This is a genomic window from uncultured Aquitalea sp. (assembly GCF_945957525.1).
Lineage (GTDB): Bacteria > Pseudomonadota > Gammaproteobacteria > Burkholderiales > Chromobacteriaceae > Aquitalea.
In genome coordinates this window covers 55508-112106 of record NZ_CAMFLA010000014.1, presented here as the reverse complement: position 1 = coordinate 112106, position 56599 = coordinate 55508, and the positions used below count along the sequence as shown (strand labels likewise).

Sequence of the window (56599 nt, the reverse complement as noted above, 5' to 3'; positions counted from 1 at the left end):
TACGCCGCAATTCCAGGCAGAAGAGGTGGTGGTAACCGCCACCCGTCAGCCGCAAGCGGTCAGCAAGACCCTGTCCGATGTCAGCGTGATCACGCGTGAGGACATCGACAGCAGCAGCGTTTCCACCTTGCCGCAACTGCTGGCCCGTCAACCGGGGCTGGAAGTGGTGAGCAATGGCGGCGTGGGCAGCCAGTCGTCCGTTTTCATTCGCGGTGCCGAGTCCAAGCACACCGTGGTGCTGATTGATGGCGTGCGCATCGTGTCGGCCACCGCTGGCACCACCGCGCTGGAAAACATCCCGCTGGCCATGGTGGACCGCGTTGAAATCCTGCGCGGCAATGGTTCCAGCCTGTACGGCGCGGACGCCATCGGCGGCGTTATCCAGATCTTCACCCGCCAGGGCGGCGGCAAGCCGCGCGTCAATTTCAATATCGGGGCGGGCGATCACGGCATGGTGAAAGTGGGCGGCGGCGTGGACGGCAAGGTGGACAACACCGCCTTTAGCCTGCAACTCAGCCAGCAGACCACCGACGGCATCTCGGCCACCAATAAAAACAATACCTACAGCTACAACCCGGACCGCGACGGCAACCGCAATCTGGCCTATACCGCCAATCTCACCCAGACGCTGGCCGCCGGGCACGACCTGAGCTTCCGCGCCTTCCAGTCGTTTGGCCGCGTGGGCTACGACGCTTCGTCCACCGTACTGGGCGAAGACTTGCAGCGCACCCGCCAGACCGGTTTGGCGCTGGAATCCAAAAACGCCTTCACCAGCGACTGGACCAGCACCCTGCGCTACAGCCGCAGCGCGGACCGCCAGGAAACCTGGACCGGCGGCAACATGGTCAAGCGCAACAGTCTGTTTGAAACCAGCCAGAACGACTGGCTGTGGCAAAACGACGTGAAAACCGCCATCGGCAGCTTCCTGTTGGGCGCGGACTACACCCAGCAGCGCGTGGATACCCAAAGTACGCTGACCACAACCGAGCGCCACAATACCGCTTTCTTTGCCGGCTATACCGGTGAATTCGGCGCAAACCTGCTGCAAGCTAACCTGCGCCACGATCAGGACGAGCAATTCGGCGGCAAGACCACCGGCCTCGTCGGCTACGGCTATCGCCTGACCGATACCCTGACCGCGCGCGCCAGCTTCGGCACAGCCTACAAGGCGCCTACGTTCAACGATCTCTATTATCCGGATGACGGTTATTACTCGGGCAATCCCAACCTGAAGCCGGAAACCTCGCGCAACAGCGAAGTGGCCTTGAGCTATCATGCCGGCGCCACCAAGGCCTCGGTGACGGCTTTCCACAACAGCGTCGACAATCTCATCACCTATGTGAGCGATCCTGTTACCTACCACGGCACCATGATGAATGTGAACCAGGCCACCATTACCGGTGTGACGCTGGCCGCATCCAGCAGCTGGGGCAATTGGGATCTGTCCGGCTCCGCCACCTACCAGGACCCGCTGGACGATACCAATCACAAGCAACTGCAGCGCCGCGCGCGCGCCTTCGGCCAACTGGCCGCCAGCTATGACTGGGGCAAGCTCACCACCGGCATCGAGTGGTCGGCCAGCGCCAAGCGCCGCGATGTGAACTACAGCATCGGTCAGGATATCTGGCTGGGCGGCTACAGCCTCACCAACCTCTACGCCAACTACCGCATCGACAAGAACTGGAGCGCCAATGCGCGCATCACCAATCTGTTCGAGCGTCAGTACACCACCGCCTACGGCTACAATACCCAAGGGCTGGGCGGTTTCATCGGCGTGAACTACCAGGGCGACTGATCGTCCGCGCGCTGAACGCCGCCTCGCGCGGCGGCGTTCAGCCAGTTTGTTGATTTCCATCCCGGGAGCGGACATGTTGCATCTCATCACCGGCGGTTCCCGCTCCGGCAAGAGCCGTTACGCCGAACAGTTGGCCGCCCGTCACGACGGCCCGGTGTGCTATGTGGCCACGGCGGAAGTACGCGATGAAGAGTTTGCCGAACGCGTGCGCGAGCATCGCCGCCACCGCCCGGCGCACTGGCGCTGGGTTGAGGCAGAGCGAGCTCTGGCCGCCGAGCTCTTGCGCCACGACCAAGAGGATGGCCTGCTGCTGGTGGATTGTCTCGGCATGTGGCTGATCCGCTTTTTCGACGATAAAGACGAACTGGACGCGGCAGGGTTTGCCGAAGAGCGCGCCCTGCTGCTGGAAGCCGTCGCCAGCCTGCAAGGGCAGCTCTTGATCGTCACCAATGAAATCGGCTGGGGCGCCATGCCGGTCAGCGCCATGGCGCGCCGCTATGGCGATTTGCTCGGCAAACTCAATCAGGACCTGGCCGCCCAATGCGATCACGTCACCCTGATGGCCTGCGGCTTGCCGCTGGCGCTGAAACAGACTGCACACTCATGACCCGTTGTTTTCTGATGCTTTGCCTGCTGACCGGGTTTGCCGGCCCGGCGCGGGCAGCCGTCTCCGTCAAGGATGCCGCCGGCCAGACCGTCGCACTGGCGCAGCCGGCGCGACGCATCGTCTCTCTTGCCCCGCATACTACCGAAATGCTCTATGCAGTCGGCGCGGGCAAGCAATTGGTGGGCACGGTGGACTACAGCAACACCCCGCCAGCGGCGAAATCGCTGCCCCGCGTGGGGGGCTACAGTGGCGTCAGTCTCGAAGCCATTCTCAGGCTCAAGCCCGATCTGGTGGTGGCCTGGCAGGACGGCGGCAACCCGCGCGAACTGGCGCGCCTGCGCGATATGGGAGTGGCGGTCTACATCAGTCATCCGCTCAGGTTGGAGGATGTGGCCAGTGAAATGCGTCAGCTGGGCGAACTGGCCGGCTCGTCCCGGGCGAAGAGCGCGGCCGACGCCTATCTGGGCCGGCTGGCCGGGCTGCGTCAGCGCTATGCCGCCCGCCCGCCGGTGTCGGTGTTTTATCAGGTCAGCAGCGCGCCCATCTTTACGGTGAGCGACAAAAGCTTCATGGGACCAATGATCACCCTGTGCGGCGGCCGCAACGTCTTTGCCGCTTTGCCGCTGCCCGCGCCGCAAGTGAGCATGGAGGCGGTTGTCGCGGCGCAGCCACAAGTGATGCTGGTGTCACATCGCGACATGCTGGCCATGTGGGACCGCTGGAACGTCATTCCCGCCGTGGCCAAAGGCGCGCGTTACGCGCTGGATGCCGATGTCGTCAGCATTCCCGGCCCGCGGCTGGTGGATGGCGCGGCCACAGTCTGTCGCACGCTGGACACGGCCAGACGCCAACTGGGTTTGACGCTGGATTAGCCGACCGTTATCCTCGCCGCCATGGACAAGGAACTGGAATACCTCGAATCCCGCGTGCAGGCGCTCATCGCCCGCATCAAGGAACTGGAAACCCAGAACGGCCGTTTTGCCCAGGCGCTGGCCGAAGCGCTGAAGGAAAACGCCGAGCTGAACTTTCGCGTGAACGAAACCCGCAGCCGCGTGGCTGCGCTGGTGGAACGCCTGCCCAAGGCTGAAGAGCCTGGCGATGGCGAAGGGAGTGCGCAATGAGCGAGCCGGTACAGGTAGACATCGAACTTCTTGGTCGTCACTTCACCATCGCCACGCCGCCTGACGAACGCGAAACCCTGCAAGAGGCGGTGCGTCTGCTGGAAGGCAAGATCGAAATGATCCAGCAGCACGCCAAAGTGATGGACGCCGACAAGATCGCCATCATGGCCGCGCTGAACATCGCGCACGATCTTTTGCGCACCAAAGTGGGCGAAGGCTTGGAAATGGCGGCGTTCCAGCGTAAAATACGCAACATGAGCGAGGCGGCGGACACCGCGCTTCGCGAAAGCCAGCAAGCTCTGTTCTGAGTTTTCGCTGGCGGACACACAGGTCAGTCTATCCCCTGCGGTGTTCGTGAAGGCACACAATTCCTTTGTACCAATGCGTTCGCTTTTGGCTGCCAGCGTTAGACATGGGCGTGTCGCGTCCCTTCGAGGACGCGCCCGAAATGTCTGGCAGGCGGCCCTCCCTGGAAACAGGGTACAAGCGAATTTTGCCAGAACGACACTCGCGGGGGTCTCTCTTCCGATGGCTTCCCATCCCGAGCCCATCTCCCTCGTTGCAGACAAGCAAGCACTGCGCCGGCAAATACGCCGCGCGCGCATAGCGCTGTCGCCGGCCTATCGGCGCGACGCCGCGCATCGCATCGCCCGTCATGCTTCCCGCTTGCTCAAGCGCGGCAAGCGCCTTGGCGGCTACCTTGCCGCCGGCTCCGAACTGGATCTTTTCTCTCTGATGAACGCGGCGCTGTGGCGCGGCGCTGAAGTGTATCTGCCGCAGATTCCGGCGCGCGGCCGCCGCCTCTGGTTCAATCGTTTGGGCGCGGCCGATCTTTGGCATCTGCACCCGCGTTACCGTATCTGGGAATATGCCGGGCCGCGTTTGCGCGCCGAGCGGCTGGATGTGTTGTTCGTGCCTTTGCTGGCGGTGGATCGCGATGGCTACCGCATGGGGCAGGGCGGTGGTTTTTACGACAGCACGCTGGCTTTTCGTCGTCGTCATGCCGTCTTTGGCAAACCTCTGCTGGTGGGGGTGGCGTTTGATTGCCAAGTGGTGACTGCCGTGCCTCGCGAACCCTGGGATGTGCGACTAGACTGTCTGCTTACCGAGTCCGGCCTGCGCCGTTTCTGAACTTGCTCCACAGCCGCAGCATTTGTGGGCACCGCATGCGCAGTGCTGGTGGCGTTACGTCCATTCTGCTTGCTCAGCCATTCCCCCGGCTTGCCGGATTCGATGGCCTCGCCATGCAGGCGGTGCCGAGCGCAAACAGGTCTGGACGGGCGCTGCGCAGAAGCAAGGAGAGTTTTGATGCGTTATTCCACTTCAATTTTACTAGGCCTGACCTTGGCGCTGACGACAGCCGCCGCTGTTGCCAATCCGCCGGAAGGCAAGGGCAAGCACGGTCGCGGCGGTAAACCGGATCAGCAACAAGGCACCGAGGACTTGGTCCGCGCCGGCATCAGTGCCGCAGCCGCCCATGCCTTGCTGCGGGAGACCGGTTTGCCTTCTGCGCATGTGAAGCCTTTGCCGCCGGGCATCCGCAAGAATCTGGCGCGCGGCAAACCGCTGCCGCCGGGCATCGCCAAGAAGGCGCTGCCGCAGCCCTACCTTGATCGCTTGCCCGCGCATCCGGGCTACGAATGGCGGCAGGCCGGCGCGGATCTGATTTTGGTGCGTATCGGCGCGCAGATCATCGCCGATGTCCTGAGCGATGTATTCCGTTGAACCGGTCTGGTCGATTTCCGGTCAAGCCCCCCTCCGATGCCGACTGAGGCCGTACAGCGCTCAGCGTCCCCAGTAGCGATGTTCAGGCACGATGACCGGCACCACTTCCACCGGACGGATTTCCGGGCCGCGATAGGCGACGCGCGGCGGCGCGATGACGCAGGCGCTCAGTGAGGCGGCGGCAAGCAAGGCGAGCAGAAGGCTTTTCATGTTGGTTCTCCCTGGGGTGAGGTTCGGCTGCATGGGCCGGTTGTCTTGCGGCCAGTGTGGCCGGGAGATGTCAAGCAAGTGCGAGCCAATCATGTGCAATGGTAAATTCGGGCTTCCAGTCGTTAAGAAAGTTTGTCCATGAACTATTGGCTGATGAAATCGGAGCCGGACGAAGTCGGCATCGATCACCTTGCCGCCGAGCCGGATCGCGCCTTTGAATGGACCGGCGTGCGCAATTATCAGGCGCGCAATTTCATGCGCGACGTCATGCGGCCAGGCGACCTCTTGCTGTTCTGGCATTCCAGCTGCCCGCAACCGGGCATCGCCGGCATTGCCGAGGTGGCTTGCCTGGCGCACCCGGATTCTAGCCAGTTCGACCCCGCCAGCCCCTATTACGACCCGACCTCCACGCCCGGCAAGCCGCGCTGGGTTTGCGTGGATGTGCGTTTCATCCGCAAAACGCGGCTGGTGACGCCGGCTGAGTTGCGCCAGCATCCGGCCTTGCAGTCCATGCAGGTCCTCAAGCGCGGCAACCGGCTGTCCATCACGCCGGTGACGGCGGAGGAGTGGGCCTGTCTCCAGTCGGTCTTGCTGAGCGATTGAGGGCGTGACACCATCAACGCCATCCCTTGTCGATTTGCGGAGCCGCGCATGCTTTACCCCCCGATAGAACCCTTCCGCCACGGCATGCTGCCGGTGGATGGCCTGCATCAGTTGTATTGGGAGGAGTGCGGCAGTCCGGACGGCGCGCCGATTCTTTACCTGCATGGCGGGCCGGGCGACGGTTGTTCGCCCATGTGCCGTCAGTTGTTTGACCCTGCCTGGTACCGCGCCGTGCTGTTCGATCAGCGCGGCAGCGGGAGGTCGGTGCCGCGCGGCGAGCTGCGGGACAATACCACCGCGCACCTCGTGGCCGATATCGAAGCGCTGCGACGCCATCTCGGCATTGAGCGCTGGCTGGTGTTTGGCGGTTCTTGGGGCAGCACGCTGGCGCTGGCTTATGCACAGACGCATCCGGAGCGGGTGACCGGCCTGTTCTTGCGCGGCATCTTTTTGGGGCGCGAGCGCGAGGTGAACTGGTTCCTGCACGGCATGGGGCAGTTTTTCCCGGAAGAAGCCAAAAGGTTTGCCGAAGCGTTGCCGCCGGAGGAACGCGGCGACTTGCTGGCATCCTATTACCGTCGCCTGACTGACCCTGATCCGGCCGTACATCTGCCGGCCTGCCGCGCCTGGGGCCGCTACGAAGGCGCTTGTGTGGCGCTGCTGCCCAATCGTGACGCCATGGAGCGGGCCGCCAGCGAGTACGTTTCTCTGTCGCTGGCGCGGCTGGAGGCGCATTACTTCGTCAATCGCATCTTCCTGCCGGAGGCGGCATTGCTGGACGGCATCCACCGCATTCGCCACATCCCGGCCGTCATCGTGCAGGGGCGTTACGATATCGTCTGCCCGCCGGCCAATGCGGCGGATCTGGCCGCCGCCTGGCCGCAGGCCCGTTTCCGCATGGTGGAAGCCGCTGGGCACTCTGTGTGGGAGGAGGGCATTCTGTCGGCGTTGATGGGCGAGCTGGAGGCCTGCAAACGCCATGGCGGAGTGAACCCGGCCTGGGGTTGACGGTCTGTTTTGCATGAACCGCTTTTCTATTCCCGCTTGCCTGGCGGCGCTGCTGCTCAGCGCAGGCCTGTCTCTGCCTGCGCAGGCTTACACCGATGAAGGGCGCTTGCCTTTTGTCGGTCAGCCGGGCGAATTGCCCGCCGAGCTTGCCTTGCGTTTCGTTCACGCCCGCCTCGGGCAGCATGGCCGTTTCGACTACCGCACCCTGAGCCTCGTCCAGCAAAGCGAGCCGGAAGCCTTCGACAGCGTCCGGATGGAGATTGTGCGCGATGGCTTGATGGACGACAGTCTGGCTGCCGTGCGCCAGCGCCTGGCGCTGGATTGGCGCGACGGCGCGTGGCGCATTGTCGGCGTGGAAGAGGACTTCCGCTGCCGGCGCGGCGAGGAGCGCGGCTGGACGCGCCGCCCCTGCCCGTGATCCCGCCCAAGTTTTTGTTTTTTTAAGCCCTTATCGGCAAGCCCTCTAGGCCGTTATAATGGGCGACAGACGATGAGACGGACTGCCCAAGCCGCCCTGCCGCAGGCGGAGCCTTGGGCAGTCCGCCGTTTTTGTTTTCAGCCATTCCAGACAAAGATCACCATGCAAGAACATTACAGCCCGCGCGAGGTGGAAAGCGCCGCCCAGCAGAAGTGGAAACACACCGCCGCCTTCAAGGCCGTGGAAGACGCCAGCCGTCCCAAGTACTACGCCTTGTCCATGTTCCCCTATCCGTCCGGCAAGTTGCACATGGGTCACGTGCGCAACTACACCATCACCGACGTGCTGGCCCGCTTCAAGCGCCTGCAGGGTTTCAACGTGCTGCAACCGATGGGTTGGGACGCCTTCGGCCTGCCGGCGGAAAACGCCGCCATGAAAAACGGCGGCGCGCCGGCCGCCTGGACCTACGCCAACATCGAGTACATGAAGACCCAGCTGGACAGCCTGGGCTTTGCGCTTGACTGGGAGCGCGAGCTGGCCACCTGCAAGCCGGACTACTACCGCTGGGAACAATGGCTGTTTACCCGCCTGTTCGAGAAGGGCGTGATCTACAAGAAAAACGGCGTGGTGAACTGGGACCCGGTGGACCAGACCGTGCTGGCCAACGAGCAAGTGGTTGACGGCCGCGGCTGGCGCTCTGGCGCCATCGTGGAAAAGCGCGAAATCCCGATGTACTACTTCGCCATCACCCGTTATGCCGAAGAGCTGCTGCAAAGCCTGGACACCCTGGACGGCTGGCCGGAACAGGTGAAGACCATGCAGCGCAACTGGATCGGCAAGAGCTTCGGCTCCGACGTGGTGTTTGCTTACGACGAGACCAGCATTGGCCACGCCGGCGAAATGAAGGTGTACACCACCCGTCCGGACACCCTGATGGGCGCCACTTACGTGGCCGTTGCCGCCGAGCACCCGCTGGCCGCCCAAGCCGCCGCCAACCGTCCCGAACTGCAGGCTTTCATTGCCGAATGCAAGGCCGGCTCCGTCGCGGAAGCCGACGTCGCCAAGATGGAAAAGAAGGGCATGGACACCGGCTTGTTCGTCGTGCACCCGCTCACCGGCGCCAAGCTGCCGGTATGGGTGGCCAACTACGTGCTGTGGGGCTATGGCGAGGGCGCGGTGATGGCCGTGCCGGCGCATGACGAGCGCGATTTCGAATTCGCCAACAAGTACGGCCTGCCGATCACCCAGGTTTACGCCAGCATGGCCGGCGACGCTTTCGACGCCGCCGTTTGGCAAGACTGGTACGCGGCCAAGGACGACAGCGTGCGCACCGTCAACAGCGGCAAGTACGACGGCAAGACGTTTGCCGAAGCCTTTGAAGCCATCGTCGGCGATCTGGAGGCCAAGCAGGCCGGCCAGAAGAAGACCCAATACCGCCTGCGCGACTGGGGCATCTCCCGCCAGCGTTACTGGGGCTGCCCTATCCCCATCATTCACTGCCCGAGCTGTGGCGATGTGCCGGTGCCGGAAAAAGACCTGCCGGTTGTGCTGCCGGAAAACGTGATTCCGGACGGCGCCGGTTCGCCGCTGGCCAAGATGCCGGAATTCTATGAAACCAGCTGCCCCACCTGCGGCGGCGCGGCCAAGCGCGAAACCGACACCATGGACACCTTCGTGGAGTCCAGCTGGTATTACGCCCGCTACGCCAGCCCGAAGTGCGACACCGCCATGCTGGACAAGGCGGCGGCCGACTACTGGCTGCAAGTGGACCAATACGTGGGCGGCATCGAACACGCCATCCTGCACCTCTTGTATGCGCGCTTCTTCCACAAGCTGATGCGCGACGAAGGCCTGGTGTCTTCCGATGAGCCGTTCAAGAGCCTGCTGACCCAGGGCATGGTGATCTGCGAAACCTTCTATCGCGATCTGCCCAACGGTTCCAAGGACTGGATTGCCCCGCAAGACGTGGTGCTGGAGCGCGACGGCAAGGGCAAGATCACCGGCGCAACGCATCGCGTGGACGGCCAGCCGGTACAGGTGGGCGGCATCGAAAAAATGTCCAAGTCCAAGAACAACGGCGTGGACCCGCAGGAATTCATCGAGAAATACGGTGCGGACACCGCCCGTCTGTTCATGATGTTCGCCGCGCCGCCGGAGCAAAGCCTGGAATGGTCGGATGCCGGCGTGGAGGGCGCGTTCCGCTTCCTCAAGCGTCTGTGGAAGCTGGTGCGCGATCACGCCGAAGCCGGCGTCACAACGGCCTATGCCGGCGGCGAATTGAGCGCCGCGCAGAAGGAGCTGCGCTTCAAGCTGCACAGCACCATCCAGAAGGTGGCCGATGATTACGGTCGTCGCCAGCAATTCAACACCGCCATCGCCGCGGTGATGGAGCTGTTGAACGCCTACGACAAGACCGATCGCGCCGATGCCGCCGGTCGCGCCGTGGCGCAGGAAGTGCTGGAATCCGTCACCATCCTGCTGGCCCCCATCGTGCCGCACATCACCGACGCCTTGTGGAACATCCTGCGTCCGGGCACCGAGCTGTTGGCGCAAGCCTGGCCCAAGGTGGATGAAAGCGCCTTGGTGAAGAGCGAGATCGAGCTGATGGTACAGGTGGGCGGCAAGCTGCGCGGCAGCATTACCGTCGCCGCCGACGCCGCCAAGGATGTCATCGAAGCCGCCGCGCTGGCCCATGAAAACGTGCAGAAATTCATGGAAGGCAAACCGGCCAAGAAGATCATCGTGGTGCCGGGTCGCCTGGTGAACATCGTTGTCTAAGACCCGCCAGCCAACCCCCTGATCCTGCCTTGCGCCGCCTGCCGTACTTTGTGTACTGCCTGCGGCGCGTCTTGGTTCAGGGCCTCGGCGAGGTATTGTTGGTGGTTCCAAGCAAGGCTGTGCGCCCGAGGGGCGTTCGCGTCGTCCGTTGCAACGGCGACGCGTGGCCTTTTTTTCAGTATGCGGCCCCAGGAAAAACCCGAGCGGGCCGAAACGGAGATACCCGACATGAAACGACTGGCGTCGTTGCTGTTGCTGGCGGCCAGCGCGCTGTTGCTGAGCGCCTGCGGTTTTCATCTCAAGGGCCTGGGCGGCCAGGTGCGGCCCTTGCCGTTCTCCAGTGTTTATCTGGAAACCGGCAACGCGCAGATTGCCGGCGCGCTGCATGACGAATTGGCGCGCAACCCTCAGCTGACGATTGCGGGCAGCCCGCAACAGGCGGAAGCCGTCGTGGCGGTGGTGGATGAAGGCCAGTCCAAGGATGTGGGCACCATCAACTCCGGCGGCAAGGTCAACGAATACCAGCTGACCTACCGCGCCGTGGTGCGAGTGACCATGGGCGGCGCGGAACTGGGGCCGGATCTGCAGGTGGTGGTTCGTCGCAACATGAACTACTCCGACAGCGATGTGCTGGGCAAGGAGCAGGAGGAAGCCTCTCTGTGGGCGGATGCCCGCCGCGACGCGGCCGAGCAGATTGCGCGTCGACTGTCCTACCTCAAGCGCCCGGCTGGCATGTCTCCGTCCGGACCGCAAAGCCTGAAGCCGAATGCCGCAACTCAGCCCTGATGCGCTGGAGGCCGCGTTGTCGCGCGGCCTCGCGCCCTTGTACGTGATTCACGGCGATGAGGCGTTGCTGGCGCTGGAGGCCGCGGATCTGGTTCGTGCGCAGTCTCGCGACATGGGCTATCAGGAGCGCGAAGTGCTGACGGTGGAGGCCGGCTTCGACTGGTCGCAGCTGCGCGACGCCATGAGCAGCGTGTCCTTGTTTGCCTCGCTCAAGCTGCTGGAGATTCGCATTCCCGGCGGTAAGCCGGGCAGCGAGGGCGGCGAGGCCTTGCAAAGGTTGGCCGAAGCGCCGCCGGACGACACGGTCACCCTGATTACCCTGCCCAAGCTGGAGCGCGCGCAACAGCAGTCCAAATGGTTCTCCGCGCTGGAAAAGTCCGCCGTGGTGGTGGAGGCCCGCACTGTGGGCCGGCAAGAGTTGCCGGGCTGGATCGCTCGGCGCATGAAGCGGCAGGGGCAAAGCCTGCCCGCTGAAGCGCTGGAGTTCTTTGCCGACCGGGTGGAGGGCAACCTGCTGGCTGCGCGACAGGAAGTGGACAAGCTGGCCTTGCTGCATCCCCCCGGTGAAGTCAGCTTGGAGCAAGTGCGCGAGGCGGTGGCCAATGTTGCGCGTTTCGATGTTTTCCACTTGTCCGAAGCCTGGCTGTCCGGCGATACGGCGCGGGTGCAGCGCATGCTGGATGGCTTGCTGGCCGAAGGCGAGTCGCCGGTGCTGGTATTGTGGTCATTTACCGAAGACGTGCGCATGCTGCTGCGTTTGCGTCAGGGGCTCAAGGAAGGCAGGCAAGTGCGCGATCTGGCCCGCGAACTGCGTTTGTGGGGCGACAAGCAACGCTTGGCGGAGCCGGCATTGCGCCGCATCGGTCCGCGCAAGCTGATGACCGCGCTGGCGGAGTGCGCCCGTATCGACCAGCAAATCAAGGGTGTGGACGGCAACGATCCTTGGCATTCGATCCGATCGCTGGCAACCTTGTTGTCGGCATGATGCAGAAAAAAGACAGATATCTTTAATGGCCGGCTTATGTCGGCCATTTTCATTTTAAAGGCTGTCCCGTTTTATTATCATGTTGATTATTTTTGGTTTAAACATCTGTTGTTTATCGTTTTGGGCTGGCCTATCATTAAGTGGCCAGTGAAATCATTTGTTACGTTTTGCTTAAGAAAAGGCGCTATGCTAGACGAGGTAGTTCATGTTGCAGCGTCTGCGGGAGAGAGCAGGACCCGCAGCAAGGTCGTTTTGGTAGAAATCATTCATCAGGCTCTGGAAGTATTGTTGGTGGCGGAAGAACCCCGCATCGTGCATTGGGATGGACGCATTCTGCGCATACACAAGCTGTCGTCGCGCAAGGGCAACCAGATCATGCACACTCCTGATGCTTATCCCGGTCTACTGGGCGTTTTCGACCATAGGGCCAATTATCGGGATCTTGCCGAGCCGTTGGGCGAGATCATCGGCGTGCAACTTTAAAGACGAGTGGGCGGGCAGTCATACCAATGCCCAATACAACAAAAAACAAAGGCCTTCGCGAGAAGGCCTTTTGCTTGTCTGCGGTACGTCGATGAGCTTACAGCGCGCTGCCGTCCGTACCGGCCGGCATGGCTATGGCGGGCATGATGACGGCGCGCACGCGACGGTTGGCCGGTTGCAGCGGCGACTGGCGCTGGTAGCTGACGCCGGTGCGTTTCTCGTAGGACGCCAGCACCTTGGCGACGTAGTCGCGGGTTTCGTCGTAAGGCGGGATGGTATTGCGGTATTTCTGCACGGCACCTTCGCCGGCGTTGTAAGCGGCTACCGCCAGCGGCAGATCGTTGTTGAACAGGCCGAGCAGAAAGCGCAGGTAGCGCGCACCGGCGCGCAGATTCTGCTTGGGATCGGACAATTCGGTAACGCCAAAGCGTTCACCGGTGGCGGGTATCACCTGCATCAGGCCCACCGCGCCCTTGGGCGACAGGGCTTGCGGGTTGTAGCCGGATTCAACGGTAACGATGGAGTGCAGGAGGTTGGCGTCCAGCTTGAACTCGCGCGCGGTCTGGTTGATCAGACGGGTGTACTGGGCGGCGAGTTTGGCGTTGTACACCGGGGCGGGGGCGGGTTTCAGGCCTTCCACCGCCGGGCTGACCGGACGCGGCGCGTCCAGGCTCAACGTGGCGCCGAGGCCGGGCGTGGTGGCATCGCTCAAGGCGGCAGTCGCATCGGCAGCGCCGACGGAAACCGACTTCTGGTAGAGCTGGTAGCGCTCGTCGATCTTGCGGTTGGCCAGGTGGACCTGCCCGTCGGCATCCACGAAACCATAAAGATCGGCATGTACGCTGGTGGCGAAAACAGCCGCCAGCAGAGCGGCAAAGCAGTGAATCAGGCGCATTTTTTAAGAAGATCAAACCGTCTTGACGATGACTAAGGCGCTATTGTACTGATTTTTCGTGGTAATTTTGCAAACACTTTTCATGATCTCATTTTAAAGCGAAAGGAAGCGTATGAGCCTCTTCGATCAATTGGGCGGCCTGTTGGGCGGCGACAATGCCGGCGGCGCGGCCGGCGCGGTGGGCGAATTACTGAACCAGCAGGGTGGCGTGGCCGGCCTGTTGCAGCAGTTTCAGAGCGGTGGGCTGGGCGAGCTGGTGTCGTCCTGGGTGGGCAGTGGCGAGAACCTGCCGGTGAGTGCCGAGCAGATCCAGGCGGTGCTCGGTAATGAGCAGGTTTCCGCCTTGGCCTCGCGTTTCGGTCTGGACCCGCAGCAGCTGTCGGAACAGATCGCTCAGGTGCTGCCGCAAGCGGTGGACAGCATGACGCCCAACGGTCAACTGCCGCAAGGCAGCGATGCGCTGTCGCAGGGCCTGGACCTGCTCAAGGGCTTTTTCAACAAAGGCTGAACAAAAGCGGGCGGCTTAGGCGTTCCGAAGGGTTTGAGGACGCTGCGAGTGTTGTCTGCAGGAGACAAAAGGGCCGCGCAAGCGGCCCTTCTTCTTCGGCAAACCCGTCCGGGCTGCCGGGAGGCGGCATGAGTCAGCGCGCTTGGAGCCGCTGACAAAACCTCGCCGCGCCCCAGATCTACGCCGCGCCGCCGCAGGCCGTACGCGCAGTACGACGAGGCGGCGCAATGCCGGGTCGGGGGGATTGCCAGTGGGTTTTAGTGGTGATGCACCTCTCCGGCCGGGGTTACGGTCAGTGCCGCTGCCGGGCTCTTCAGCGCATGGGCATCCTGGCCTTCGGCCGGAATCTGCACCCAGTCGGTTGCGCCTTGGGCGCATTGCTGCCGCACTTTGATGAATACTTTGCCCGGTTGCGCGGCGACGCGCGTCTGGAAGGCAAACTCATCGTACTGGTCGTCCGGCAGGTTGCCGTCGCTCCAGCTGATGCGGGTCACATCTTCTTTGACCAGCGTGCCGTGATTGTCGAAAGGGGTAACCGGCTGGCGCACGATATCCAGTTTCCAGCCTGCCTTGGGCATGGGGTGAGCCAGTTGCAGGCCCGGCGGCAGCTCGATGCTGACACCGGTGGTAGCGCTGCCGTCGCAGCCATGCGGCACTTTCAGCACGGCCTTGTAATAGCTGCCGGTGGCGGCATTGGGATTGTCCAGAGACACGTGGGCGAAGGCCGGGGCGGCCAGCAAAGCGAGCAGGGCGAGTTTTTTCATTTTTCTGATGCTTGAGGTAGAGTCTGACAAAGCAACAGTTTACATGAGAATGATTCTCAATATGTGCGACAAATTGTCGCAGCCACTACGAGAAAGCCGTTTCATGCGAGAAACCCTGCAGCAGTACTTGTTGGACAACATTCCGCTCAGCCGCGCCATGCAGGTGGAGGTGCTGGACGCGGGAGGCACTGGCGTCAGCGTGTGGGCGCCTTTGCCGGCCAATATCAACCATGGCGGTACGATGTTCGGCGGCAGCCTGTCGGCTGTGGCGTTGTTGTGCGCCTGGGGATGGGCGCATGTACGGCTGCTTGGTTCAGGGCTGTCCGGTCATATTGTGGTCCAGCGCAGCGAGATGGACTATCTGCTGCCGGCGGCCAGCGCGGTGAGGGCAAGCACGGAAGCGGTGGACGAGGAGGATTGGGACAAACTGCTGCGCGCAGTGCGACGTGGTCGCAAGGGGCGCATCGCCTTGTCAGTGAGACTGGAAGACGAGCAGGGTGCGTGTTGCGCCCGTATGAGCGGCGTGTTTGTGGTGTTGCCGCCAGCCTGAGCCGCGCAGGGATTATTCGCGGTGGTAGGGGTGATTGTTGAGGATGGACCAGGCGCGGTAGATCTGTTCGGCCAGCATCACCCGCACCATGCCGTGCGGCAAGGTCATGGCGGAGAGTTGCAGCAGTACGTCGGCGCGCGCCTTCAGCTCGTCGGACAGGCCATCCGCGCCACCGATGATGAAGCAGACGTCGTCGCCGCCTTCCATCCAGCCTTTCAGTCCTTCGGCCAACTTGACGGAGGTCCAGTTGCGGCCGCGTTCGTCCATCACCACCAGCCGCGAGCGCGGCGGAATGGCGGCGACCAGGCGCTCGTGTTCGGCGGCAATGCCCTTTTCCGCCGTGACGCCGCCGCCGCGCTTCTCCGGTTTGATTTCTTTCAACTCCAGCGTCACGTCGCGGCCAAAACGCTTGGCGTAATCTTGGTAGGCGTCGTCTACCCAGCGCGGCATTTTGGTGCCGACAGCGAGAATGGTGAGTTTCATGGCGTCAGACCTGATGAGAACCTGCGGGAAAATCCGCGCAAGGCGGCATGGCAAAGCCAGACCGGAGCGCGGCTATGAACAAGTTGGCCGAAGCGCACGGGCTTCGGCCAAGAGGGGTCCGACCACAGGCGCGAGGCGTTGACGGGCCTGAGCGCGTCAACGACAGGGCGCGCCGGAGATCAGGCGGCGTTCCAGGGACGGCCGCCGGCCGGGGTAAAGCTGGGCTTCTGGCCGCCCCACAGGGCTTCCAGATCGTAGTAGTCGCGCACGGCGGGCAGCATCACGTGCACCACCACGTCGCCGGCGTCCACCAACACCCATTCACCGGACTCTTCGCCTTCGGTGCCCACCAGCTCGATGCCGGCTTCTTTCAGGGTGACGGCCACGTTGTTGGCCAGCGCTTTGACCTGACGGTTGGAGTCGCCGGTGGCGACGATCAGGTGCTGGAACAGCGAGGTCAGCTTGCTGGTGTCCATCTCGACAATGTCCTTGCCCTTGACGTCTTCCAGGGCTTCCACTGCCAGTTTGACGATGTCTTGTACTTCCATGTTGTCCTTTGCTTTCGGCTGACGGTACATGGCGGCGGCATCAGTCCAGAGGTACCGAAAAAGATCGTTTGCCGCCCGACCGGGCGGCGCTGAGCTAACCGGCGAGCTTTGTCACGGAGGACGGCTGGCCGGCGCGTGGCGAAGGTTGGCCGAAGGCCGCTTCGCCTGAGTTAGAGGTATAGACCGCGTTCGCGGATATAGGCGAGCACGGGGGCGCTGATGAACTCTTCCGGTGCGTCTCCGTGCCGCAGGCGCCGACGGATGTCGGTAGCGGAAATGTCGCGGGGAGGCAGCGCCAGGGGGCGCATTGTACCGGAAGCGGTGCTGTTTGGAAAATCAATCACTTGGCGCGACAACCATTCCCGTCTCACAGGCTCGGGCAAGGCCTCGGCGCTGAAGCCGGGACGCAGCGCCACGGCGATATTGGCCAGCGAGAATAATTCGGTCCAGCGGCGCCAGCTGCCGAGACCGGCCAGCGAGTCGCCGCCGATCAGCAACCACAGGGCCGGTTCGGCGCCGATGTCGGCGCGGATTTCTTCCAGCGTGTCGATGGTGTAGGCGGGGCGCTCCCGCCGCGTTTCGCGGTCGTCCACGCAAAGCCGCGGCAAACCCTCAATTGCTAGCCGGGTCATGGTAAGCCGGTCGGTGGCGCTGGCAGCGGGGCCTTGCGCGCGGTGATAGGGTTGCCCGGCCGGAATCAGCCGCACCTCGTCCAGCGCCAGTTCGTCGCGGAACGCTTCAGCCAGGCGCAGATGCCCCAGATGGATGGGGTCGAAGGTGCCGCCGAACAGGCCCAGCGAGCTCATGCTTGCGGGTTGGCTTCCGGGGCCTTGCCGGTGTAACCGTCGATAAGGAGCTCCAGCCGGCCGGTGGATGGGTGAATCACCATGCCGTGCACCGGGATGTCTTTCGGCATCAGCGGATGGTTGCGGATGGTCTGCACCGAGTGGCGAACGCTGTCGGCCACGTTGTCGAAGCCTTGCAGCCAGGTGTCCAGATCAATGCCGGCGGCGCGCAAGGTGGCGATGGTTTCTTCACTGATGCCGCGCTCCACCGCGTGAGCCAGCACCTTGGTGGGGTCAATGGCGCGCATGCCGCAGTCGCGGTGCGCCACCACGCAGATTTCTTCCGCGCGCAGCTCATAGACGGCCACGATCAGGCTGCGCATCACCGAACCCCAGGGGTGGGTGATCAGCGCGCCGGCGTTCTTGATCAGCTTGGCGTCGCCGTTTTTCAGGCCCATGGCCTTGGGCAGCAACTCCACCAGCCGCGCATCCATGCAGGCCAGCACCGCCAGGCCCTTGTCGGGAAATTTGTCGGTCTTGAACTGCTCGTATTCGCGGTTATCGACGAAGGCCCGATTGTGCTCGAGAATGGTAGTCAGCACACCCATGCGCTTCAACTCCTTGAAAGATTTCGGTTAGATGATTTGCTCTAACGGGGCGCCATGCTAACACCACTTTTGGTGGTGTTTCTTGATTTTCTGCAGGAAACCGATGCCCGGCGCCGGCTATGGTAGCCGGGTTGGCGTGGATGGGAAAACATTTGTCGCAAGACAAGAGCGCGCGCTGACGAGATGCGGCTGCCCGATGGCAAGCCTGGAAATTACAGCTGCTTTCTGAAAATATTCTGATTCGTTCCCGGTTGATAGCCTTGTTCTGCGTAGAAGTCGGGAATGTCTTCGCCGTAGGCGGCAGAGCGCAGCGTGATCAGCGTGGCGCCCTTGCTGCGCGCCCAGTTCTCGCAAGTGGCCAGCAACGCCGCGCCCACGCCCTGACGTCGCCAGCGTTCACCTACCGCCAGTCCGCCCACCTCCACGGCTGCCGGTGATTCCAGCAGCGGCCGCCAGAAGCCGTGAATCCAGCCCGCGGTTTCGCCGTCCACTTCGGCCACCCACAGCTGATGCAGGTCCGGGCTGCCCAGGAGCAGGGTCAGGCGATTGGCCAGCGCGATGGGGTCTGCGGCATAGCCGAACTCTTCCGACAGGGCGGTCAGCATGGAAACATCCTGGTGACTGGCGGGGCGAATCGATATCAGCATGGGAGCTACCAGCGGGAAAAGTGGTCCTCGGTGACGCCACAGAGCGCGGAGACAAGATGCTTGGCGCCCGTGTCGGGGTGGGTGACGCTGCCGTCGAAACGGCCGACTGGCTGGATATAGCGGCTGGCGGCGATCAGCAGATTCTGATTCTGGCTGCGCGCGCCTTCCGGCGTGAAAGTGAGGGATACCAGCCCGTCTTCGGTATCAATATGCCACGTCGACAGCGGCTTGTGCGAGTCGAAACGGAAGCGTGCTGCTGCAGTGCGGAAAATGTGCCCATTCAGCCACACCGCGTTTTCGGCGTCGCCCATATAACCGGCTTGCAGATTGAAGCCGATATCCGGGCCGTGGGCGCTGGCCCAGTGCCAGCCGGTTTCGCGCGCCAGCAGGCCGTCGGAGCAGTCCAGACTGGCGTGGCCGCCGTCCAGAGAGAAACGTTGGCCCCCACAGTCGACAAAGCCGCTTACCGGCAACGCGGAGGTTTTATGGGTGGCGTGCGCCAGCCAGTCCCCAGGGGCGATGGCGGCAAGCACCTGTTCTTGCGCGGGCAAGGCGATGTGGGCGGCGGCGCTCAGACCTTTGCCGGCCAGCTCCAGGGCCAGCCTGTCGTCTTCGCGGCGGAAGGCCAGCGTCAGCCCGCCGTGTGCGAAGCCGGCATCGCCAAAGGGCCGGCGCGCCAGCCGGGGGCGGGACAGCGGCGGACTATTGGCGGACAAGTCGGCCAACAGCGTGCCGCTGCGCCGATCAAACAGATAGGCGAAAGCGCTGCCTATCCAGCCGGCGTCCACCACCGCGGCGGCAAAGACAAAGTCGCGATGGGCAACGGCCACGTACTGCCAGCGCTTGTGGCGCATCGGCGCCAGCAGACGTTGGCCGAAGGACAGCGGCAACGGCTGCCAGTCCAACTCTGGCACGACACCGGCGTAAACGCCGAAAGCGGGTTGGCGGGTGTCTTGCGTCAGACGGGCGGGGGCGGCGGGCAGGGTGGTGGTCATGGCAGGGCGCGGGCGCGCCCGCTAGTAAGAGTCAAACACGCGTTCGAGTCTACAGCAGGTCGAGAGGGATTTTCAGATAACGCGCGCCATTGGCTTCCGGCGGCGGCAGTTGGCCGGCGCGGATGTTGATCTGTACGGCAGGCAGGATCAGCACCGGCATCTCCAGCGTGGCGTCGCGCGCCTGGCGCAGCTGTACAAATTCAGCCTCGCTGACACCGTCGTGCAGGTGGATGTTGCCGGCGCGCTGCTCGGCTACCGTGGTCTGCCACTGCGGCTCGCGGTGCGCGGGTGGGTAGTCGTGGCACATGAACAGCCGGGTGTCCGGCGGCAGCGACAGCAGGCGTCGTGCGGAATGGTACAGCGTGGCGGCGTCGCCGCCGGGGAAATCGCAGCGGGCGCTGCCGACATCCGGCATGAACAGTGTGTCGCCGACGAATACCGCGTCGCCGATGCGGTAGGCCATGTCGGCCGGGGTGTGGCCGGGAACGAACAGCGCCTCACCTTGCAGCTCGCCAACATGGAAGGATTCGCGATCGGCGAAAAGATGGTCGAACTGACGCCCGTCAGTGGCGAAGTCCGCTTCAAGATGGAAAATGCCTTTGAAAATGGCTTGCACCTGGCCAATGCCGTCGCCGATGGCAGTTTTGCCGCCGGTTTCGCGTTGCAGCCAGGCCGCGGCCGACAGATGGTCTGCGTGGGCGTGAGTTTCCAGTATCCAGTCTACGGTCAGGTTGTGTTCGCGGATAAAATCACGGATGGCCGCCGCGCCGCGCGTGCTGGTGCGGCCCGATTTGGGGTCGTAATCCAGCACCGGATCGACAATAGCGGCGCGGCCGCCATGCCGGTCGTACACCACGTAGGAAACCGTCCAGGTGGCGGGGTCGAAAAACGAAGCGATCTGCGGTGTCATGGCGTTCTCCTTGCTGGGGACGGCGCGGCATTCGGTATATTGAAAAACATTATATTGAGAAATATAATGTAATGACAACCCAAGACCATAAAGCACTGGCCGATCAGGAGGCCATCATGGATTTGAACATTCTGCGCGACAACGCCAGCCGGGCATCCGCTTTGCTGAAAAGCCTGGCCAATGAAGACCGGCTCTTGTTGCTGTGCCAATTGGTGGATGGTGAAAAAGCGGTGTCGGAGCTGGAAAAGCTCACCGGCATCAAGCAACCCACCCTGTCGCAACAACTGGGCGTCTTGCGCAACGAGGGCCTGGTGGCGACGCGCCGCGAAGGCAAATGGATTTACTACAGCATAGCCAGCGCGGAAGCCATGGTGATGCTCAACGCCCTGCACGGCTTGTTCTGCGGGGACGATGCCCCCACCGTCGCCCAAACGGCGGCGGACTGACGCAAGGATTCGATATGCAAATAGCTTGGAACAGTTTCACGCCTTACGCCTCGCTGGCTGGCGGTGTGCTGATCGGTCTTGCCGCCGCCTGGCTGGTGTTGCTGAACGGCCGCATCGCCGGCATCAGCGGCATTGTGGGCGGTTTGTTGGACCGGCAGAGCGGCTGGCCGTGGCGGCTGGCGTTTACGGGCGGCCTGTTGCTAGCGCCGCTGGCGTGGTTGTTCGCGGTCGGTCCCTGGCCCGTGGTGCGCATCGAGGCGTCGCCGCTGTTGCTGATCGTGGCCGGTTTGCTGGTGGGCGCGGGTACGCGGCTGGCGTCCGGCTGCACCAGCGGACACGGTGTTTGCGGCCTGTCGCGGCTGTCGCCGCGCTCGCTGGTGGCCACGCTGAGTTTCATGGGGGCGGGCTTCGCGACGGTTTTTCTTATTCGCCATGTGTTGGGGTAAGCCATGAGCAAGATACTTTCCGCCTTTGTGGCCGGCCTGCTGTTCGGTTTGGGCTTGCTGTTGTCCGGCATGGCCGATCCGGCCAAGGTCAGCGGTTTTCTTGATCTGGCCGGCGCTTGGGACCCCAGCCTGGCGCTGGTGATGGCCGGCGCGATCGGCGTGGGCTTTTCCGCTTTTCGAGTAGCTGGGCGGCGCGAGCGCTCCTTGCTGGGTGAGCCGATGTCGCTGCCCGATACCCGTGCGCTGACGCCCAGGCTGGTGATGGGCAGCCTGTTGTTTGGCGTGGGCTGGGGGCTGGTTGGTATCTGCCCAGGACCGGCGTTGGTGCTGGCCGGGATGTTGTCCGGCAAGGGCTTGCTGTTTGTCGCGGCCATGCTGACCGGCATGCTGCTGTATCACCCCTTGGCCAAGTGGGTGAAATGATCCGCCTCTTGCCGGACTGGCTGCGCGACTATCGGCGCGAATGGCTGGCCGGCGACCTGAGCGCTGGCGTGTTGGTGACGCTGTTGCTGGTGCCTCAGGGCCTGGCCTATGCGCTATTGGCGGGTTTGCCGCCCCAATTCGGCCTTTACGCCAGTCTTGCCCCGCTGCTGATCTACGCGGTGCTGGGGCAGGGGCGGGCGCAATCCGTCGGACCGATGGCGGTTACCTCCTTGCTGGTGGCGGCCAGTCTCAGCCGGCTGGCGGAACCGGGCTCGGGCGATTATCTGGCGCTGGCGGTCGGGCTGGCGGTATTGTCCGGCCTGATCTTGCTGGCGCTGGGTTTCGCCAGGTTGGGTTTCATGGCGGATTTTCTCTCGCAACCGGTGTTGGCGGCGTTTACATCGGCGTCCGCGCTCATCATCCTGCTGTCCCAATTATCCGCGCTTGCCGGCGTGCGCGGCGGCGCCTCCCTGCCGGCCCTGGCCACGGGACTGTGGCAAGGTTTGCCGAAGGCCAACGGGCTGGCGCTGGCTTTTGGCGCGGCGACGCTGGCTTTTCTGACCCTGGCCCGGCGCTTCGGCCAACCGTTGCTGCAAGTCTTGGGGCTATCCGCTGCGCGTGCCGTGTTGTGGGTGCGTTGTGCGCCGACGCTGGCCGTCGCAGTCAGCATGCTGCTGGTATCCGGCTGGGGGCTGACAGGGCGCTTGCCGCTGGTGGGCGAGGTGCCCGCCGGCTTGCCGGGCCTGCGCTGGCCTGCGCTGGAGGCGGGGCAATGGGCGGATTTGCTGCTGCCGGCGTTTTTCATCGGCCTGATCAACTATGTGCAAAGCTTGTCGGTAGCGCAGATGCTGGCGGCGCGGCGCGGCGAGCAGATCGATCCCGATCGCGAACTGCTGGCGCTGGGCGCCTGCAATATCGGCAGCGGCTTGTGCGGCGGCTTCCCGATAACCGGCGGGCTGACGCGTTCGGTGGTGAACGCCGATGCCGGCGCGCAAAGCCAGCTCTCCTCGCTGATTACTGCCTTCGGCATGGCGCTGGCCATGCTGTTTGCCGCTGGTGCTTTGGCGACGTTGCCTTTATCCGTGTTGGCGGCCACCATCATCAGCGCGGTGGCCGGCATGGTGCGGCTGGATGCGTTGAGGCTGGCTTGGCGCAGCGACAAGGCGGACGCCGCCGCCTGGTTGCTGACCTTCTTGCTGGTGCTGTTATTGGGCGTGGATAGCGGCATCGTGGCCGGCATGGCGGTGTCGCTGGCCGCTTTGCTCTGGCGCGGCAGCCGGCCGCACATCGCCGAGCTGGGGCGGGTGCCCGGCACCCAGCATTTTCGCAATCGCCTGCGCCATGCGGTGGAGGGGCTGCCCGGCGTGCTGACGCTGCGGGTGGATGAAAGCCTGTATTTCGCCAACGCGCGGCAGGTGCGTCTGGCGCTGATCGGCAAAGCCGCCGGGATGCCGTCCTGTAGGCAGCTGGTGCTGGTGATGAGCGCGGTCAACCGCATCGACACCACCGCGTTGTTGATGCTGGAAGAGCTGGATCGCACTCTGGCCGAGCGCGGCATTGTCCTGCATCTGGCGGAGGTGAAAGGCCCGGTGATGGACGTCATGGAGCGCGCCGGGCTGGGCCGCCGCTTTGCCGGCCGCACCCATCTCTCCCTGCAGCAGGCGTGGCAGCGTCTGACGCCTTCGCCCGACTACCATATCTAGGCATCATTGGCGGCGCGGCGGCATCTGGCTATGCTATGGCCTGTCGTCGGCGCGGCCGGTTCGGGCCGTGCAACTTTCCCACGCAGCCACGGCTCCTACCTTCCATGATGAAAAAAACGCTTCTGGCCACCATGCTGGCCGTCTCGCTGATTCAAGTCCCCGCCGTCTACGCCATCGATCTGCCCGACCTCGGCGACAATGCCGACACCGCCCTCTCCATGGCCGATGAGGCAAAGCTGGGGCGCGATTTCATGCGCGCCATGATGGACGCCGGCGATGTGCTGGATGATCCGGAAGCCACCGCCTATATCAATGATCTGGGCCATCGCCTGTCCTCGCAGGTGCGCATGCCCGGCCTGCGGCTGACCTACTTTGTCGTCAACGACAAAGCCATCAACGCCTTCGCCATGCCGGGCGGCTACATCGGCATCAACGAAGGGCTGATCCTCACCACCCAGAGTGAAGGCGAGCTGGCCTCCGTGGTGGGCCATGAAACCGCCCACGTCACCCAGCGCCACATGGCGCGCATGAAAGCCGCCAACGACGCCACCAGCCCGTTGTTGTTGCTGGGCACCGTGCTGGCGGCTGTGCTGGCCTCGCGCGCCGGCGGCGGCCAGGGCTCGGTGGGCGCGCTGTCCGCGGGGCTGGGTTTGCAGATTTCCAACCAACTGGCCTATTCGCGCGATTTCGAACGCGAAGCGGACCGCGTCGGCATGCAGTATCTGGCGCAGGGCGGCTACGACGTGCGCGCCATGCCGGCCTTCTTCCAGCGCCTGGAAAACGCTAACCGTTACAGCGACAACAGCGCTTTCGCTTTCCTGCGCACTCACCCGGTAACGGTGGAGCGCATCAGCGAAGCGCAGAACCGCGCGCTGGAGTACCCGGTAAAGATGAAGGCCGACAGCACGGCCTATTTGCTGGTGAGGGAAAAGATCCGCGTGACCGGCATGCAACCTGAAGAGGCGGTGCGCTATTACAAGACCATGCTGGACAAGGGCCAGTACCTCAGCGAAGGGGCTGCCTGGTACGGGCTCTCCCGTGCCCAACTGGCGTCCCGCAATGTGGCTGCCGCGCGGGAGGCGCTGGCCAAGGCGCGCAGCAAATTGCCGTCCGATCCCATGCTGTTCGGACAGGAAGCCGCCATCGATCGCGAAGCCGGCGACTGGACGGCCGCCCGCGCCGCGCTGCAACGCGGCCAGGCCGTCTTCCGCAACAACGCACCGTTGCAACTGGCCGAACTGGATGTCCTGATCGATAGTAATAACCGGAGCGCGGCCCTGGCCATGTTGCGCGAACTGCAAACCACCCGTCCGACCGATGCGCCCTTGTATCGTCGCGAGGCCGCGCTCTACGCCGATCGTGAACCGCAGCGCTATCACTGGGCGCTGGGCAACGCCTTGTACTTTGAACGTCGTTACGAGGCGGCGCTTGAGCAGTACCAGTTCGCCAGTCAGGCCAAGGGCGACGACTTCTACCTGCGTTCCTCCATCGAGGCGCGCATGCGCGAAGTTGAAAAGCTGCTGAAGGAAGAGAAGAAAACGGCCGGCAAGTGACCCGGCTGTTTTTCGCTGTAGCGGGGCTATCGCAAAAAAACAACATGATGCGCCGCAACATGTTGAAAAAACGGGCAAATATCGAGTGAAAACCCTAATTGCCTATTCCTTTGTCCGCTCGTGAAACTATACACTGCCGCTCATTGGTACGGTTTTTCAGAAGCGAACATTTTTCTTGCGAAAACGATCGTTTATAATCTGGGCCAATCGAGTACGGTTCGTTTTTTCGTTTTCGATCCGGAAACACAATAAAGCGGGCGTTGTCCACGAGGCAGCGCCCCGTTCACCCCCGATGTGAGGATGAGATATGGCTGCAACCTTCCCTGACGATATCGATCCGCTGGAAACCCAGGAATGGACCGAAGCCCTGGAGTCCGTGCTGGACGCCGAGGGTGCCGAACGCGCGCACTATCTGCTGGAAACCATGGTTGAACGCACCCGTCGCCGCGGCGCGCACCTGCCGTTCGACGCAACCACCGCTTATCAGAACACCATCCCCGTGGGCAAAGAGCAGAAGTCCCCGGGCAATCATGAGATGGAGCACCGCATCCGCTCTATCAACCGCTGGAACGCCGCGGCCCTGGTGCTGCGCGCCGGCAAGAAAAACCTGGAGCTGGGCGGCCACATCGCCTCCTTCCAGTCTTCCGCCACTCTCTACGATGTGGGCTTCAATCACTTCTGGCGCGCCCCCAACGACGAGCAAGACGGCGATCTGATCTATTTCCAGGGCCATATTGCGCCGGGCGTGTATTCCCGCGCTTTCCTAGAAGGCCGTCTGACTGAAGAGCAGCTGGACAGCTTCCGTCAGGAAGTGGACGGCAACGGCTTGTCTTCCTATCCGCACCCGTGGCTGATGGACGACTTCTGGCAGTTTCCCACCGTGTCCATGGGCCTTGGCCCGTTGATGGCCATTTACCAGGCTCGCTTCCTCAAGTATCTGGAAAGCCGCGGTCTGGCCCGCACCCCGGGCCGCAAGGTCTGGTGCTTCTGTGGCGACGGCGAAATGGACGAGCCGGAATCCCTCGGCGCGATCGCGCTGGCGGCCCGCGAAGGCCTGGACAACCTGATCTTCGTCATCAACTGCAACCTGCAGCGTCTGGACGGACCGGTGCGCGGCAACGGCAAGATCATCCAGGAACTGGAAGGCGACTTCCGCGGTTCCGGCTGGAACGTCATCAAGGTAGTGTGGGGCAGTCGTTGGGACCCGCTTCTGGCCATGGACACCAAGGGTTTGCTGAAGAAGCGCATGGACGAGTGCGTGGATGGCGATTACCAGACCTTCAAATCCAAGAACGGCGCCTACGTTCGCGAACATTTCTTCGGCAAATACCCGGAGCTGCGCGAAATGGTGGCCAATATGTCCGACGACGAGATCTGGGCGTTGAACCGCGGCGGTCATGATCCGCACAAGGTGTACGCCGCGTATCACGAGGCCACCCACAACGCCAACGGTCGTCCCACCGTGATCCTGGCCAAGACCATCAAGGGTTACGGCATGGGTTCCAGCGGCGAAGCGCAAAACATCGCTCACCAGGCCAAGAAAATGGATCTGGACAGCCTGCGCAAATTCCGCGACCGCTTCGGTATCCCGATCTCCGATGAAGATCTGCCGAACGTGCCGTACTACAAGCCGGCCGAAGACAGTCCGGAAATGAAATACATGCGTGAACGCCGCGCCGCGCTGGGTGGTTTCCTGCCGTCCCGCCGTCCGGTGAAGGCGCCGCTGGCCGTGCCGGGCCTGCACGTGTTCGACAGCCAGCTGGGCGACTCCGGCGAGCGCGAGTACTCCACCACCATGGCCTTTGTGCGCATGCTGGGCACGCTGCTCAAGGACAAGAACATCGGCAAGCAGATCGTGCCCATCGTGCCGGACGAGTCCCGCACCTTCGGCATGGAAGGCATGTTCCGCCAGTACGGCATCTGGTCCAGCCAGGGTCAGAACTACGTACCGCAGGATGCCGACCAATTGATGTTCTACAAGGAATCCAAGGACGGCCAGATGCTGCAGGAAGGCATCAACGAGCCGGGCGCGATGTCCTCGTGGATTGCCGCAGCCACCAGCTACGCCAACCACGGCATCCCGATGATTCCGTTCTACATCTATTACTCGATGTTCGGCTTCCAGCGCATCGGCGATCTGGCCTGGGCTGCCGGTGACATGCGCGCCCGCGGTTTCATGCTGGGCGGTACGGCTGGTCGCACCACGCTGAACGGCGAAGGTTTGCAGCACGAAGACGGCCACAGCCATATCCAGGCTGGCCTGATTCCCAACTGCGTGTCCTATGACCCGACCTTCTCCTACGAGCTGGCCGTGATCCTGCAGGACGGTCTGCGCCGCATGTACGGCGAGCAGGAAGACATCTTCTATTACATCACCCTGATGAATGAGAACTACACCCACCCGGCCATGCCGCAAGGCGCCGAGCAGGGCATCATCAAGGGCATGTACCTGCTGAAAGACGGCGGCGACGCGCAGGTGAAGGTGCAGCTGATGGGCTCCGGCACCATCCTGCGCGAAGTGATGGCCGCCGCCGATCTGCTGCGCAACGATTTCGGCATCGCTTCGGACATCTGGAGCGTCACTTCCTTCAACGAACTGCGCCGCGACGGCATGGAAGCCGCCCGCTTCAACCTGCTGCATCCGGCCGAGCCAGCCAAGCAGAGCTTCGTCGAGCAGCAGTTGTCCGGTCGCAGCGGCCCGTTTATCGCCGCCACCGACTACATCCGCAACTACGCCGACCAGATTCGCGAATACGTGCCGGGTCGTTACGTGGTGCTGGGCACTGACGGTTTCGGTCGCTCCGACAGCCGCGCCAAGCTGCGCGAGTTCTTCGAGGTGGACCGCTACTACGTGGCGCTGGCAGCGCTGTCCGCGCTGGCCCGCGAAGGCAAGATCGACGCCGCGCGCGTGCAGGATGCCATCGCCAAGTACGGCATCAACGTGGACAAGCTGCCGAGCTGGAAGGCTTAAGCAAGCATGGTCAGCCGGTTGGCCGAAAGGCTGCCGGCCGCTGTTACCGATACCGGCGGCGCGCTGCGGCGCGCCTCGCCCCGCAAGGATGTGGATAAGCCATGAGCAAGCTGATTGAAATGAAAGTGCCCGACATCGGTGGGCACAACAATGTAGACGTGATCGAAGTGTTCATCGCTCCGGGTCAGACCGTGGCCGTGGACGATAGCCTGATCACGCTGGAAACCGACAAAGCCACCATGGAAGTGCCCGCCGACCAGGCCGGCGTGGTGCGCGAAGTGAAGGTCGCCGTTGGCGGCAAGGTGTCCGAAGGCGATGTGATCGCCCTGATCGAAGTGGGCGCCAGCGCCGAAGCGCCGGCGGCACAAGCCGCGCCGGCCGCCGCCCCTGTTGCCGCCGCCCCGGTTGCAGCGCCGGCAGCGGTTGCCGCCGCGCCTGCGGTTGCCGCCGCGCCTGCGGCTGCCGGCCGCGTCGATATCGTGGTGCCGGACATCGGTGGCCACAACGGCGTGGATGTGATTGAAGTGGCCGTGAAGGCGGGCGACATGATCAGTGTAGACGACAGCCTGATCACGCTGGAAACCGACAAGGCCACCATGGAAGTGCCCGCCACCGCAGGCGGCAAGGTGCTGGAAGTGAAAGTGAAAGTGGGCGACAAGGTCAGCCAGGGCGATCTGATCGTCGTGGTGGAGGCCGTTGGCGCAGCCGCAGCCGCCCCGGTGGCCGCTGCAGCGCCTGCTCCGGTCGCCGCGCCTGCCGCCGCCGCCCCCGTTGCCGCCGCTGCGCCGGTGGTGGCCAATGTGCCGGCCCCGGTTATCGACGAAGCCGCCTTTTCCAAGGCCCATGCCGGCCCGTCCGTGCGTCGTCTGGCGCGCGAACTGGGTGTGGATCTGGGGCGGGTGAAGGGTTCCGGCCGCAAGGGTCGCATTCTCGATACCGACGTGAAGTCCTTCGTGAAGGGCGTGATGCAGAACCCCGCCACGCTGGCAGCGCCTGCCGCCGCGCCGGCCGGTTCTGGCATGGGCCTGGACCTGCTGCCGTGGCCGAAGGTGGATTTCGCCAAGTTCGGTCCGGTGGAAACCAAGCCGCTGTCGCGCATCCAGAAGATTTCGGGTGCCAACCTCAGCCGCAACTGGGTCATGATTCCGCACGTTACGTTCAACGACGAGTGCGACATCACCGAGCTGGAAGACTTCCGCAAGACTATCGGCAAGGAGTGGGAAAAGTCGGGCCTGAAGATCAGCCCGCTGGCCTTCATCATCAAGGCCGCCGCCGAAACCCTGAAGGCTTTCCCAGCGTTCAACAGCTCGCTGGACGGCGACAATCTAGTGCTCAAGCAGTACTACCACATCGGCTTTGCCGCTGACACGCCGAATGGTCTGGTGGTGCCGGTGATCAAGGACGCGGACAAGAAGGGCCTGAAGGAAATCGCCCAGGAACTGACCACGCTGTCCGGCTTGGCTCGCGAAGGCAAGCTGAAGCCGACCGACATGCAAGGCGCCACCTTCACCATCTCCAGCCTCGGCGGTATTGGCGGCAGCAGCTTCACGCCCATTATCAATGCGCCGGAAGTGGCCATTCTTGGCGTGTGCAAGAGCCAGATCAAGCCGATCTGGAACGGCAAGGAATTCGCGCCGCGCCTGATGTGCCCGCTGTCGCTGTCCTTCGATCACCGCGTGATCGACGGCGCGGCCGCCGCTCGCTTTACCGTGCATCTGGGCAAGCTGCTCTCCGACGTGCGCCGTCTGATCCTGTAAGCACAGGGCGGGGCCCCCGCCGGGGCGCTCCGTCTTGCCATGCGAGAAGCAGGCGGGTTTCCGCCTTGCAGAATCAAGCCCAGACTCGAGGCGGCCGGCCTTGCGCCGGCCCCCAATATTGCGGATGGAAAACCATGAGCAATCTGATTGAACTGAAAGTCCCGGACATCGGCGGCCACAGCAATGTGGACGTGATCGAAGTCTTCGTGAAGCCGGGCGACGTGGTGAGCAAGGACGACAGCCTGATCACCCTGGAAACCGACAAGGCCACCATGGAAGTGCCGGCGGAAGCTGCCGGCGTGGTGAAGGAAGTCAAAGTCGCCGTGGGCGGCAAGGTCAGCGAGGGCGATGTGATCGTCATCGTGGAAGCCGCTGCTGTTGCTGGCGCTGCGCCGGCCGAAGCCAAACCGGTGGAAAGCACCGGCGTGGCCTCCGCCACCACCCAGGCCGGTTTCGCCCCGCAAAGCGCCCCGATCGCCGCCACCCATAGCGGCGGCGCCGACATCGAATGCGATGTGATGGTGCTGGGCGGCGGCCCCGGTGGTTACTCCGCCGCCTTCCGCGCCGCCGACCTTGGCCTGAAGGTGGTCATTGTCGAGCGCTATTCCACCCTGGGCGGCGTGTGTCTGAATGTGGGTTGCATTCCGTCCAAGGCGCTGTTGCACAACGCCGCCGTGATTGACGAAGTCAGCCACCTGGCCGCCAACGGCATCAAGTTCGGCAAGCCGGAAGTGGATATCGACGTCCTGCGCGGCTACAAGGAAAAGGTCATCGGCAAACTGACCGGCGGTCTCGCCGGCATGGCCAAGGCGCGCAAGGTGGAAATCGTGCGCGGCAACGGCCACTTCATCGATCCGCATCATCTCGAAGTGTCGGTCACCACCGGCGCCGGGCGCGAAGAAAGCGGCGAAAAGAAGATCGTCAAGTTCAAGAACGCCATCATCGCCGCCGGTTCCCGCGTGGTGAAGCTGCCCTTCATTCCGAATGATCCGCGCGTGGTGGACTCCACCGGTGCCTTGCAGCTGAAATCCGTACCGGAAAAGATGCTGATCATCGGCGGCGGCATCATCGGCCTGGAAATGGGCACCGTGTATTCCACGCTGGGCGCTCGCCTGGACGTGGTGGAAATGCTGGACGGCCTGATGCAGGGCGCGGATCGCGATCTGGTGAAGGTATGGCAGAAGTGGAACGCGCACCGTTTCGACAACATCATGCTGAACACCAAGACCGTGGGCATCGAGCCCAAGGAAGACGGGGTGTGGGTCAGCTTTGAAGGCGACAGCGCGCCCAAGGAACCGCAGCGCTACGACCTGGTGCTGTACGCTACCGGCCGCGCGCCCAATGGCAAGCTGCTGGGCGCGGAAAACGCCGGCATCGCCGTTACCGACCGCGGTTTCATCCCGGTGGACAAGCAACAGCGCACCAATGTGCCGCACATCTTCGCCATCGGCGACATCGTCGGCCAGCCGATGCTGGCGCACAAGGGCGTGCACGAAGGCCATGTGGCGGCGGAAAACTGCGCCGGCCACAAAGCCTTCTTTGATGCGCGCGTGATTCCGGGCGTGGCCTATACCGACCCCGAAGTGGCGTGGGTGGGTATGACCGAAGACGAAGCCAAGAAGCAGGGCATGAAGGTGGAGAAATCCGTCTTCCCGTGGGCGGCCTCCGGCCGCGCCATCGCCAATGGCCGCGATGAAGGCTTCACCAAGCTGATCTTTGACCCGGCCACCCACCAAGTGATCGGCGGCGGCATCGTCGGCCCGCACGCGGGCGACATGATCGGCGAGATTTGCCTGGCCATCGAAATGGGTTGCGATGCGGAAGACGTCGCCAAGACCATCCACCCGCACCCCACCATGGGCGAGTCCATCGGCATGGCGGCGGAGGTGTTCGAAGGCACTTGCACGGACTTGCCGCCGCAGCGCAAAAAGTAGTTGTACTTGCGCCGCCTCGTCAGGGCGGCCATCTCTCTCAGTCTTGCGGCGGGCATTCCCCGCCGCTTTTTTTATTCCGTTCCGTTGCGTTGCAGCGTTGAGTTGGCCGAAGGATGTGCTAGACCGAAGAACGCCTTTCCCATATTGCGGACGTTTGCGTTGTGCCGGCCCCGCCAGGGTTGCGCGCGGCAAAGCCGGCCGCCAAGGAGCGCAACATGGTTTTCACGCCTGTCCGCCTGGCTTCGGCTTTACTGTTCATCGCGCCGCTGGCGCTGGCCTGCAATGGCACGGCCACGCCGGAAACCGCAGCTCAGTTCAATCAGCCGGACATTCACGGCATTGCGGTGTTTCTGCCGGTAGTACTGGAAAACACGGTCGACAGCCCTTTCGCCAACCTCATCAAAACGGTGGGGAAGTATTATCCGGAGGGGCGCATCAGCCTGAGCATAGAGCCGGTGCGGCGGGTGTATCTGGACACCAATGACCAGAATGCGGATTTTCGTTTCCCCATCATGAAAATCCGCGACGGCGCGGACAACCAGACGCCCTACCAGTTTTCCAGCGAGATGCTGGGCAAGGTCACCTTCGTGCTCTACACCAACAAGGCCAAGCAACTGGACAAAGCGGCCCTGCTGGATATGGCCAATCTCAACAAGTACGAGCTGCATGCGCCGCCCACCAACTGGGGTTTTCATACCAATAGCGTGGTGGATCTGGAGCGCTCGCTGAAAATGCTTAATCAGGGACGTATCGACGGCGTGATCTGGGCGCAGGAAGAAGCGGATTATCTGATTCGCAAGCTCAAGCTGGGCAGCATTCACCGGGCGCATTACGACGACTATCCGGACGTGCTGTTCCTGTCCTGCAACCGGCGCGGCGACTTCGTCAACAAGGCCTTGAGCAAGGCGATCGCTGCCGCGCGCGCCAGTGGTGAACTGGCCCGCGCCTATGCGCGGGTACACGGCCCCTACGACAACTGGCAGCCCTGAGACACTGCGTTTTTCCGTCGTCTGGCGAGGGTTGGCCGAAGGAAGATTTCGCGCGGCGGGTGCGAATGAACCTCGCCCACTCGCCAGACGGAACCAGTTTGGATACCATCGGTCGGATTCCCGATGACCGTGACCATGCCGATTTCCACTTCTTCCACCCCGTTTCGCCTTGCCCTGCTGCCGCTACTGGCGGCTGCGCCTGCCATGGCGGCGGTGGACTATCAGGTGGACGTCGCCGCGCCTTCCGGCCTGGCCGACCTGCTCAAGAACAACCTCGAGCTGGTGTCCGCGCAAAAAGATCCCGATATCGACGACTACCAGTTGCGCGCTCTGGTAAAGGAAACCCCGGCCGAGGCTGCCAAACTGCTGGAAACCGAGGGCTACTTCCGTCCCAAAATCAGCATCAGCGAAACCGCTCCGCTGCGCTTCACCGTCAAGGTAGAGCCGGGCGAGCCGGTCATCATCGACGACGTTACCATCAAACTGGACGGCACCATCCGACAGGAAGGCAACTTCCCGGCCCGTCTGGGCGAAGCGCTGGAGGCCTGGAGCCTGCCCATGGGCGCGCCCTACCGGCAATCAGACTGGGACGCCAGCAAACGCGCCGTGGTGCGCGTGCTGACAGCCGACCGTTTTCCACTGGCGCGCATCACCTCCAGCCAGGCGAAACTGGACCCGGAAACCGGCAAGGGCGAGCTGGAGGTGGTTGTGGACAGCGGCCCGCTGGTGCGTTTCGGCAAAATGTCCATCACCGGCAACCAGCGCTATCCGGCCAAAGTGGCGGAGGGCTTGGCGGACTTCAAGGAAGGCGATCCCTACCAGCAGAAAAAGCTGCTGGATTATCAGTCTGCTCTGGAACAGGACGTGCATTATTCCGGCGTGGTGGTCAGCACCGATATGTCGCGGGTGGATGCCGACAATCGCGTGCCGGTGGATGTCAGCCTGACCGAATTCCCGCGCCAGAAGCTGGAGCTGGGCCTGACGTACGATTCTTCCGATGGCCCCGGCGTGCGCCTGGGCTACGACCACTACAATATTTTCCGTCGCGGTTTCACCGGCTCCATGCTGGTGGACTGGAAACAGAACGACAAGAACGTGTCGTTCGGTCTGGGCTTTCCGCGCCAGGCGGACGGTTACTCCCATTCCATCACGTCCCGCTGGAAGCAGACCGACATCCAGGGCATCAAGACCACCTCGGTGGACGCCGGCGCCTGGCGCATCCGTGCGCGCGACAATATCAACGCCCGTTTCGGCATCGAGTTCATTCGCGAGAGCGAGGAAATCGGTTCTACCATCCAGAATGACACCTATGCCTTGCTGGGCGTGTTCGGCTGGACCCAGCGCGCGGTGGACGACACCATGCGGCCGCGCAACGGCCGTCTGCTGGATGTGACCTTGTCCACCACGCTGGGGTCGGCGCTGACCTCCAGCCAGTTTGTGCGCGCCTATTCCCGCGCGGTGGGGTACTGGACGCCGCTGCCCAAGCTGGGCACGTTTGTCGCCCGTTTCGAGGCCGGCCAGGTCTGGACCAAGGACAGCAACGATGTGCCGACTTCCCAGCTGTTCCGCGCCGGCGGAGCAAACAGTGTGCGCGGTTATGAATACCAGAGCCTGGGTTTGCCCGGGCCGAATGGTTCCGTGCTGGGCGGTCGCGTGATCGGCACCGTCTCGCTGGAGTGGCAGATTCCGGTGGCCAAGGACTGGGCCGTGGCGCTGTTCCACGATGCCGGCAATGCCGCCGACAGCTGGCAAACCTACAAGATGGAGCACAGCAACGGCTTGGGCGCGCGCTGGTACAGCCCGGTGGCGCCGCTGTCCTTCGACATCGCCAAGGCGGAGAAAGATGGCCGCCTGCGCTGGAACATGAGCCTGGGGCTGGCGTTCTGATGGCGCAACACACCGACTTGCCCGCTTCCCCTTCGGCCAACCCGCCTGAAGCTCCCGCCACGCCGCCCGCGGCGCGCCCGCGCCGTCGCTGGTTGTGGGTCATGGCCGTCCTGTTTGCCGGCCTGCTGTCGGCCCTTGGCTGGCTCACGGGCAGCGAAAGCGGCTTTGCCTGGTTGTGGACGCAAATGCCCGCGCTTACCGGCAAGGCCTTGTCGGCGCGCGCCGAAGGCACGCTGTGGTCGGGTTTCACCTTGCACGAGCTGCGCTGGCGCAGCGCCGACACCGATCTGGACATCGACCGCGCGCATCTGGACTGGCAACCTTCCGCCCTGTGGCACGGGCGCTTGCATCTGGCCTTGCTGGACGTGGGCAATGTGAAGATGAGCAGCCGGCCCGGACCGAGCAAGCCATCCACCGGCGCGCCCAAATCGCTGGAGTTGCCGCTGAATGTGCAAGTGGACCAGCTCAAGCTGGCCAGCCTGACGCTGTTGCCGTCCGATTTGCGTTTTTACGGGCTGGATCTGGCCTATCGCTATGAAACCGGTCGTCACCAACTGGAGCATGCCCGGTTGCAAACGCCGTGGGGCAATGCCCAGGCAAGCCTGGATCTGGCCGGCAAGGCGCCGTTCGATATTCACGGCGAACTGAAAGCCAACGGCGAGCTGGAGCAAGTGGCGGTGCGGGCGGCGGTTCGCTTGGGCGGCAATCTCAGCCTGCTGGACATCAACGGCGAAGCAGACGGCAAGGGCATACTCGCCGAGGCGCATGGTCAATTGCGACCCTTCGCCATCAATCCCTACAATCGTTTCACCCGGCTTGATCTGCGCGTAGGCGGCGTCAACCCGCATGCGCTGATGCCTGGCTGGCCGCAGGCGCGGCTGGGCTTTGCCGTGCATGCCGAACCGCAGGCCGGTCAGGGCGTGAAAGGCGGCGTCTCGCTCATCAACAATGAGCCGGGTCTGATCTCCGACGGCAAGTTGCCGATAGCGCTGGCGGTGGGCGAATTCAGCGCCGACGACAAGCGCTTGCATCTGGACCGCTTGATGACGCGTCTGATCGATGGCCAGATCGACATCACCGGCAAGGCCGAGCCGGGCTCGCTGGACCTGGCCGCGCTGCTGGAAGGCGTGCGCTTGCGCTCTTTGCACGCCGCCGCGCCGGACGACACCATCAAAGGCACTTTGCGCGTATCCGGGCCGGCCGCCGGACCGGACATCAAGGCCACGCTGTATGGCCGTACCTTGCAGCTGCTTACCCAATTGGGCTTTGCGCAGGACAAGGCCGGCAAAACCCTCTTGCTGCACCAGTTGGATTTCAGCGCCGGCGCGGGTAGCCTGTCGCTGACCGGCAAGCTGGGTCTGGCCGGCAAGCAGGAATTCGAAGTGAATGGCAAGTTGAGTAAGGCGGACCCGTCCCGCGTGTCGCCCTCTTTGCCAGTGGGCGATCTTAACGCCACGCTGAAGGCCAGCGGCCAGCTGGCCAAGCCGCTGTCCGGCAAATTGGCGCTGCAGTTCGCACCCAGCCGTCTTTCCGGCGCGCCGCTGACCGGACAGGCCACGCTGGATCTGCAAGAGCAGCGGCTGCGCCAGTTGCAGGCCGACCTGCGTCTGGCGGACAACCGCCTGCAGGCCAACGGCGCTTACGGCGCGCCCGGCGACAAGCTCAAGCTGACGCTGGACGCCCCCAATCTGGCTTTGCTGGGCAAGGAATTCTCCGGCCTGATCAAGGGGGATGTGGAGCTGGCGGGTACGCCCAAAGCGCCGCTGATCAGTGCCCGTTTGCAGGCCAGCCGGCTGCGCCTGCCCGGCAATCTGGCGGTACAGAGCTTGAATCTGGACGGCAATGTGCAGGCCGATGCCGCCAGCCCCTTCCGTTTGCAGCTGGCGGTTGATGCCCTGCAAGCCGGCGGCTTTGTCGCCGATCAGCTGCGAGCCCAGGCCAGCGGCACCCGTGCGCGGCATCAGCTGCAACTGGATGGCCGCATCCATCTGGCCGATCACCCCTATGGCGTGCAGTTGCTGGCCAGTGGCGGCCTGCCGGCCAATGGGGGGCAATGGCAGGGCATGCTGCAGAAGCTGGAGCTGACGGGCAAGCCGGGGCTGAGCCTGCTCTCGCCGGTGGCGCTGGAGGCCGGCCCGGAGCGCGTGAAGCTGGGCAGCACGCGCCTTGCCTTGCTGGGCGGCAGCCTCAGCCTGAACGAGTTTGTGCGTCAGGCCAATGGCAGCCTCAGCAGTCGCGGCCGCGCCGACGGCATCCGTCTGGCGGAGCTGGCGCCGCTGGTGAGTCTGCCGCTGGAACACAATCTGGTATTTGACGCCAATTGGGATCTCAACCTCAACGGCGCGCACCCGCAAGGTTCGCTGTTGATCAATCGCAGCGCCGGCGACATCAATATCCCGGGCGACAGCGGCCGCACCAGCCCGCTGGGCCTGCGGCAGGCGCGCGTCAATCTGCGCTTTGACGGCGGGCAGGTGCTGTTCGACACGCTGGTGGACAGCCGCTACGCCCGTCTGGACGGCAAGGGCAGCTTGCCGTGGAACAACGGGGTGATCGACGGCCGCACCCCGCTGTCGGCCAGCGCCGCGCTGTCGGTGCCTTCGCTGGGCGACATCGCCAAGCTCGCCTCGCCTTCGCTGGAGTTGGGCGGACAGCTTTCGGCCAACCTGGCGCTTAGCGGGCCGATCGCCCAGCCGCAGGGCAGCGGACTGATTGTCGGCCGCGATCTGATGCTGGCCGACCACAAGACGGGCATCCGCCTGGCTGAAGGGGTGCTGCAGGCGCGGCTGGCCGGCCGCAGCCTGATTCTGGAGCGCCTGCGTTTTGCCGGCGGCAAGGGGGAGGTCACTGCTACCGGCGCACTGGATCTGCAGGCCGACAACCCCAACGTTAATGTGAAGGTAAACCTCGACAAGTTCAGCGTGTTCGACAAACCCAACCGCAAGCTGGTGGTGTCCGGCGGCGCGGAATTGGCGGTGCTGGACAAGAAAATTTCGCTGACCGGCCGCATCCGCGCCGATCAGGGGCGGGTGGATCTGCCCAAATTCGGCGCGCCAAGTCTGGGCGACGATGTGGTGGTGAAGGGGCGTCAGCCGCCCGAGCCTTCCGCCTTCTCCAGCCTGCCGCTGACGGTGGCGCTGGATCTGGACCTGGGCGACCGCTTCCGCTTTGCCGGTCAGGGCCTGGATGTGGACCTCACCGGCGTGGTGAAGGTATCGGCCAACCCCGGCCTGCCGCCGGCGGCGCGCGGTCAGGTGCGGGTAGTGCGGGGCCGTTACAAGGCCTATGGCCAGGATCTGGATATCGAGACGGGCATCATCACTTTCGTCGGCCCGCTGGACAACCCCTTGCTCAATGTGGTGGCCAAGCGCCATTTGTCGCCGGTGGGCGCTGGGGTGGAAGTGTCGGGCAGCGCTAGCGCGCCGCGCATCCGGCTGGTGGCGGACGAGTCGATGTCGGAGAAGGACAAGCTGGCCTGGCTGGTGCTGGGGCACGCCGCCAGCAGCGATCGCGACGACAACGCGCTGGCCGCCGCTGCCGGCTTGATGCTAGCGGGTTCCATCAACGATCAGGTGGGTTTCTTTGATGATCTGGGCCTGACCAGCCGCAAGGAAAAAACGCTGGCGGACGGTTCGGTGAGTCCGGCGGAGCAGGTGGTGACGGTGGGCCGTCAGCTGACGCGCGAGCTGTATCTGGGCTACGAGTACGGCGTCACCAGCGCCGATCAGGCGGTGAAGCTGGCTTATCAGCTGACGCGAAACTGGTCGATGGTGGTGCGGGCCGGCACCAATACCTCGGTGGAATCGCGCTACACCTTGCGTTTTGACTAGCGCCGGGCCCGTTCAAGCCGGGTCTTTCCATTTGCTTCAGCGCGGCCCACAAAAATCAGCTTCACGGCTGAGGCAAGGCGCAACGCAGCATCGGGAATTTTGTTAGCCACTCTTGGCGCCGCTGACAACGCCTCGCGGAGGTCCCGGGCCAAGGCACGCGGGGCAGGCTGCATGGGCAGCATGACAAGGAAGCGTCATGCAGGGGTAGGGGGGGTGTTGGCGGGTGTGGCTTGATGATGCCGCAGCGTTCCTGTTTGCACCCCATCTATCCGACCTTGCCCAGCAAGGGAGCTCCGCTTTCCGACCAGAAGCCGAGAGGGCAATAATCTGACAAAACCGGGCGCAGGCCCGGTTTTGCTTCCCCCCTCCCGGCGCGCCCGCGAGGAGGGTTGGCCGAAGCGGCCGGCCTGCTTGCCGGCGCGCTAAGGCGCAGCAGGGTTCAAACCGATACCGCGGGCAGTTCGCGCAAACGTTGACGCAGCGCGTCGGCCGACAAGGGCGCGCCCATCAGATAACCTTGCATGCCGCCGCAACCCAACTCGGTGAGGAAGGACTGCTGCCGGTCGTTTTCCACGCCCTCGGCCAGGGTATGCATGCCCAAGGCCTTGGCCAGCTGGATGATGGCGGTGACGATCGCCGCGTCGTCGCTGTCTTGCGGCAGATCGCATATGAACGAACGGTCGATCTTCACCGTATCCGGCGCAAAGCGCTTAAGGTAAGCGAGGCTGGAATAACCTGTGCCGAAATCATCCACCGACAAGCGCACGCCCATAGCCTTGAGCACGGCCAGTTGTCGAGCCGCGAAATCGGCGTCTTCCATCAGCGTGCTTTCGGTCACCTCGATTTCCAGCAGATGACCGGGCAGCTGATAGGTTTGCAGGGCGCTGCGCACGGTGTCGATGAAGTCGTGGCGCGCCAGTTGCCGGGCGGAGACATTCACTGCCACCCGCGACAGCGGCAGGCCTTCGGCGCGCCATTCGGCCAACTGGCGGCAGGCGCGCTGCAATACCCACACGCCCAACTCGACGATGATGCCGCTTTCTTCCGCCACGGGGATGAAGCGGCCGGGCATGATCAGGCCTTCCTGCGGGTCCTGCCAGCGCAGCAGGGCCTCGCAGCCCAGCAGCGCCGCGCCGTCCATGTCGTACTGCGGCTGATAGACCAGATACAGCTCGTCGTTCTCCATGGCGCGGTGCAGGCGGTTTTCCAGCTGCATGCGTTCGGCCACTTGCGCGTTCATTTCCCGCGTGTAGAAGCGGAAGGTGTTCCGGCCGTGCGCCTTGGCGTGGTACATCGCCAGATCGGCGTTCATCAGCAAGGTCTGGATATCGTCGCCGTCGTCCGGCATCAGGCTGATGCCGATGCTGCAGCCGACCACTAGCGTGTCGCCATCCAGCCGGAAGGGTTCCTTCATCGCGCGCAGGATGCGTTCGGCCACCTGCGCCGCCTCTTCCGCCTGGCCGACGCTGGGCAGGATCAGCACGAACTCGTCGCCGCCGGTGCGTCCCACGGTGTCCATGTCGCGCACCGAGCCGCACAGCCGCTCCGCCACCTGCTTGAGCAGCAGGTCGCCGTTGTTGTGGCCCAGCGTATCGTTGATGTTCTTGAAGTGATCCAGATCCACAAACATCACCGCCACGCGTCCCTCCTGCAAGGTGGCCATGCGGATGGCGCGTTGCAACCGGTCGTTGATCAAGAGACGGTTGGGCAGGTCGGTGAGGGTGTCGTATTCGGCCAGATGCTGGATGCGCGCCTCATGCTCCTTGCGCTCCGAGATATCGGTGAACAGGGCCACGTAGTGCGAGATATCGCCCTGAGAGTCGGTCAGTACGCTGATATTGAGCCATTCGGGGAAGATCTCGCCGTTTTTGCGGCGATTCCACACTTCACCCGACCACTGCCCGCGCTGGGTCAGTCCTTCCCACATCTGCCGGTAGAAGTGGGGATCGTGGCGGCCGGAGCGCAGCAGCGCCGGGGTTTCGCCCATGACTTCTTTCTCGCTGAAGCCGGTAATCACGCAGAAGGCGTGATTCACCGCCACGATGCGGTTGTCGGCGTCGGTGATGAGAATGGCTTCGTTGCTGGACTCGAACACCTTTGCCGCCAGTCGCAGCTGGTAATCGGCCTGATGCCGCTGGGTGATGTCGCGCGCGGTGGCGCAAAGGAAGCGTTCGTTCTGGTAATGCAGGCCGCTGACCGTTACTTCCAGCTGGCGCACGCCGTCCGCGCACTGCATGGCTACTTCGAAAGTGTGCGGCAGGCGGGCTTCGGGATAGGCAAACAGCGTTTCGGCCAACACCTGCCGGCGGTCCTGATTGTCTGCGAGACTCTCCAGCGCCGCCCGGTTGGCGTAAACCAGCTCGCCCTCGGCCCGGCGCAAGGCCACCATATCGGTGGCGTTGTCGATCATGAAGTGACTGAGGCGCAGCTCGCGCGCGCTGGCTTCCAACTCTTGATGGCTCTGGCTCAGATCAGCTTGGTACCGCGCCACCATGGCGTTCATCCAGCGCACGAAAAACCAGGAGAAGGCGCCGGCGGCCAGCATGGCCAGCAGGGTCATCAACAGAATGGTGGAGACGCGGCGCAGCAGCTGCTCGTCAAGCTCCCGCCGCGCTTTTTCGCTGTCGTCCAGAATGGATTGCACATGCAGGCTGGTCACCAGCGTCCAGTTCCAGCCCGGCAGTTTTTTGGCATAGGCGAGGTGGGCGGTTTGTTGGCCGGGCCGGTCGTCGCCCGAACTGTATTCGACAAAGCCGCCCTGCTTGCCTTTTTCCATCAGGTCCAGCACCCGCGCGCGGGTGTCGGGCGGCAGGGCCAGGTAGTGCTTGCCCTCGTACAGGGGGTTGGCCGGGTAGAGCAACAATGCGCCGCTGTCGTCGATCACCATGAAGTCGTCGCTGTCCTCGCCCAGCCGCATGCGCGAGAGCAGGGTGAGCGCTTGCTGCTGCAGGCGGCTGTCGACGTTGGCCAGATACTCGCCGCTGCCGATTAGCCAGTCGTAGGGAGCGAAACGGCGCGAATAGGCGATCTTTTCCGACATTTGCCGGGTGCCCGGCAAATACCAGCGGTAGGAGGAAAAGCCCATGCCTTCGCCACTGGCCACCGATTGGATCAGCGTTTTCATGATGTAGCGGCCGCGGTCGTCGCGGTTTTCCAGCAGCGAACTGCCCTCCCGCTCCGGTTGGGTCGGCAGCAACACGCAGTGGCCATCCAGCGTGTCGATGAAAAAGTAGCCTCGGCCATCGAAAAAGCGCAGCGGCCGCAGCGCTTCCACGATCAGTCGTTGAACGCGCGCCTCTGGCAAGCGGCCATGCTCGCGCCGCCAGATGCCGTCGGCCACGGCATAGGCCTGGTCAACCTGTTCTTTGAGTTGCTGCTTGAGAATGTCCGAGGAGTGGTCGCGCAGGGCCAGCAAGGTTTGCGCGCTGTGCTGATTGTAGGATTGCAGATAGTCGCGGGCGCGACGGTAGGCGTCCTGTTCCACCCGGTCTTCGCGGGTGCGGAAATCGCTCCAGCTGGTCAGCAGGAAGTAGCCGGACAGCGTCAGGGCCAGCATGAAAACGATGGCCAGCGTGCCGAATAGCTGCAGCCGCGACAATTTGCCGGAGTTGAGCTCCATTATTAACCAGGTTCCTAGGAAATTGCGGGTTAGTATAAATGAATGGTCTTGGCATGTAAGGAAAAATACTCAGGCCTGCGGGGCTTCAGGTAGAATGCGCGCTGGAAGTCAGCCAGACAGTCGCCGCAAAGCCTCGCAAGGGGCAATGGGGAGGAAAGTCCGGGCTCCGCAGAGCATGATGCCGGCTAACGGCCGGGCGCCGTGAGGCGACGGAAAGTGGAACAGAGAGCTGAACCGCCGATGGCCGCGCCGCCTGTCGCAAGACGGACGGACGGATCAGGCAAGGGTGAAAAGGTGCGGTAAGAGCGCACCGCGGACGTGGCAACACGGACGGCAGGCTAAACCCCATCAGGAGCAAGACCAAATAGGGGGGCGCTAACGTGGCTCGCGTTGTCCCCGGGTAGGTTGCTTGAGCCTGCCGGCAACGGCAGGCCTAGAGGAATGACTGTCCAACGACAGAACCCGGCTTATCGGCTGACTTCCAATTCCCGCCAGCAGTTTCAAGAAGATGTTTCCCCGATTTCCTACGGCTATCGAGCCTGCTCAAAAAATAAGCAAAAAGATTTTTACTGCTCAAAAAAAAAGCATTACAATGGCCGCCCTTCTGTACGTTTGACCCTGAAAAGCGGATGCGAATCGGTCCTTATACCCTGAAAAACCGGCTGATAGTGGCGCCCATGGCCGGCGTGACGGACAGACCCTTCCGCATGCTGTGCAAGAAGATGGGCGCCGCCATGGCCGTGTCCGAGATGATTACCGCCAACAAGGCCTTGTGGCATACCACCAAGACTTTGCGCCGCGCCGATCACGAGGGCGAAGTGGAGCCGATTTCGGTGCAGATCGCCGGATCGGACCCGGCGCAAATGGCCGAGGCGGCCAGGGTCAATGTGGAGCAGGGCGCGCAGATCATCGACATCAACATGGGTTGTCCGGCCAAAAAGGTGTGCAATGTGGCCGCCGGTTCCGCCCTGTTGCGCGACGAAGCGCTGGTGGGACGCATTCTGGAGGCCGTGGTCAAGGCGGTGGATGTGCCGGTAACGCTGAAAACCCGCACCGGCTGGAGTCGAGAACACCGCAACGCCTTGCGCGTGGCCAGGTTGGCCGAAGACTGCGGGATCGCGGCCCTGGCCTTGCATGGCCGTACCCGCGAAGACCTTTATCGCGGCGAGGCGGAGTACGACACCCTGCGCGCGGTGAAACAGGCCATCAGCATTCCGTTGATTGCCAACGGCGACATCGACAGCCCGCAAAAGGCCGAGCACGTGCTGGAGCACACCGGCGCGGACGCGGTGATGATAGGCCGCGCGGCGCAGGGCAGGCCGTGGATCTTTCGCGAGATCCAGCACTACCTCGACACCGGCGAGCTGTTGCCGCCGCCGTCGGTGGCGGAAATCCGCCAGGTGATGCTGGAGCATCTGGATGATCTGTACGGTTTTTACGGCGAGTACTCGGGCTGCCGCATCGCCCGCAAGCACATCGCCTGGTATACAAAAGGGCTGCGGGACGGCAATGTCTTTCGCCAAGCCATGTATCAGCTGGAGGACACCGGCGCGCAACGCCGGGCAGTGGGGGAGTATTTCGACAGGCTGGGCCAGTTTTCCGAGAGACTGGTGTACGAAGACAGCCTGGGGCTGGACGAGGCGGCGGAGGCCGTTTGAGGGATCAGGAAGGCGCGCCGGCAGTGAGCGCAAGCTGGCGGCCTTGACCAAACATGCTTGAAGATAAAACCAAGAATATGCAAAACAACGACCATATCTCCCAGTCGGTGCGACTGGCGATGGAGCAGTATTTCCGTGATCTGGACGGCGAGGACCCCGCCTCCATTTACGACATGGTGCTGGCCTGCGTGGAAAAGCCCCTGATAGAGGTGGTGCTGACGCATACGCAGGGCAACCAGACCCGCGCAGCGGAGTTGCTGGGTTTGAACCGCAACACGCTGCGCAAAAAAATGAAATCGTATGATTTGATATGAAGATAAACCGGCCATACCGTTACCACAGGATGGCCGGTTTTTTTGCGCGCTCGCCGCGCGCCCCGGCCGGCCGACCCCGGCGGGGCATACCGTTTTCCATCCATCTATAGACAACACGGTAGAGAAACATGACCAAAATCGAACGTGCCCTGATCAGCGTCTCCGACAAGACCGGCATTCTGGATTTCGCCCGCGAGCTGGCTGCGCTGGGCGTGCATATTCTGTCCACCGGCGGCACCGCCAAACTGCTGGCCGATGCCGGCGTACCGGTGACCGAGGTGTCGGACTACACCGGTTTCCCGGAAATGCTGGATGGTCGCGTCAAGACCCTGCACCCGAAAGTGCACGGCGGCATCCTGGGGCGTCGCGATTTGCCCGAGCACGTGGCCAAGATGGCCGAGCACGATATCGGCAACATTGATCTGGTGTGCGTGAACCTCTACCCGTTTGAAGCCACCATCGCCAAGGCTGACTGTACGCTGGAAGACGCCATCGAAAACATCGACATCGGCGGTCCGACCATGGTGCGCTCCGCCGCCAAGAACTGGGCGCATGTGGCCATCGTCACCGACGCGGCCGACTATGCCGGCCTGGCTGCCGAGCTGAAAGCCAACGACGGCAAGCTGGCTCGCGGCACCCGCTTCGAACTGGCGAAGAAAGCCTTCACCCATACCGCCGCTTACGATGGCGCGATTTCCAACTACCTGACCAGCCTCGCCGAAGGCGTCACTGCCGGCAAGCCGGAACGCGTGGCCTTCCCGAATCGCCTGAACGCCCAGTTCGTCAAAGTTCAAGACATGCGCTACGGCGAAAACCCGCATCAGGCCGCCGCCTTCTACCGCGACCTAGACCCGGCCGCCGGCACCATCGCCAATTACCGTCAGCTGCAAGGCAAGGAACTGTCCTTCAACAACATCGCCGACGCCGACGCCGCCTGGGAAGCCGTCAAGACCTTCGACGACACCGCTTGCGTCATTGTCAAGCACGCCAACCCCTGCGGCGTGGCCGTGGCGGCGGATACTCTGAGCGCCTATCGTCTGGCTTTCGCTACCGATACCACCAGCGCCTTTGGCGGCATCATCGCCTTCAACCGCCCGGTGGATGCCGAAACCGTGGAAGCCGTCACCGGCCAGTTCCTGGAAGTGCTGATTGCCCCGTCCTTCACCGAAGAAGCCAAGGCCATCATCGCCGCCAAGAAGAACGTACGTGTGCTGGAGATCCCGCTGGAAGCCGGCGCCAACCGCTTTGAGCTGAAACGCGTGGGCGGCGGCGTGCTGGTGCAGACCCCGGATATCCGCAACGTCAGCCTGGAAGAGCTGCGCGTGGTGACCAAGCGTCAGCCTACCCCACAAGAACTGTCCGATTTGCTGTTTGCCTGGCGCGTCGCCAAGTACGTGAAGTCCAATGCCATCGTGTTCTGCAAGAACGGTCAGACCGCCGGTATCGGCGCAGGCCAAATGAGCCGTGTGGACTCCACCCGCATTGCCGCCCGCAAGGCGCAGGATGCCGGTTTGAGCCTGCAAGGCGCGGTGGCCTCCTCCGACGCCTTCTTCCCGTTCCGCGACGGCATTGATGTGATCGCCGAACAGGGTATCAAGGCCATCATCCAGCCGGGCGGCTCCATGCGCGACGAAGAAGTTTTCGCCGCCGCCGACGAACACGGCATCGCCATGGTGCTGACCGGCGTTCGTCATTTCCGCCATTGATAGCGCATCTCGCCGCGCGGCTTGCGAAGGCAGGCCGCTCGGCGCGTGAGCAAACATGAAAACCCTGTTCAGTCGCATGGCCGTCATTGTGCTGGTAGTGGGCCTGTTGGCCGGCGTGGCGTGGCTGGAGTGGCCGACGCCGCCCGCCCCGCAGCCCCTTGCCGCGCCGGTGGATGAAGCCAGGCTGGCCGAAGCCGCCATTGCCGCCTATCGCGAAGAACACGAGATGGCGGCGGCCGGCAAAGCCGGGCAATGGAAATTCGACGCCAGCGCCAGCAATGGCGGCGGCGAGTTTGTCGGCGTGTTCGGCCCGCTGGTGCGGGTGCGCGATGCGGCTGGCCAGGGCTGGCTGCTGACCACGCTGAACGCCGACACCGCCGAATCGGCCGGCGACGGCATGGACAGCTTCGCCGCCTCCGGCGTCAACCGCATGCTGCTGTTCGCCCTGCGCGACGGGCAGTACCGGCTGGCGGCGGAAGAACAGCTGGAAATGGGCACCAACGGCATGGCCGGCTCTGCCAAGGTGGCGCAGTTGGGCCCGCGCCAGTGGGGCTGGGTGTTGCAAGGCGGCTATCTGCAACAGGGTTACAGCGCGACCAATGTGCATTTTTTCCGCGCCGACGGCGGCAAGATCCGCTCAATGGGCACGCTGGTGTCGGAGGCCGACAACAGCGGCGCCTGCGGCGAGCAAGGCAGCGCGGCGTGTCCGCTGACCGCGCTCAAGGTCGAATGGCGCTGGCAGCAGGTTGCGGACGACTTCTGGCCGCTGCAAGTCAGCTGGCGGGGCAAGCTGGAGGGCAGGGCGGTGACGAAGCAGCTCAGCCTGTTGCCCAACGGGCAAGGGGAATACCCTTTCCCGCAAGAGCTGAATATCCAATTCTGAGCGGGCCGTCGCGACGGCCCGCCCATACCGGACAGCCCAGGCTGTCCATTCAGGAAGGATCGACAAGATGAAAGTTCTGGTTATCGGCTCCGGCGGCCGCGAACACGCGCTGGCCTGGCGCATCGCCAAGTCCGCTCGCGTGTCCAAAGTGTTTGTCGCGCCCGGCAACGCCGGCACGGCGCTGGACCCGAATCTCACCAATGTGGACGTATCCGGCAATGCCGAGCTGGTGGCGTTCGCCCAGCGCGAAGGCGTGCAACTGACCGTGGTGGGCCCGGAGGCCCCGCTGGCCGCCGGCGTGGTGGACGCTTTTCGCGCCGCCGGTCTGAAGATTTTCGGCCCCACGCAATACTGCGCGCAGCTGGAAAGCTCCAAAGACTTCGCCAAGGCCTTCATGAAGCGTCACGGCATTCCCACCGCCGGCTATGAAACCTTTACCGACGCTGCGGCCGCTCACGCTTATGTGGACGGCAAGGGTGCGCCCATCGTCATCAAGGCCGACGGTCTCGCCGCTGGCAAGGGCGTGGTGGTGGCGCTGACGCTGGATGAGGCGCATGCCGCCATCGACGACATGCTGGTGGGCAACAAGATGGGCAGCGCCGGCGCGCGCGTGGTGATCGAGGACTTCCTAGAAGGCGAAGAGGCTAGTTTCATTGTCATGGTGGATGGCGACAACGTGCTGCCGATGGCCACCAGCCAGGATCACAAACGCCTGCTGGACGACGACAAGGGCCCCAATACCGGCGGCATGGGCGCCTACAGCCCGGCGCCGGTGGTGACGCCGCAAGTGCACAACCGCGTGATGCGCGAAATCATCATGCCCACCGTGCAGGGCATGAAGAAGGACGGCCACGCTTATACCGGTTTCCTTTACGCAGGCCTGATGATCGACAAGGACGGCAACCCGTTCACCATCGAATTCAACTGCCGCTTCGGCGACCCGGAAACCCAGCCCATCATGGCGCGCCTGAAGTCCGACTTCACCGTGCTGCTGGAAGCCGGCGTCAACGGCAAGCTGGGTGATGCGGAAGCCGATTGGGACCGTCGCGTGGCCTTGGGCGTGGTGCTGGCCGCCGCCGGCTACCCGGATGCGCCGCGCAAGGGCGATGTGATTACCGGCCTGCCGGCGGAAACCGCTGACAGCATGGTATTCCACGCCGGCGCCAGCCTTGGCGACGATAAGCAGGTGCTCACCAGTGGCGGCCGCGTGCTGTGCGTGGTGGGGCTGGGCGACAGCGTCAAGATGGCGCAAGCCAAGGCCTATGCCGTGGCCGAAGGCATCCGTTTCGACGGCTGCCAGTATCGTCGGGACATCGGCAACAAGGCGATCAACCGCCGTTGAGTCCGGCCGTTTCCCCGCCTTGCAAACAGCGCCCTTGCGGCGCTGTTTTGTTTTGCCGCCTTCGGCAAACCTTGTCGCCCGGCGCATCAGGCCAGGGTTGGCCGAAGGACGTTGATGACATCTTTATGCCCGGACCGGTTTTTTTTAGCTGACTTTCACCCAGCGGCAACTACAGTGGTGTCATGAACATCACGCCAAGGTGATCGCCATGCCCGCCACGCCCACTCTGCAGCCTCCCCATGCCGGCGACCCGCTGCACGCGCTGATCCGTTTTCTTCGTCACGAACGCCGCTGCTGGCATCGCGTGGCCTACTGGTTCCGCCAGTTCGGTGTCGATACGCCGGTGAACCGCTGCTGCGCCTGGCATGCCGTGCCGCCGCGAGAGGCCGGGGCAAAGGCGCTGCATCATCTACAGCGCTAGTTTCCGCGCTTTGCATGTCTGGCCGGTCGACTACACTGGATAAACAGTCTGACCAGAAGGGGCGCCGACATGACCATTCGCCTTATCGCCGGCATTGCGCTGAGTTGTTTCCTGTCCGCCGCGGCCGTCGAGGCCGCCGGCCTGCGCTTGCTCACTGAAGACTATCCGCCCTTCAACATGCCCGCCGGCAATGGCAAGGTTTCCGGCCTGTCCACCGAAATCGTGCAGGAGCTGCTCAAGCGCGCCGGCGTCAGTTACACCATCGAACTCATGCCGTGGATTCGCGCCTTCAATTCCGCCGTGCTGGACGCCAATACCTGTGTTTACTCCACCACCCGCACCGACGCGCGGGAACATCAGCTCAAATGGATAGGCCCGCTGGTGGAAAACCCCTGGGTGCTCTACGCCCGGGCCGACAACAGTCACAATGTGCTGGCGCTGGAGGAAGTGCGGCCTTACCGCCTGGGCGGCTATAGCGGCGATGCGGTGTCCCAGTACTTGATAGACCGAGGCTTTGATGTGGATCTGGCCAGTACCGACCAGCAAAACGTGCGCAAGCTCTTGGCCGGTCGCATCGACTTCTGGGCCACCGGCAAATATCTGGGCGCTTATTTGGTGGCGCGCGAGCACGCCAGCCAACTCAAGCCGGTGCTCACTTTCAACACCACCTTCATGTATCTGGCCTGCAATGTGGGCATGGCGGACGCGCAAGTGCATCAACTCAACGAGCAGCTGCGCGGCATGCAGAAAGATGGCGCCATGGCGCGCATCGTTGCCCGCTATCTCAATATGAAGGATTAACCGCGAGTCAAAACGACGCGGCAGTTCCGGTTATGGCCCGGCAGCCGCTACAATAGCGGTTTTTCGCCGTTCCTCCGCCCATCGAGATGTCCAAGCCGTCGCTGTTGTCCCCCCGCCGTTTGCCGAAGGTCGGTCTGGTCCGGCAGGCCCGCGGCCGGTTGCGTGCTGGCGGCGTGCTGGCGTATGCCACCGAATCCTGCTTCGGACTGGGCTGCCTGCCCACCGATGTGCGCGCCATTCGCCGCGTGCTGGCCATCAAGGCCAGGCCCAATCACAAGGGGCTGATCGTGATTGCCGCCGACATCGGGCAGATCCGTCATCTGATCCGGCCGTTGTCCGCCGCGCAGAAAGCGGAACTTGCGCGCTACTGGCCCGGTCCCTACACCTTTCTGCTGCCGGCCTCGCGTCGCGTGCCGCCCGCCTTGCGCGGCCGCCACGACAAGATCGCCGTGCGGGTGACTGCTCACGGCGAAGCGGCGGCGCTGTGCCGGGCGCTGGGCACCGCCCTGGTGTCCACGTCGGCCAACCGGGCCGGCCAGCGCTCGCTGAAAACGGCGCGGGCCTGCCGCCAGGCCTTCGACGGCCAGGTACTGACCTTGCCGGGCCGCATCGGCAAACGCAGAAAACCTTCCACCATCATCGATTTCGCAACCGGGCGCGTGCTACGCTGAGCCGCCGCCCGTTCAACAAGGAAAGATCGTGCAACAGATTTCAATCCTGAGCCTGGTCATGGACGCCAGCCTGGTGGTGCAGCTGGTGATGGCCGGCCTTGCGCTGATGTCGGTGCTGTCCTGGGCGCTGATTTTCAGCAAGGTATCGGTACTGCGCTCCGCCAAGCGGCACAGCGATGAGTTCGAGCGCAATTTCTGGAGCGGCGCCGATCTCAACCGGCTGTACGAAGACGCGGGCCGCCGCGGCGAGCTGCTGGGCATGGAGCGCATCTTCCAGTCCGGTTTTGCCGAATTCCTCAAGCTACGCGGCCGCACAGGCGCGGAACTGTCGGACATCATGGACGGCTCGCGCCGCGCCATGCGCGCCGCGGCCCAGCGCGAGCTGGACACGCTGGACAGCCACACGGCCTTTCTGGCGACGGTGGGTTCCGTCAGCCCGTATATCGGCCTGTTCGGCACGGTGTGGGGCATCATGCATGCCTTCATTGGCCTGGGCAATGCAGGTCAGGCCACCTTGTCCACCGTGGCGCCGGGTATTGCCGAAGCACTGGTGGCCACCGCCATCGGCCTGTTCGCCGCCATCCCGGCGGTAGTGGCTTACAATCGCTTCGCCTCGGATGTGGACCGTCTGGCCACGCGCTTCGACACTTTCATGGAAGAGTTTTCCAACATCCTGCAACGGCTGGCCACGCGCTAAGGGCCACGGGCAAAAAAACTGATCCTGCGCGGCGCCTCCTTGTCGTGCTTTGTGCATTGCCTGCGCCTGCGCGCTTGGGTTCAGGGCCTCCATAAGGTTTTGCCGGCGACGCTGAGCCGCCTGTGCCGCTGCCGGCATTGTTCTTGAACGCGCACACAGCGTTTGCCGGCTGGGCTTGAGTTTTTTTCATGCGAAAGGCATGGTGTACGGCTCACTTGAGCGAGTACACCATGTCGTCCCACCCCGCAGTATCCCGTCGTTGGCTTACTCTGGCCGCTTTCTTCGCCCTGTATGTGATCTGGGGCTCCACCTATTTCGGCATCCGCATCGGCATCGAATACTGGCCGCCCTTCATGATGGCAGGCCTCCGTTTCCTTTTTGCCGGCGGCGTGATGCTGGCTTGGCTGCTCTGGCGCGGCGAGAAACTGCCTGAGCGACGCGAGCTGGTCGGCGCAGCGGTGCTGGGCGTGCTGATGCCGGCCATCGGCAATGGTTTTGTCACGCTGGCTGAAAAGGAAGTGTCGTCCGGCGTGGCGGCGTTGGTGGTGGCCACCGTGCCCTTGTTCACGGTGTTGTTCGGCCGCTTTTTCTTCGGCCAACGTGCCGCCGGGCGTGAATGGGCCGGCATTGCCCTGGGTTTTGCCGGCATGGTGTTTCTGAATTTCGGTTCCAACCTGCGCGCCAGCCCGACAGGGGCTTTCTGGCTGGTGTTTGCTTCCGCCGGCTGGGCGCTGGGTTCGGCCTGGAGCCGGGTGATTGCCCAGCCCAAGGGGCCGATGGGCAGCGCCTGGATGATGATCTTCGGCGGGCTGGCCTTGCTGGCCGGCAGCGCCGCTTCCGGCGAAAGCCTGCACGCCGCGCCGGCCTGGCAAGGCTGGGCCGCCATTCTGTATTTATCGGTGTTCGGTTCCATGGTGGCTTACAGCGCCTATCTCTATCTGCTCAGAACCGTTACCCCGGCCGCCGCCACCAGCTACGCCTATGTCAATCCGGTAATCGCGGTGTTACTGGGCGTCATGCTGTTGGGCGAGCGCATTGGCGCGCATGAGATCATCGCCATGGTGGTCATCCTTTCCGGTGTGGTGCTGATCAGCTGGCGCAAGCGCTGATCGTGATGCCCCGCCCGCCGCAACCCGCGTCGCCTTGCCCGGGCGCGCGGGCCGCGCTGTTTTTCTTTCCCGCCCCTGCCTGCAGGCAATGTCGCCTGCTCTGACCCCGCTTTGTTGCTCTGACGTGTTTTTGCCGGCTGACCGCTGCTGACACGATTCAGCTTGCCTGATTTCCACCACTTAAATACCAATTATTCTGTTTTTTGTTGATTCCGGTTTGCTGCGCTGCGCAAAAAATGCCTTGTCATCAGTGGCTTGGAATGCCACACCCTGTGGCTGTTTTGCACTGGTGGTATGGTATTTTCTGATAATTGGTATTGACGTGGTATTTAAGTGGTATTAACTTCGGCGCAAGTGAACCGTGCTTGCGTTTGCGTGGCTGACCGGCGGATTTACACTGTCATCTTTCAGACCACTTGCAGACCGCTTATGGAAAACCGTTGGTTAGCACTGAAACCGGACGAAACGTCCACCACGCCGCTGTACCTGCAACTGGCCCGCAAGTTGGCGGACGCCATCAACGCGGGTTGGTGGCAGGCGGACGAGGCCCTGCCCTCGGAGCGGGCGTTTTCGGAAGAGCTGGGCATTTCGCGGGTCACGGCGCGCAAGGCGATGGATGTGTTGCTGGAGCAGGGGCTGATTCGACGCCGCCATGGGTCCGGCACCTTCATCACCCCCAGGCTGGAGCAGCCGCTGTCGCGGCTGACCGGCTTTACCGAACAATTGCGCCAGCGCGGCTTTGAGCCGTCGTCGGTGTGGCTGGAGCGGGGCGTGCACCCGCCCACCAATGAAGAAGTGATCAAGCTGGGGCTGTCGCCCACCGCGCAAGTGGCGCGGCTGAAGCGGCAAAGGCTGGCGGACGGCGTGGTGATGGCCATCGAGATGACCACCATCCCGGTGGCCTACCTGCCGGACCCGACCCGGGTGGGCAACTCGCTGTACGCCTTTCTGGACAGTGCCGGCCACTCGGTGGTGCGGGCGTTGCAGCATATCCGCGCGGTGAACGCTTCGGCCGACATCGCTGCGCTGGCAGGCATCCGTCAGGGCGAGGCGATGCTGCTGATCACGCGTATCGGCTTTACCGCCGACAACGCCACCATTGAACTGACCGACACCTATTGTCGGAACGATTACTACGACTTTGTGGCTGAACTGAGACGATGAACGACACCCGTGTACTGCAAGGACGCATCCTGACCGACGCCGGCTGGCTGGACGGCGCGCTCGCGCTGGGCGCAGACGGCCGCGTGGCCGGCATTGAGGGCAGGCTGGCTTCGGGCCGGCAGGTGGAGCGCTACCTGTTGCCGGGCTTCATCGACTTGCACGTACACGGCGGCGGCGGGGTGGACATCATGGAAGGCGGCAATGCCGCCGAGGCGGTGTCCCGCCTGCATGCCCGCCACGGCACTACCGCCATGCTGGCCACCACCATGACCGCGCCCATCGAGGAAATCGAAACCGTACTGGCGGCGCTGTCGCCGCATTGCCGTCAGCGTGCGGCCGGCGGCGCGCGCCTGCTGGGCGTGCACCTGGAAGGCCCCTACATCAACCCCGGCAAACTGGGCGCCCAGCCTGACGACGCCTGTCGCGCCGTTCTGGCGCAAGTGGAGCGCCTGCGCGCGCTGGCACCGGTGCCGCTGATCACGCTGGCGCCGGAAATTCCCGGCCATATGGACATCATCCGCGCGCTGACGGATGCCGGCGTACGGGTGCAGATCGGTCACACGCTGGGTTCTTATGAGGACGGCGTGGCGGCGCTGGAACAGGGCGCGGCCGGCTTTACCCATCTCTTCAACGCCATGACCGGCCTGCATCACCGCGAACCGGGCATGGTGGGCGCGGCGCTGGCGCATGCCGAGTACGCCGAGCTGATTCCCGATCTCTTGCACGTGCATCCGGGTGCCATCCGCACCGCCTTGCGCGCCATTCCGCGCCTTTACTGCGTGACGGATTCCACTGCCGCGTCCGGCATGCCGGACGGCCAGTACAAGCTGGGTTCTCATTCGGTGACCAAATGCATGGGCGGCGTGCGTCTTGCCGACGGCACGCTGGCCGGCAGCACGCTGACCATGGATCAGGCGCTGCGCAATCTGGTGTCCATCGGCCTGCCGCTGGCCGAGGCCTCGCACCGCCTGTCGCTGTATCCGGCCGATTACCTCGGTCACGAGGATCGCGGCAGGTTGGCCGAAGGGGCCTGGGCGGATGTGGTGGTCATGGATGCCGATCTGAATCTGTTGGACGTTTACCTCGAGGGAGAACACCTTGCCGTCGCTGATGTATGAAGAAGCCTTGTCCGCGGCCGACGCCGTTGCCAGCCAGCACATGTACGCCGATGAAGGGCTGGCCGTGCTGGCCCGCGAACTGGCCGCCGCGCCGCCCACGCTGGCGCTGACCGTGGCGCGCGGCAGCTCGGACCACGCCGCCAGCTACTTCGCCTACCTCGCCATGCAGCGACTGGGCGTGCCGGTGGTGTCCCTGCCGATGTCGCTGGTTACCTTGCATCAGGCTCCGCTGGCGGTGAAAGGCCAGTTGGCGGTGGCGCTCTCCCAATCGGGCCAGAGCCCGGACCTGATCGACACCATGACCCGCCTCGCCAACGCCGGCGCGCGCACCGTGGCGCTGGTCAACAAGCATGAATCCCCGCTGGCCGCCGCCTGCGAATGGTCTTTGCCGCTGTGCGCCGGTGAAGAGCGCAGCGTCGCCGCTACCAAGAGCTACATCGCTTCCTTGTCCGCCGTGGCGCGACTGGTGGCGCACTGGCAGGACGATCGCGGCCTGCTCGGCGCGCTGGAAACGCTGCCGGAAAAACTGAAACAGGCTTGTGAGCAGGACTGGTCCGCCGCCATCCCGGTGCTGGCGCCGGCCGAACGCATCATGGTGGTGGGACGCGGGCTGGGCTTCGCCGTGGCGCTGGAAGCCGCGCTCAAGTTCAAGGAAACCTGCGCCATTCAGGCGGAAGCCTTCTCCAGCGCCGAAATCAAACACGGCCCGATGGCCCTGATTGATCAGGGTTACCCGCTGCTGGTGTTCGCGCCGCGCGGTCCGGAGCAGGACGGCCTCATCAAGTTGGCCGAAGAAATGCGTGGCCGCGGTGCCAGCGTGTTGCTGGCCGCGCCGGCCGATATCGCCGGTCGCGACTTGACGCTGGCGGTGGCAGACGACGAAGCGCTGGATCCGCTGCTGGCCATCCAGAGTTTTTACCTGATGGCGGCGCAGCTGTCGGAAGCGCGGGGTTTGAACCCGGACGCGCCGCGCCATCTTTCCAAGGTGACCCGCACGCATTGATGCATCGCGTCGTGCCGATTGCCCCGTTTCACCCGTTTCGCCGCGGCGCATGTCGTCGGCGACGCTTCCCCGCCGCGGGAAGCTTGCTTGCACCCGCAGCTTTCCGCCGCTGATGCGTCGGGGCTGCCGCGTTTTGGAGGAGCCCCGATGACCTACGCTATCGAACTGACCGCCCCGCTGAGCGGCCCGGTAATCCCGCTGGAGCAGGTGCCGGACCCGGTGTTCGCCGGCCGCATGATGGGCGACGGCATTGCCATCGATCCGCTCTCCAGCCGTCTGCTGGCTCCCTGCGACGGCGTGGTCGCGCAACTGGCCCGCACCGCGCACGCCATTACCCTGACCGCCGACAACGGCGCTGAAATCCTGCTGCATATTGGTATCGACACCGTTCAGCTGGGCGGCGTGGGCTTCCATGCCTGCGTGGCCGAGGGCGAGCGCGTGGCGCGCGGCCAATGTCTGATTGAAGTGGATCTGGATGCGGTGGGGCGTCGTGCGCCATCGCTGATCACCCTGCTGGTGGTGCCCAACGGCGATCTGTTCCGCGTCGCGCAACGCGCCGGTGCTTCGGTGCTGGCCGGCCAGTCGCCTTTGCTGACCGTCGCGCCGCTGGATGCGGTGGCGGAGGCCGGTGCGGCGGCAGGCCCCAGCGCCGCCGGCGCGGCCACGGTGCGTCACGAAGGCGGCTTGCATGCCCGTCCGTCCGCGCTGGTGCAGAATGCCGCCCGCGCCTTCCGCGCCGACATCAGCATCGAGTTCCAGGGCCGGCGCGCCAACGCCAAGAGCATGGTGGCGCTGATGGGCCTGAGCGTGGCCGAAGACGACCGCGTGCATGTGCTGGCCCAGGGCGAGGATGCCGAGCAAGCGGTAGTGGCGGTGATTGCCGCGCTGCAAAAACGCAGCAAGACCGACCACGCGCCTGTAGCCGCCAGCGCCGGGCCGATCGGCCGTGTGCTGGAGGACGGCCGCATTGCCGGCGTTTGCGCTGCGCCGGGCCTAGCGGTGGGCAGTATTGTCTGTCTGGACCAGACGGAGCCAGTGTTTGCGGAAACCGCCGGCAATGCCGGCGACGAGCGCGATGCGCTGTCGCAGGCTTTGCAAACAGTGCGTCAGGACATCAGCCAGACCATTTCCGAGGCGCTGCGACGCGGCGCAACGGCGGAAAGCGACATCTTCACCGCGCACCTCGCCTTGCTGGACGACCCCGAGCTGGCGGCGCGCGCCGATGGTCTGATCAGCGGAGGCAAGAGCGCCGGTTTCGCGTTCGGCACGGCGGTGGAAGAGCAATGCCGCGTGCTGGCTTCGCTGGGCAACAGCCTGCTGGCCGAGCGGGTGGGCGACCTGAAAGACCTGCGCCGCCGGGTGGCGCGCGCGCTGGCCGGCGCTGACGCCGCCGCGCCGGTTTTACCGGCCTCCGCCATCCTGTTGGCCGAAGACATTACCCCCTCGCAACTGACCAGCCTGCCGCGCGAGCAAGTGGCCGGCATGATCACCGCCGCCGGTGGCGCAACCGCGCATGTGGCCATTCTGGCCCGCGCGCTGGGCATTCCGGCGCTGGTGGCGTGCGGCGCGCCCGCGCTGGCGCTGGAAGACGGTCGCACGGTACTGCTGGATGCCGGGCAGGGCGTTTGCGATCCCGCGCCTTCGGCCAAGGTACTGGCCGACGCGGAGCGGGAAATCGCCCGGCTGCGCCAGCGCCGCGAGCAAATGCAGGCCTGCGCCTCCGCTTCCGCCGTGACGCTGGATGGCGTTAGCGTGGAAGTGGCGGTCAATATCGCCAATGCCGCCGACGCTTGCGAAGGGCTGGCGTATGGTGCCGACAGCGTGGGGCTGACCCGTACCGAATTCCTCTTTATCGAACGCGATATCGCGCCGGATGTGCGTGAGCAGCGCGACGCCTATCAGGCCGTGCTGGACGCCATGCAAGGCCGGCCGGTGATCATCCGCA

Annotated in this window: 52 protein-coding genes and 2 other RNA genes (2 of these 54 cut by a window edge); 43 read left to right on the top strand and 11 right to left on the bottom strand. The window is 63.8% G+C overall.

The annotated features are described in order from the left end of the window. From Q0P52_RS14180 to Q0P52_RS14145, 8 genes are all read left to right on the top strand, one after another. Positions 1 to 1795: the 3' portion of a TonB-dependent receptor gene (locus Q0P52_RS14180; protein ID WP_293763468.1), read on the top strand. 74 nt of this gene lie to the left of the window's left edge; 1795 of the gene's 1869 nt are visible here — the last part of the coding sequence; the start codon falls outside the window, past its left edge; its stop codon occupies positions 1793 to 1795. A gap of 73 nt (positions 1796 to 1868) precedes the next feature. Further along, positions 1869 to 2402 (top strand): bifunctional adenosylcobinamide kinase/adenosylcobinamide-phosphate guanylyltransferase, encoded by a 534-nt coding sequence (gene cobU / locus Q0P52_RS14175; protein ID WP_293763471.1) that lies wholly within the window; start codon positions 1869 to 1871, stop codon positions 2400 to 2402. Beyond that, positions 2399 to 3274 (top strand): cobalamin-binding protein, encoded by an 876-nt coding sequence (locus Q0P52_RS14170; protein ID WP_293763474.1) that lies wholly within the window; start codon positions 2399 to 2401, stop codon positions 3272 to 3274. The genes cobU and Q0P52_RS14170 overlap by 4 nt, the downstream gene beginning before the upstream one ends. 21 nt (positions 3275 to 3295) lie before the next feature. Beyond that, positions 3296 to 3523, top strand: a complete 228-nt coding sequence (locus Q0P52_RS14165; RefSeq protein ID WP_293763477.1) for a hypothetical protein — start codon at positions 3296 to 3298, stop codon at positions 3521 to 3523. Further along, positions 3520 to 3831 (top strand): cell division protein ZapA, encoded by a 312-nt coding sequence (locus Q0P52_RS14160; RefSeq protein WP_293763500.1) that lies wholly within the window; start codon positions 3520 to 3522, stop codon positions 3829 to 3831. The genes Q0P52_RS14165 and Q0P52_RS14160 overlap by 4 nt, the downstream gene beginning before the upstream one ends. A 29-nt stretch (positions 3832 to 3860) precedes the next feature. Further along, positions 3861 to 4044, top strand: a non-coding RNA gene (gene ssrS / locus Q0P52_RS14155) — 6S RNA. A 7-nt stretch (positions 4045 to 4051) separates the two neighbouring features. Beyond that, positions 4052 to 4654, top strand: a complete 603-nt coding sequence (locus tag Q0P52_RS14150) for a 5-formyltetrahydrofolate cyclo-ligase (protein WP_293763502.1) — start codon at positions 4052 to 4054, stop codon at positions 4652 to 4654. 177 nt (positions 4655 to 4831) lie between these two features. Further along, the gene (locus Q0P52_RS14145) at positions 4832 to 5248 is read left to right on the top strand and encodes an anti-virulence regulator CigR family protein (protein ID WP_293763504.1); all 417 of its coding nucleotides are present in this window, start codon (positions 4832 to 4834) and stop codon (positions 5246 to 5248) included. Positions 5249 to 5308: 60 nt separating this feature from the next. Here Q0P52_RS14145 and Q0P52_RS14140 read toward each other — a convergent pair whose 3' ends face one another. Continuing rightward, complete coding sequence (locus tag Q0P52_RS14140) at positions 5309 to 5458, bottom strand: hypothetical protein (protein ID WP_293763506.1); 150 nt, start codon at positions 5456 to 5458, stop codon at positions 5309 to 5311. Positions 5459 to 5596: 138 nt separating this feature from the next. On the opposite strand from Q0P52_RS14140, the gene Q0P52_RS14135 reads away from it, so the two are divergent. From Q0P52_RS14135 to Q0P52_RS14105, 7 genes are all read left to right on the top strand, one after another. After that, positions 5597 to 6061: an EVE domain-containing protein gene (locus Q0P52_RS14135; RefSeq protein WP_293763508.1), complete on the top strand. Its 465-nt coding sequence runs from the start codon at positions 5597 to 5599 to the stop codon at positions 6059 to 6061. A gap of 48 nt (positions 6062 to 6109) precedes the next feature. Further along, positions 6110 to 7069, top strand: coding sequence for a prolyl aminopeptidase (gene pip, locus Q0P52_RS14130; RefSeq protein ID WP_293763510.1), 960 nt, complete (start codon positions 6110 to 6112; stop codon positions 7067 to 7069). 13 nt (positions 7070 to 7082) lie between these two features. After that, positions 7083 to 7487 (top strand): hypothetical protein, encoded by a 405-nt coding sequence (locus Q0P52_RS14125; protein ID WP_293763512.1) that lies wholly within the window; start codon positions 7083 to 7085, stop codon positions 7485 to 7487. A 162-nt stretch (positions 7488 to 7649) separates the two neighbouring features. Next, positions 7650 to 10265 carry a leucine--tRNA ligase gene (leuS, locus tag Q0P52_RS14120; RefSeq protein WP_293763514.1) on the top strand — a complete coding sequence of 872 codons (2616 nt, stop codon included), beginning with the start codon at positions 7650 to 7652 and terminating at the stop codon, positions 10263 to 10265. 228 nt (positions 10266 to 10493) lie between these two features. Then, positions 10494 to 11051 carry an LPS assembly lipoprotein LptE gene (gene lptE, locus Q0P52_RS14115; protein WP_293763516.1) on the top strand — a complete coding sequence of 186 codons (558 nt, stop codon included), beginning with the start codon at positions 10494 to 10496 and terminating at the stop codon, positions 11049 to 11051. Beyond that, positions 11032 to 12036 (top strand): DNA polymerase III subunit delta, encoded by a 1005-nt coding sequence (gene holA, locus Q0P52_RS14110; protein WP_293763518.1) that lies wholly within the window; start codon positions 11032 to 11034, stop codon positions 12034 to 12036. Before lptE ends, holA begins: the two co-directional genes overlap by 20 nt. A 36-nt stretch (positions 12037 to 12072) precedes the next feature. Further along, the gene (locus tag Q0P52_RS14105) at positions 12073 to 12519 is read left to right on the top strand and encodes a hypothetical protein (protein WP_293763521.1); all 447 of its coding nucleotides are present in this window, start codon (positions 12073 to 12075) and stop codon (positions 12517 to 12519) included. 97 nt (positions 12520 to 12616) lie between these two features. Here Q0P52_RS14105 and Q0P52_RS14100 read toward each other — a convergent pair whose 3' ends face one another. Then, positions 12617 to 13414, bottom strand: a complete 798-nt coding sequence (locus tag Q0P52_RS14100; protein ID WP_293763523.1) for a lytic transglycosylase domain-containing protein — start codon at positions 13412 to 13414, stop codon at positions 12617 to 12619. A gap of 112 nt (positions 13415 to 13526) precedes the next feature. Between Q0P52_RS14100 and Q0P52_RS14095 the strand changes: the two genes are divergently transcribed. After that, on the top strand, positions 13527 to 13922 hold the full coding sequence (locus Q0P52_RS14095) for a YidB family protein (protein ID WP_293763526.1): 396 nt from the start codon (positions 13527 to 13529) through the stop codon (positions 13920 to 13922). Between the two features lie 257 nt (positions 13923 to 14179). Here the strand turns inward: Q0P52_RS14095 and Q0P52_RS14090 are convergent, their stop codons facing one another. Further along, the gene (locus Q0P52_RS14090; RefSeq protein ID WP_293763529.1) at positions 14180 to 14686 is read right to left on the bottom strand and encodes a YcnI family protein; all 507 of its coding nucleotides are present in this window, start codon (positions 14684 to 14686) and stop codon (positions 14180 to 14182) included. 43 nt (positions 14687 to 14729) lie between these two features. On the opposite strand from Q0P52_RS14090, the gene Q0P52_RS14085 reads away from it, so the two are divergent. Then, the gene (locus Q0P52_RS14085) at positions 14730 to 15236 is read left to right on the top strand and encodes a YiiD C-terminal domain-containing protein (protein WP_293763532.1); all 507 of its coding nucleotides are present in this window, start codon (positions 14730 to 14732) and stop codon (positions 15234 to 15236) included. Between the two features lie 12 nt (positions 15237 to 15248). On the opposite strand, the gene rlmH is transcribed toward Q0P52_RS14085, so the two are convergent. The 7 genes from rlmH to Q0P52_RS14050 form a co-directional block, all read right to left on the bottom strand. Further along, complete coding sequence (gene rlmH, locus Q0P52_RS14080; protein ID WP_293763535.1) at positions 15249 to 15719, bottom strand: 23S rRNA (pseudouridine(1915)-N(3))-methyltransferase RlmH; 471 nt, start codon at positions 15717 to 15719, stop codon at positions 15249 to 15251. Positions 15720 to 15898: 179 nt separating this feature from the next. Continuing rightward, positions 15899 to 16267, bottom strand: a complete 369-nt coding sequence (gene rsfS / locus Q0P52_RS14075) for a ribosome silencing factor (protein WP_293763538.1) — start codon at positions 16265 to 16267, stop codon at positions 15899 to 15901. Positions 16268 to 16437: 170 nt separating this feature from the next. After that, on the bottom strand, positions 16438 to 17073 hold the full coding sequence (gene nadD, locus Q0P52_RS14070) for a nicotinate-nucleotide adenylyltransferase (protein ID WP_293763540.1): 636 nt from the start codon (positions 17071 to 17073) through the stop codon (positions 16438 to 16440). Next, a complete protein-coding gene (locus Q0P52_RS14065; RefSeq protein WP_293763544.1) occupies positions 17070 to 17660 on the bottom strand; it encodes a carbonic anhydrase in 591 nt (196 codons plus the stop codon). The genes nadD and Q0P52_RS14065 overlap by 4 nt, the downstream gene beginning before the upstream one ends. Before the next feature lie 212 nt (positions 17661 to 17872). Next, complete coding sequence (locus tag Q0P52_RS14060; protein ID WP_293763547.1) at positions 17873 to 18307, bottom strand: GNAT family N-acetyltransferase; 435 nt, start codon at positions 18305 to 18307, stop codon at positions 17873 to 17875. 5 nt (positions 18308 to 18312) lie between these two features. Next, complete coding sequence (locus Q0P52_RS14055; protein ID WP_293763550.1) at positions 18313 to 19302, bottom strand: DUF2804 domain-containing protein; 990 nt, start codon at positions 19300 to 19302, stop codon at positions 18313 to 18315. 49 nt (positions 19303 to 19351) lie between these two features. Beyond that, positions 19352 to 20212: an MBL fold metallo-hydrolase gene (locus Q0P52_RS14050; protein WP_293763553.1), complete on the bottom strand. Its 861-nt coding sequence runs from the start codon at positions 20210 to 20212 to the stop codon at positions 19352 to 19354. 116 nt (positions 20213 to 20328) lie between these two features. Here Q0P52_RS14050 and Q0P52_RS14045 point away from each other — a divergent pair, with 116 nt between their 5' ends. The 11 genes from Q0P52_RS14045 to Q0P52_RS13995 all read left to right on the top strand — a co-directional run bounded on the left by Q0P52_RS14045 (position 20329) and on the right by Q0P52_RS13995 (position 38148). Next, a complete protein-coding gene (locus tag Q0P52_RS14045; RefSeq protein WP_293763555.1) occupies positions 20329 to 20658 on the top strand; it encodes a metalloregulator ArsR/SmtB family transcription factor in 330 nt (109 codons plus the stop codon). 14 nt (positions 20659 to 20672) lie between these two features. Further along, positions 20673 to 21104, top strand: a complete 432-nt coding sequence (locus Q0P52_RS14040; RefSeq protein WP_293763558.1) for a YeeE/YedE family protein — start codon at positions 20673 to 20675, stop codon at positions 21102 to 21104. 3 nt (positions 21105 to 21107) lie between these two features. Beyond that, positions 21108 to 21527, top strand: a complete 420-nt coding sequence (locus Q0P52_RS14035; RefSeq protein WP_293763561.1) for a DUF6691 family protein — start codon at positions 21108 to 21110, stop codon at positions 21525 to 21527. After that, positions 21524 to 23230 carry a sulfate permease gene (gene sulP, locus Q0P52_RS14030; RefSeq protein WP_293763564.1) on the top strand — a complete coding sequence of 569 codons (1707 nt, stop codon included), beginning with the start codon at positions 21524 to 21526 and terminating at the stop codon, positions 23228 to 23230. Before Q0P52_RS14035 ends, sulP begins: the two co-directional genes overlap by 4 nt. Positions 23231 to 23334: 104 nt before the next feature. Then, a complete protein-coding gene (locus tag Q0P52_RS14025) occupies positions 23335 to 24783 on the top strand; it encodes a M48 family metalloprotease (RefSeq protein WP_293813724.1) in 1449 nt (482 codons plus the stop codon). A 307-nt stretch (positions 24784 to 25090) separates the two neighbouring features. Continuing rightward, complete coding sequence (gene aceE, locus Q0P52_RS14020) at positions 25091 to 27754, top strand: pyruvate dehydrogenase (acetyl-transferring), homodimeric type (protein ID WP_293763569.1); 2664 nt, start codon at positions 25091 to 25093, stop codon at positions 27752 to 27754. A 101-nt stretch (positions 27755 to 27855) separates the two neighbouring features. Beyond that, positions 27856 to 29511: a dihydrolipoyllysine-residue acetyltransferase gene (aceF, locus tag Q0P52_RS14015; RefSeq protein WP_293763571.1), complete on the top strand. Its 1656-nt coding sequence runs from the start codon at positions 27856 to 27858 to the stop codon at positions 29509 to 29511. Positions 29512 to 29645: 134 nt separating this feature from the next. Next, positions 29646 to 31445 (top strand): dihydrolipoyl dehydrogenase, encoded by a 1800-nt coding sequence (lpdA, locus tag Q0P52_RS14010; protein WP_293763574.1) that lies wholly within the window; start codon positions 29646 to 29648, stop codon positions 31443 to 31445. Positions 31446 to 31660: 215 nt separating this feature from the next. Further along, the gene (locus Q0P52_RS14005) at positions 31661 to 32434 is read left to right on the top strand and encodes a hypothetical protein (RefSeq protein ID WP_293763577.1); all 774 of its coding nucleotides are present in this window, start codon (positions 31661 to 31663) and stop codon (positions 32432 to 32434) included. 123 nt (positions 32435 to 32557) lie between these two features. Then, the gene (locus tag Q0P52_RS14000) at positions 32558 to 34321 is read left to right on the top strand and encodes an autotransporter assembly complex family protein (protein ID WP_293763580.1); all 1764 of its coding nucleotides are present in this window, start codon (positions 32558 to 32560) and stop codon (positions 34319 to 34321) included. Then, positions 34321 to 38148 (top strand): translocation/assembly module TamB domain-containing protein, encoded by a 3828-nt coding sequence (locus Q0P52_RS13995; RefSeq protein ID WP_293763583.1) that lies wholly within the window; start codon positions 34321 to 34323, stop codon positions 38146 to 38148. The genes Q0P52_RS14000 and Q0P52_RS13995 overlap by 1 nt, the downstream gene beginning before the upstream one ends. A gap of 439 nt (positions 38149 to 38587) precedes the next feature. On the opposite strand, the gene Q0P52_RS13990 is transcribed toward Q0P52_RS13995, so the two are convergent. Then, on the bottom strand, positions 38588 to 41767 hold the full coding sequence (locus Q0P52_RS13990) for an EAL domain-containing protein (protein WP_293763586.1): 3180 nt from the start codon (positions 41765 to 41767) through the stop codon (positions 38588 to 38590). 104 nt (positions 41768 to 41871) lie between these two features. Here Q0P52_RS13990 and rnpB point away from each other — a divergent pair. The 15 genes from rnpB to ptsP all read left to right on the top strand — a co-directional run. After that, an RNA gene (rnpB, locus tag Q0P52_RS13985) (RNase P RNA component class A) lies at positions 41872 to 42253 on the top strand. 143 nt (positions 42254 to 42396) lie between these two features. Then, positions 42397 to 43425, top strand: a complete 1029-nt coding sequence (gene dusB / locus Q0P52_RS13980; RefSeq protein WP_293763589.1) for a tRNA dihydrouridine synthase DusB — start codon at positions 42397 to 42399, stop codon at positions 43423 to 43425. Positions 43426 to 43502: 77 nt separating this feature from the next. Further along, positions 43503 to 43739, top strand: coding sequence for a DNA-binding transcriptional regulator Fis (gene fis / locus Q0P52_RS13975; protein WP_293763592.1), 237 nt, complete (start codon positions 43503 to 43505; stop codon positions 43737 to 43739). Positions 43740 to 43867: 128 nt separating this feature from the next. Continuing rightward, entirely contained in the window at positions 43868 to 45445 is a 1578-nt protein-coding gene (gene purH / locus Q0P52_RS13970) for a bifunctional phosphoribosylaminoimidazolecarboxamide formyltransferase/IMP cyclohydrolase (RefSeq protein ID WP_293763595.1), read from the top strand. A 55-nt stretch (positions 45446 to 45500) separates the two neighbouring features. Next, positions 45501 to 46328, top strand: coding sequence for a hypothetical protein (locus Q0P52_RS13965; RefSeq protein WP_293763598.1), 828 nt, complete (start codon positions 45501 to 45503; stop codon positions 46326 to 46328). A gap of 67 nt (positions 46329 to 46395) precedes the next feature. Then, positions 46396 to 47670, top strand: coding sequence for a phosphoribosylamine--glycine ligase (purD, locus tag Q0P52_RS13960; RefSeq protein ID WP_293763601.1), 1275 nt, complete (start codon positions 46396 to 46398; stop codon positions 47668 to 47670). Between the two features lie 199 nt (positions 47671 to 47869). Continuing rightward, positions 47870 to 48091 (top strand): hypothetical protein, encoded by a 222-nt coding sequence (locus tag Q0P52_RS13955; protein ID WP_293763604.1) that lies wholly within the window; start codon positions 47870 to 47872, stop codon positions 48089 to 48091. A 69-nt stretch (positions 48092 to 48160) separates the two neighbouring features. Beyond that, complete coding sequence (locus Q0P52_RS13950) at positions 48161 to 48892, top strand: ABC transporter substrate-binding protein (RefSeq protein WP_293763607.1); 732 nt, start codon at positions 48161 to 48163, stop codon at positions 48890 to 48892. Between the two features lie 86 nt (positions 48893 to 48978). After that, positions 48979 to 49563 (top strand): L-threonylcarbamoyladenylate synthase, encoded by a 585-nt coding sequence (locus Q0P52_RS13945; RefSeq protein ID WP_293763610.1) that lies wholly within the window; start codon positions 48979 to 48981, stop codon positions 49561 to 49563. Between the two features lie 28 nt (positions 49564 to 49591). Next, positions 49592 to 50260 (top strand): protein TolQ, encoded by a 669-nt coding sequence (gene tolQ / locus Q0P52_RS13940; RefSeq protein ID WP_293763613.1) that lies wholly within the window; start codon positions 49592 to 49594, stop codon positions 50258 to 50260. Between the two features lie 188 nt (positions 50261 to 50448). Continuing rightward, positions 50449 to 51369, top strand: a complete 921-nt coding sequence (gene yedA / locus Q0P52_RS13935; RefSeq protein WP_293813723.1) for a drug/metabolite exporter YedA — start codon at positions 50449 to 50451, stop codon at positions 51367 to 51369. A gap of 429 nt (positions 51370 to 51798) precedes the next feature. Next, positions 51799 to 52533, top strand: a complete 735-nt coding sequence (locus Q0P52_RS13930; protein WP_293763619.1) for a GntR family transcriptional regulator — start codon at positions 51799 to 51801, stop codon at positions 52531 to 52533. After that, on the top strand, positions 52530 to 53651 hold the full coding sequence (nagA, locus tag Q0P52_RS13925) for an N-acetylglucosamine-6-phosphate deacetylase (RefSeq protein WP_293763622.1): 1122 nt from the start codon (positions 52530 to 52532) through the stop codon (positions 53649 to 53651). The genes Q0P52_RS13930 and nagA overlap by 4 nt, the downstream gene beginning before the upstream one ends. Beyond that, a complete protein-coding gene (locus tag Q0P52_RS13920) occupies positions 53632 to 54654 on the top strand; it encodes an SIS domain-containing protein (RefSeq protein ID WP_293763625.1) in 1023 nt (340 codons plus the stop codon). Before nagA ends, Q0P52_RS13920 begins: the two co-directional genes overlap by 20 nt. Before the next feature lie 147 nt (positions 54655 to 54801). Further along, positions 54802 to 56599: the 5' portion of a phosphoenolpyruvate--protein phosphotransferase gene (gene ptsP / locus Q0P52_RS13915; protein ID WP_293763628.1), read on the top strand. Its footprint extends 707 nt past the window's final position; the window shows 1798 of its 2505 coding nt (coding positions 1-1798); it begins with the start codon at positions 54802 to 54804; the stop codon falls past the right edge of the window.

Excerpts from the sequence above, each read along its gene's own strand:
- cobU (WP_293763471.1), top strand. The coding sequence starts at position 1,869 with ATGTTGCATCTCATCACCGGCGGTTCCCGCTCCGGCAAGAGCCGTTAC.
- Q0P52_RS14170 (WP_293763474.1), top strand. The coding sequence starts at position 2,399 with ATGACCCGTTGTTTTCTGATGCTTTGCCTGCTGACCGGGTTTGCCGGC.
- Q0P52_RS14165 (WP_293763477.1), top strand. The coding sequence starts at position 3,296 with ATGGACAAGGAACTGGAATACCTCGAATCCCGCGTGCAGGCGCTCATC.
- Q0P52_RS14160 (WP_293763500.1), top strand. The coding sequence starts at position 3,520 with ATGAGCGAGCCGGTACAGGTAGACATCGAACTTCTTGGTCGTCACTTC.
- Q0P52_RS14150 (WP_293763502.1), top strand. The coding sequence starts at position 4,052 with ATGGCTTCCCATCCCGAGCCCATCTCCCTCGTTGCAGACAAGCAAGCA.
- Q0P52_RS14145 (WP_293763504.1), top strand. The coding sequence starts at position 4,832 with ATGCGTTATTCCACTTCAATTTTACTAGGCCTGACCTTGGCGCTGACG.
- Q0P52_RS14140 (WP_293763506.1), bottom strand. The coding sequence starts at position 5,458 with ATGAAAAGCCTTCTGCTCGCCTTGCTTGCCGCCGCCTCACTGAGCGCC.
- Q0P52_RS14135 (WP_293763508.1), top strand. The coding sequence starts at position 5,597 with ATGAACTATTGGCTGATGAAATCGGAGCCGGACGAAGTCGGCATCGAT.
- pip (WP_293763510.1), top strand. The coding sequence starts at position 6,110 with ATGCTTTACCCCCCGATAGAACCCTTCCGCCACGGCATGCTGCCGGTG.
- Q0P52_RS14125 (WP_293763512.1), top strand. The coding sequence starts at position 7,083 with ATGAACCGCTTTTCTATTCCCGCTTGCCTGGCGGCGCTGCTGCTCAGC.
- leuS (WP_293763514.1), top strand. The coding sequence starts at position 7,650 with ATGCAAGAACATTACAGCCCGCGCGAGGTGGAAAGCGCCGCCCAGCAG.
- lptE (WP_293763516.1), top strand. The coding sequence starts at position 10,494 with ATGAAACGACTGGCGTCGTTGCTGTTGCTGGCGGCCAGCGCGCTGTTG.
- holA (WP_293763518.1), top strand. The coding sequence starts at position 11,032 with ATGCCGCAACTCAGCCCTGATGCGCTGGAGGCCGCGTTGTCGCGCGGC.
- Q0P52_RS14105 (WP_293763521.1), top strand. The coding sequence starts at position 12,073 with ATGTCGGCCATTTTCATTTTAAAGGCTGTCCCGTTTTATTATCATGTT.
- Q0P52_RS14100 (WP_293763523.1), bottom strand. The coding sequence starts at position 13,414 with ATGCGCCTGATTCACTGCTTTGCCGCTCTGCTGGCGGCTGTTTTCGCC.
- Q0P52_RS14095 (WP_293763526.1), top strand. The coding sequence starts at position 13,527 with ATGAGCCTCTTCGATCAATTGGGCGGCCTGTTGGGCGGCGACAATGCC.
- Q0P52_RS14090 (WP_293763529.1), bottom strand. The coding sequence starts at position 14,686 with ATGAAAAAACTCGCCCTGCTCGCTTTGCTGGCCGCCCCGGCCTTCGCC.
- Q0P52_RS14085 (WP_293763532.1), top strand. The coding sequence starts at position 14,730 with ATGAGAATGATTCTCAATATGTGCGACAAATTGTCGCAGCCACTACGA.
- rlmH (WP_293763535.1), bottom strand. The coding sequence starts at position 15,719 with ATGAAACTCACCATTCTCGCTGTCGGCACCAAAATGCCGCGCTGGGTA.
- rsfS (WP_293763538.1), bottom strand. The coding sequence starts at position 16,267 with ATGGAAGTACAAGACATCGTCAAACTGGCAGTGGAAGCCCTGGAAGAC.
- nadD (WP_293763540.1), bottom strand. The coding sequence starts at position 17,073 with ATGAGCTCGCTGGGCCTGTTCGGCGGCACCTTCGACCCCATCCATCTG.
- Q0P52_RS14065 (WP_293763544.1), bottom strand. The coding sequence starts at position 17,660 with ATGGGTGTGCTGACTACCATTCTCGAGCACAATCGGGCCTTCGTCGAT.
- Q0P52_RS14060 (WP_293763547.1), bottom strand. The coding sequence starts at position 18,307 with ATGCTGATATCGATTCGCCCCGCCAGTCACCAGGATGTTTCCATGCTG.
- Q0P52_RS14055 (WP_293763550.1), bottom strand. The coding sequence starts at position 19,302 with ATGACCACCACCCTGCCCGCCGCCCCCGCCCGTCTGACGCAAGACACC.
- Q0P52_RS14050 (WP_293763553.1), bottom strand. The coding sequence starts at position 20,212 with ATGACACCGCAGATCGCTTCGTTTTTCGACCCCGCCACCTGGACGGTT.
- Q0P52_RS14045 (WP_293763555.1), top strand. The coding sequence starts at position 20,329 with ATGGATTTGAACATTCTGCGCGACAACGCCAGCCGGGCATCCGCTTTG.
- Q0P52_RS14040 (WP_293763558.1), top strand. The coding sequence starts at position 20,673 with ATGCAAATAGCTTGGAACAGTTTCACGCCTTACGCCTCGCTGGCTGGC.
- Q0P52_RS14035 (WP_293763561.1), top strand. The coding sequence starts at position 21,108 with ATGAGCAAGATACTTTCCGCCTTTGTGGCCGGCCTGCTGTTCGGTTTG.
- sulP (WP_293763564.1), top strand. The coding sequence starts at position 21,524 with ATGATCCGCCTCTTGCCGGACTGGCTGCGCGACTATCGGCGCGAATGG.
- Q0P52_RS14025 (WP_293813724.1), top strand. The coding sequence starts at position 23,335 with ATGATGAAAAAAACGCTTCTGGCCACCATGCTGGCCGTCTCGCTGATT.
- aceE (WP_293763569.1), top strand. The coding sequence starts at position 25,091 with ATGGCTGCAACCTTCCCTGACGATATCGATCCGCTGGAAACCCAGGAA.
- aceF (WP_293763571.1), top strand. The coding sequence starts at position 27,856 with ATGAGCAAGCTGATTGAAATGAAAGTGCCCGACATCGGTGGGCACAAC.
- lpdA (WP_293763574.1), top strand. The coding sequence starts at position 29,646 with ATGAGCAATCTGATTGAACTGAAAGTCCCGGACATCGGCGGCCACAGC.
- Q0P52_RS14005 (WP_293763577.1), top strand. The coding sequence starts at position 31,661 with ATGGTTTTCACGCCTGTCCGCCTGGCTTCGGCTTTACTGTTCATCGCG.
- Q0P52_RS14000 (WP_293763580.1), top strand. The coding sequence starts at position 32,558 with ATGACCGTGACCATGCCGATTTCCACTTCTTCCACCCCGTTTCGCCTT.
- Q0P52_RS13995 (WP_293763583.1), top strand. The coding sequence starts at position 34,321 with ATGGCGCAACACACCGACTTGCCCGCTTCCCCTTCGGCCAACCCGCCT.
- Q0P52_RS13990 (WP_293763586.1), bottom strand. The coding sequence starts at position 41,767 with ATGGAGCTCAACTCCGGCAAATTGTCGCGGCTGCAGCTATTCGGCACG.
- dusB (WP_293763589.1), top strand. The coding sequence starts at position 42,397 with ATGCGAATCGGTCCTTATACCCTGAAAAACCGGCTGATAGTGGCGCCC.
- fis (WP_293763592.1), top strand. The coding sequence starts at position 43,503 with ATGCAAAACAACGACCATATCTCCCAGTCGGTGCGACTGGCGATGGAG.
- purH (WP_293763595.1), top strand. The coding sequence starts at position 43,868 with ATGACCAAAATCGAACGTGCCCTGATCAGCGTCTCCGACAAGACCGGC.
- Q0P52_RS13965 (WP_293763598.1), top strand. The coding sequence starts at position 45,501 with ATGAAAACCCTGTTCAGTCGCATGGCCGTCATTGTGCTGGTAGTGGGC.
- purD (WP_293763601.1), top strand. The coding sequence starts at position 46,396 with ATGAAAGTTCTGGTTATCGGCTCCGGCGGCCGCGAACACGCGCTGGCC.
- Q0P52_RS13950 (WP_293763607.1), top strand. The coding sequence starts at position 48,161 with ATGACCATTCGCCTTATCGCCGGCATTGCGCTGAGTTGTTTCCTGTCC.
- Q0P52_RS13945 (WP_293763610.1), top strand. The coding sequence starts at position 48,979 with ATGTCCAAGCCGTCGCTGTTGTCCCCCCGCCGTTTGCCGAAGGTCGGT.
- yedA (WP_293813723.1), top strand. The coding sequence starts at position 50,449 with ATGCGAAAGGCATGGTGTACGGCTCACTTGAGCGAGTACACCATGTCG.
- Q0P52_RS13930 (WP_293763619.1), top strand. The coding sequence starts at position 51,799 with ATGGAAAACCGTTGGTTAGCACTGAAACCGGACGAAACGTCCACCACG.
- nagA (WP_293763622.1), top strand. The coding sequence starts at position 52,530 with ATGAACGACACCCGTGTACTGCAAGGACGCATCCTGACCGACGCCGGC.